Below are 56,416 nucleotides of genomic sequence, written 5' to 3'. Positions count from 1 at the left end.
ACGAGGAGTACCTGGAACGCTGGCCCGGGGATGCCGACTTGCTCGGGGTCCTCAGGTTCGCCCAGGAGTACGCCGGGGCCCTGAAGGGCGAGGCGTTCCAGACGGCGGCAGTTCTGCGCATGCAGCTGGCCGAGTGGCTCCGCCTTGCGGCCGATCCCTTCCAGCTGGCGGCGATCGACGACGCCCGTACCGGGCTCCTCGCATGGGAGGAGATCGCCCGCAAGCTCGGCTACTTCAGCCGGTCCGGGAACCCCAACCCGGGCAGCGCGAAGAATCTGCGCGATCGGCTGTACGTTGCGGTCAACGGCGAGCCCGGTGACCGGCGGCAGCCCCAGGTCGCTCACCTCATCGACCGGCGTGAATCGGAAAAGCGCCTCGCGGAAGCCCGGTTCATTGAGGCCGGAGAAGCTCGATACGCGGAGGTCGACGCGGTCGCGCGGGCCCTGCTGGAGGGGTACGAAGCCGGGGAGGTCCTGGTCGACCCGGACGATGACGGGTACTGGTGGGAGGAACTCGCTGGCGCGGTCGACGACCGCCAAGGCCCCGCCGACCGGGCCCGCCTGGCGGTGTACATGGGAGCTGTAGTCCGACAGACCTACGCGTACGCGAAGCGCACCAACCAAGACCCAGCCCGCACAGACACATCCCGGAGCCTCCTTGTGAAAGCTGCCGCACTTTCCGGCAGTGGGGCGTCGTGACGCGGCTTGGACGGCCCGGAGAGAGTGGCCTACGTGAAGGAAGGTCCGTGCCTCTGCTGAGGTACGGACCTTCCTTCAAGGACTACGGCCTCATGGCCTCGCCGTCCTAGGCATACGCCAGGAGGATCAACCCGCACATGAACGCGGCCATGACGAGTACGCCGATGAGGCATGACCGCGCCCCAGCCATGGCCTGGCGTCCCGCATGTGCCTGAAGTCCCCGCTGCACTCCACGAGCCACAGCCCGCTCGATATCCGCATCGTCCACTCAAGTCCCTCCCAACGTGTCAGTCGGCTCCGATCAACAGCTGAAGAGGGGGCTTTTAATCCCCGGCCCCGTCGCCATGCGGCACGCTCGGAGCCGCAGCGTGGGCCGAACTTGTATCGCGCGATACAAGTTCCTGCGGCAGGCAAAGTCGTATCGCGCGATACAACTTCCACTGGGGAGAGTCGTATCGCGCGATACAAGTTCCTACGCTTCCGCCTGGTCCAGCTGTTCCAGCGTGGCGTAGATCTGGTCAGCAATCAGCCTCGCCACTCCGGGTGCAGCCTTTGTTGCCTCCACGACTCGGGCGGGGTCGAAGCTGCCCGGGGCTGCTTGGAATTTGAGCACCGGCGCCGACTTCTCGTCCGATGCGTCGTCCTCCTGTCCCTTCCCATCCATTGGACTCAGCCCAAGGGCGTCCCGGATCTTCAGCAGGTTGGTCGCAGAGGTGTCACCAGCCTCGACGGCGGCCTGCCACAGCTCGACCAAGCGTTCCGGGTAGTTGATGAGCACCGGGGTGAGTACGTCGACCTGACGCACCCCCAAATCCCCGTAGTCCAGTCCGAGAGCCTCGACCAACGGCTGCTCGTTGACCATCCTGTACGCGTGCTGGCGGGAGATACCGTTGCCTCGCTGCCAGGCGCTCCATGATCGGTAGGGCTTCTTCGTGGTGGGGTCTTCGATGTGACGCCACGACTGCGTACGGTGCACAAGTCGTACGGCGGGCCCGGCGTAGTGGAAGTACGCCTCGCGTGCCCGCTTGTTCATGGCGTCTTGCAGGACCTGGGCGGCATTGATCCGCCGCTCGCACGCCGTGATGATCTCGCCCGGCGCTGCGGAGTCATCCGGCAGTGCTGCTTCCAGGGCCTGCTGAATGGCCGGGCTCAGTCCTTCGGATACCGCATTCGGAACACGCAGGGCCACCACTGGCCCAGCACTTGCCTCGCCCGCCGCGCTGCCCGCGTGGGTTTCCTGGGCATCCTCAGGCGTTGTCTCGGTTGACACTTCGGCGGTGGTCCCTGCCGCACCTTCGGCCGCGCCTTCCGGCTTCTGGTCGCCAACTTCTTGGGCCGGTAGAGGCACTGCGCTGGGCGGGGTAGCGCCGAGAAGGGGGTCGAAATCGTCGAGGGTATTGCGGTAGGAGCTCATGCGACCAGCCCCATCTCTTCGGCGACGTCCTTGTAGTGACCGACCTCTGTCGGGATCTCAGTGACGGCGTCCTCGTACTCGACGAGGTCCGGGACCTCAGCCGTCATGAGAGGCAGGCCGGCTTCCATGAGCTTGTCCCTCATCGCCTTGTTGTGTGCGACGCGTGCGTTCTTGACCCGCGTGAAGAGAACCCTCACAGGGATGCCCTTACGCGCCGCGTCCTTCGCTCCCTGCACCGCCGCCACGAGTGTGGCGTGGATACGACGCATCTCGGCCTTGCGCGGGCTCGCCACCACCAGCACATAGTCGGCGACTGCCACGGCCGCCTTGAAGATGGCGTCGTTGTCGCCGCCGCAATCCACGATGACGATGTCATACTCAGTCGCGCGAGTCTCGATGAGGCGACCGACCTGGGGGTTGGACCACACTTCGAGATCGAAGGGCAAGCCGCCCTTCTTCTTGGCGGTCTCGTGCCAGTCGAAGCAGGTCTGGGAGGACGGGTCTGCGTCAACGACGAGGACCTTGAGGCCGTGGACGAGGTAGTAGTACAGGGCCAGGAACATGGCCAGGGTCGACTTGCCGACGCCCCCCTTGAGCCCGCCCACGACGATGCGCTTCTGTCGAACCTCGGGTTGGCGCCTTGCGGCAGGGACTGAACTGGCGCTGCCTGGCTCGCCGTCACCGGCTGCGGCTTGGAGGGTAGTCTGCCTTACGTTGGTCGTCATCTGTCTCGTGCCTTCGTCAGAGGTGTCGTCGGATGCACGGCTGCGGGCCCTGCCGCCGCGTCCCGGCGGCGGGGCCCGATTCACTCGTGCGGCATGAGCGTAACCGGCTCCGGTTTGGCAGCGGCCTCGGACTTGATGGAAGCGACCCGATTGGTACGTCCGCCGGCCGTACGCAGTGCCCGTCGCAGCGGCCACAGCAATCTCACTTCTCTCTCCGGCATGGATCCGTCGTAGGTTGATCTCTGTCGCTTCGCAGATCGGTGGGCGCGCTTCAACCCGCGCTTCGGTGGCCGAGCGGCGAGTCGTTTCGTACTGGGGAGGCGTCAGTGGAGAGGCTGGATGGGGTGGCGGCCCCCGCCGCGGTGGCATGCATCGTTCTTTTGCTTGTCGTTACAGCTGTCGTCCTGCGGCGTAGCCGAGCGAACCGCGCGGCCGCGCCATCCACGGCCGCCGAACGAGCAGAGCTGTCGAAAGCGCGCCGCGACGCATGGCGTCGGGGCCTGAGCATGGTCGCCCTGGGCGCTGGCTGCCTCATGTTGTTTGCCATCGCCGGGACCGCTGGCTGGCTCAGCTTCGCCGCACAGCGGGGCTACGCGCACAGCCGTAATGGCGGTGACTGGGATGCTGCTACAGGCTTCGCCCTGCTCCTCGACGCCGGGACGCTGGGCCTGAGTCTCTTCCGGTTCTTCGAAGCCCTCACCCTGCGTTCCAGCGGACTGACCCGCCTCCTGCTGATCGCGTTCGTTGGGGCCTCAGCAGCAATGAACTACCTGCACGCCCCGGCCAATGAGAACGGCGTCGTCGACTTCGGGAGCCGCTTCGTCGCAGTCGTGCCACCGCTTGTCTACGCCGTGCTGCTGGAGATGCTCCTCTTCAAGGTCGAGCAGGTCATCATGGGCAAACGACCAAAGCGCCGGAAGGATAAGGAGCGCGGTTACAGCTTGTTGCTGTGGGTCCCATTCGTGGGTTACCCACGCGAGATGTGGGCGGCCTGGCGAGCAGACCTCCACGACACACTGAAGAACGTACGCGCCCCTGGCTCACTCAAGTCGGCGCCAGCCGGGACACCCGATGCCGCTCCGGACATGGCAGAAGCTCCGACTCCGCCCGCTGTAGATAAGCGGCCGACCGTCCGGCCAGCAACAGCGTCTGCGCCGGAGGAAGCCGTGACTGGGCCTCCTCCGCCCGTGGTGCCTGCCAAAGCCTCCACCCCGCCGACGCCGTCACCTGACTCCGAGGCCATCGCGCCTCTCACGCCCTCTACGGTGGAGCGGGCGCCTCGCGAGGCGATGCCAGCGCAGCGTGCCGAGGAGAACCCGTCTCCCGCAGGGTCGAAGAAGCCCCCAACGATGAAGCAGCTGCTGTTCGAAGGACTAGTTGAGGAGATGCGCCAAGGCGTCTGGGACGCGGTCTCAGAGGATGCAATCACCAGGAACGCTGCCTGGGTCCGGGTGAACACACAGCTGGGCAAGGACCACGGTCGGGACGGTCTCATGGCTTACGACTCGGCACGCAACGCCTTCCGTGAGCTCACCTCAGACCTCCACCGCGCAGCGGAGCGGATTCGAGGAGAGCAGCGGGACACCGCAGTACATCGCCGCTCCACTGACACGGAACGGGAACCTGTGCGAACGCCGGTCGCTGCGACGCTGCCCGAACTGGGCGAGAGCCCCAGCAGCGACCGCGAGCAGCAACCTGTGAATGCGTGAGTGCGGCAGCATACTCGCCCCCGCGCTTGAACGGTACGACCTGGATCTTGACGTGCGGGTTGGAATGGTGCTCGGACAGATCCGTGCCGGGTTCTACGACGGGGTAGTGGCGCTCACCCACTCCGTCATCAGCCCGCACCACGATGAGTACGCCCACCAACCGGACTCGTTACCGGGGGGGCACTGCGGGTTCCTCGCCCTGGTCATTCCGGAAGTTGAGCCATCGGGAGGCCGCGGTGATGGGTCGCGCAGCGCCGGGCGCCGGCACCGTCTTACGCCACGCAGCGGAACCCGGTGTCGTTGTCCTGCATAGTGGCGTCCGCGGCGTTCTGTAACGCTGGCGCAGCGCGCTCGAATGGGCTGGTGAAGGCCGAGCCTTTCAGCTCGTACCGGCCGTTCCCGGGCTCCTCCTCAGTGGAGCACCACTCCCACACGTTGCCGCACATGTCGAACGCGCCGTACGGGCTGACGCCGGACTGGTAGCGGGAGACGGACGTCGTCGCGTCGATGCCCGTCTCGGCCACGTTGCACTTCGCGGCTGTGGGTTCGTTGCCCCACGGGTAGATGCGCCCCCTCGGGCCGCGGGCCGCTTTCTCCCACTGCCGGGAGGTGGGCAGGGCTTTCCCGGCCCAGCGGGCGTACTTGACGGCGTCATTCCATGTCACCCACACCACAGGATGAGTGGCCAAGGTGGTGGGGCAGCGACCGTTGGGCCAGTGCTTCGGCGGCAGGTGCCCGGTGGCCCGAACAAACCGCTCGTAGTCCTCGTTGGTCGTCGGGTAGACATCGATGCGGTACGCCTCCAGCCACACCGAACGGTTGTCGGGGCCGGAGAGGTAGATGCCCTCCTCAACGAGGGTCATAAGCTTCCCGTCCACCGGGTGCCGGCTGGTGGTCGGCCCCCGGCTCAGCAGTTCCTCAGTGCGCTCATGGTGCTCGACGGCGGCCTGCTCAGTGAGGAGCGCCGCGAACCGCTGCTGAGCGGCGGGATCGGCCTGCGCAAGGACGGTGTCGAGGGCCGCCTGGTTGGTGATGCTGACTTCCAGCGTCGAGCCACGGCCATCCCACCTGGAGACCTGGCGTGCAGACACACCAACCAGGTCGGCGAACGCCTTGACGCTCTTACGCAAAGCCCTTCGCAGAAGACGGGCCTCGTGGCCGGTCCACTCGCGTACCCCCGTCATGGTTCCCTTCTACAAGGTCTCGCCGGGGATCGACAGGTAGGCCGTGCGGAGCTGGCTCAACATCGGGTTCTCGGCGGGCAGTTCCGTCTCGTCGACAGCGACTATGGCCCGGACGCCGATGGAGGTGTTCGTCGCGAAGGCTGCCGCCATGCCCTTGGCCTGGTCCAGGGTGACGGTGGTGACCCGGTGTTCGGCGTGCTGCTGAAGCAGTGCCATGGTGACGCCGGGCAGCACTGGGGCCTGCGGCCACACCACGGTGCCGTCGTGGTCGACGAAGCCCACATTCCACGTCCCGCCCTCGCTCACCAGCCCGTCGCGGCCGACGAACAGCGCGTCGTCGAACCCGGCGAGCTGCGCCCGCTGGCGGGCGTACAACGCGCCGAGCAGTCCCACGTGCTTCACCTCGGGAAGGTCACGCTCGTACGTCACGCTCATCGCGCGCAGCGGAGCCGGGGGCATCGCGCCGGCGCCCCGCACGGACACCAGGACGCGAGGCTGATCGGCGTTCGCCGGGTGCCCCATATCGACCGCCGGGTCGTAGATCGTGACGCGGACGACGCACGGCTTCTGCTGCCCGTCCAAGACCTGGCGGACGTAGCCGCGGACGCGCTCTGTGTCGAGGTCGGCATTCCAGACGGTCTTGCAGTCCCTCACGAGGCGCTCCATGTGCAGCGAGAGACCGCGGATAGAGCCGTCGGCGTCCACGCGCATGGACGTGAAGTGCCCCAGGTTGACCAGGGCCAAGGGCAGCAAGTCGTCAGCGGATACGGGCTTTCCATCGAGTGTCACCATGCCGCCCAGCATGTCAGGACGGACATCATTCGCGGCACCCGATTCGTGGTTACTGACGGGTCAACGTCATCAAAAAGTCATTCCCAAGCCCCTAGCGGGGGGTGTTCTCTGGTCACCCCACGCACACACCTGGTGACAGGTCGGGCATTCGTGCCGCGCGGCACAGCCATGCCTTTGACCCACACGCTCCCCCCACAAAGCTCACATGGGAGGCTCCCGATGACCCCCGCCGCAGCCGTCACGCCGGTCGCTGCGCAGCCCTCGCACGCCTTCGGGGTGACCTTCACTCCGGCCGAGATCCTCGTCGGCCACCTGCGCCACGTCACCGCAGCGCAAATGGTGATCTGGGGCGTGCGGACTGAGCTGGCAGAAGACATCGTGCTCGCCGTCTCGGAGCTGGTCGGCAACGCGGCCCAGCACGGCAAGGGCGACGTCGATCTGCGGGTCACGTACGTGGGTGAGGAGCTGCGTATCGCAGTCACCGACGAGAACCCGGCCCCGGCGAAGCTGCGTACCGCCAGCAAGTACGACACCTCCGGCCGTGGCCTGTTCCTCGTCGCTGCCCTCTCGCAGGAATGGGGCGTCAGCGACGACGGCCTGACCACCTGGTGCACCTTCCGCGCACCCGCACGGAGGCCGTGATGGTCGCCGTGGACAGCAGCACAGCCACCCAGCTCCTGAGCCAGCCGGTCTCCTCGACCTGGACCAGGTGACGGCCTACCTGCTCCGGTACGCCGTCGCCATCCTCGCCATTCTCGACCTGATGGGAGATGACGCCACGTGACGCGCACTCCCGTACACGGACACACGACACGGAGGAGAGCAGTGACCACCACCCTCGCGAAGATGAGACTCGCCCCCCGGGAGAAGCAGGTCGTCGAGGGCCTGGCCGACGGCAGCACGCTCGCCGAGGTCGCGCTGAAGCTCACGATCCGGGACGGGACGGCAGCGGGCTACCTCAAGCTGGCCAAGCGCAAGCTGCACGGCGTGAGCGAGAACTCGGCTGCGCTTGCCGTCGCCTACGCCACCGGTGCCATTGACGAGCCCGAGTCTCGGGACCCCGAAGGGCTGAACCTGCCCGAGGAGCAGCGTGATCTCCTGCCGCTGATCGCGCAGGGCATGTCGGCCTTCCAGATGGCGAGCGAGCTGAAGCGGCCGGTCGAGGTCGTCCGCCGCGACGCCCGTGAGCTGATGGCGAACCTCCAGGCCCGCAACCCGGCACACACCATCACGCGCGCGTGGCAGTACCGGCTCCTCACCGCGGATCAGGTGCTCGCATGGATTCCGTGACCCCCGCCGGCACCCAACGACGCGGACCACTCCGCCCCCACCCCTGCCACTAAGGACACTGACGATGAAGCGGACGTCGACGGTGCGGACGCTGCCGATCGAGCTCACCAACCTGGGGCGCACCAGCCTGCCCGAGGGTTGGTTCCTTCACCCTGCGGTCGCGAGGATCAACGACTACCTGATGGGCGGATGTGACAACTACGCGGTCGACCGGGAGTTGGCCCAGCTCCTCGTGAATTGGGCCCCGTGGCTGCGGGCCATGGTGGCGATCAACCAGCGGCACCGGCCTCACGCCGTCACCGCCCTCGCATGTGATCTCGGGATCACCCAGTTCCTGGACCTGGGGTGCGGCCTACCCTCCCGCTGGAGCAGGGGCCTCCAGCGCCACGAGCCAGCCTTGACGTACGAGGCCGCCCGAGCAGTCCACACGGACGCCCGAGTCGTCTACGTGGACAACGACCCGATGGTGTGCGCGCACGCACGCGTGGTGCTGGATACGAACGGGTTCACCGCTTCGCTTCAGGCAGACATCTGCCACATCGGCGAAATGTTCGACCGCCCCGAGATGCAGACCCTCGACCGCAGCCGGCCCATCGGCGTCCTGGTCCACGACCTGTTGCCGTGGGTGAGCGACGAAGCCGCGGAAACAGCGATGGCAGCGCTGCGTGACTGGCTTCCGGCAGGCAGCGCCATCTCCGTGACCCACGCCGCCGCCGACCTGGCGCCGATGATGATGCAGGACGTCATTGCCCACTACGGCGCAGTCGGCATCGAGTACCGGCCGCGCACGCTGAAGCACATCAAAGCCCTGCTGGCCCCATGGGCTCCCCTTCCGCCGGGCATTGTCCCGACCGCGCACTGGCGTGTCAGAGACAACCGCCGCACGAGGTCAGGCGAGCACTCGTACGCCTACGCCGCCGTCGTCACCGCCTAGCACACCCTCAGACTCCGCTTCCTGAAGCCCGCGCCTCTCTCCGTCCTGACTAGTAACTCTCGGAGCTCCCACCCATGCCCCCCTCCCCCCCATCGAGGTTCCCCGCGATGCGACCGCAGCCCGAGTCGCTCTGCCCACCGGCCACGGTTGCGCAGGATTCGGCTCCTACTCAGTCTCCGGCCCCTGCGGCTGCCTCGCCTGCGAACTGGGCCAGTGTCTGGCCCGCGATACCAGGCGCTGCGCGATTCGCCGTCGTGTTCACCCGCACTCGCCTGGCATTGACGGCCTGGTCAGGCGATCAGAACATCGCGGCCACTGCTGTGAAGGAACTCATGCTGAACGCTGCACACCATGTGGGCGCAGGTGAAGTCTCACTCGTTCTGACCGTTTCTGAGGACCAGGAGCTGCTCATTCAGGTGATGGACGAGGACCCCCACTTCAATGGGTTCGCCGAGGCCTGTGCCGTGGAGAAGCGAACCGGGCTCGGCCTCGTTAAGGCCCTTGGGGGCGAGATCACCTGGCGACTGCGGGAGGAGGGGGGCAAGGCCGTCCAAGTGCGACTGCGCGCAGCACCCCAGTGACCTCCGGTGACATCAGGCGCGCAGTCCCGCGCCGCGCACACCTCCGATCAGGGAGCTCCCCAGTGAAGCCGCTGACGCAGATCACGGTGACACGCACGCTCGTCGACGGCACCAAGTACACGGTGACGGCTGCCGACTCTCAGTACGGACGGAACGGACGGCTGGGACGGGTCGCTCTGGGTTTGGATCACTGGAACGGCGGCAAGCCAGAACGTATGCACAAACGCATACGTGGGTGCATATACTCGGGGTATGGCTGACACCAGCGTACGAATCGACACGACGACGAGGGACCGGCTCAAGGCCCTCGCCCAGGCCCGCGGCCTGAGCCTGGCCGCCTACCTCGACGAGCTGTCCAAGGATGCGGAGAACCAGGCGCTGCTTGGTCACGCGACCGCCGCCTTCGACGCGGCGCTGGAGCGTCCGGGCCTCAAGGATGCCTTCGACGAGGCCTTCGGGGGCTTGCCCCAGTCGCCCGGCGGTAGCCGTTCGACTAGCCGGGCGGCTTGAGCTTTGAACCTGCACATCGACGTCCGGTGGCTCCTCGACCGGCAAGAGCGGGTCCTCGGCAAAGAGCTAGAGGTCCAGGACTACTCGGCGCTGGTCGCGGCCGTCGCCCGGCACCGGGTGAACACGCCCCACCTGGACGTGGACGACCCCGACGCGTACTGGCGGGCCGCCGCACTGCTGGACACGATCGTCCTGGAGCGGCCGCTACCCGTTCGGAACGAGCTGTACGGGTACGCGGTCGCCGTGGCATACATCGAGGCCTCCGGCGAGACGGTCGGCGGTACCCAAGAACAGTGGATTCAGCTGATCGGCGACATTAAGGCACTGCGGCTGACCACCTACGACATCGCCGACCGGCTCCGCTCCTGGCGCACGTAACCAGGCACGGCAGGAGACGGTGGCTGCTCGGGTGCCGCCTGGCCTACTCGCCCTTCAAGTGTGGTTTCCCAACAAGGTTCGTGTTGGGGCCGACCCGCATGTTCGGCTCGTGTCCACTCGGCACCTACCTGGTGCAGAGGGTTGGACAGCTCAGGGTCGGAGGCAGAACCGCGTGTGTGCCTGTACGTGCTCGCCGTACCCGGTCCGCTTCTCTCTGGTTGGCTCAGGAGCCTTGCCGTAGGTGCGCGAGAGCCTCGGCGAGAGGCAGCTCGTACCGGTCCTTGTCCTTCTCCCAGCGCGCCATCACCGAGGCCGCTGCTTCGGCCATCTCGGAAGGGAGTCCTGCCTCTCTGAGCGTGTCGGCGACTTCCTGCATCTCGGGGCCCCATCGCCAGGCTCGTGCCGCAACGCTGGGCAGGTACTCCGGGTCGGAAAGGATCTGCGACGGCATCCTCCTGGCCTCTTCCGTGAGGAGGTCGGCGACGCCGTGGGCATCGGCCAGAGCGTGTGAAACGCCGGCCAGCGTGCGTGCGGCCTTTTGGAAGCCCGCGAATGATGCCTTCAGAGCCGAGGCAGAACCGACGCGTTTGCCTGCGCTGCGCACCTCCACGGCAGAGTCCTTGAACAGGGTGTGCATGAGTTCTGCGGCATGGCCGTCACCCGCTACGTACAGGCGGCACGACCGCCCTGCGCTGGGCGGAGGGCCGAAGATCGCCCCGTCCAGTACGACGGGGGCCGGGCGGATCTCGCTCGCGATCCGGTCCATGCGCTGAGGACTGATCGCGTTTGCGTCGACATAGAGACCCTTGAAGGCGTATCCGGCGACCTCGGTCGCAACGTCTTCCGCGGCATGCGGCGGACAGATGGACAGGACAGCGTCGCTCGCGCCGAGTACTTCTTCGAGCGAGGCGCAGGATGTCAGGCCTGCCTCCTGGGCGCGCTGAGCCGTCGCCGAGCTACGGCCGACGGAGACCCACAGGACACGACCAGCTCCGACAGCCTGGGCGGCCACGGCCGCTCCCATCGAGCCGGGGTGCAGGACGGTCACCGTGGTCACTGTGTTCCTCCAGGGGGAAGCTCGGCCGGGGTCTGCTCCTGGTGAGCGACGATAGCCTCCCGCATGGCGATGGCCGCTGGGGCGGTCCGGGCGGGATGCAACGCAAGGTGGCGGCCAAACTGTCCCAGACGCTTTCGGACGCTCTCCGTACGGCGACGCGCGTTCACGCCGAGCACGTCGTAGATCTGCAGGGCCGCGCCGTCGAGATCCCCACGGCTCAAGCGCGCCGTGGCGAGGTCCATGCGTGCCAGCGACATCTCCCCGAGACGACGGTGCTCTGGAGGGGCTGCCTCGAACATGCTCACTGCCTCGTCGGCCCGCGACTCGGCGTCACTGAGGTGCTGGTTGCCTCCGAGCCACAGGTGGGTGCTGCTCGCATAGAACAGTTGCTTCTCCTGCGGGAAGGCCATCATGCCGCCAGGAAGGTCGTCCCCGAGACCCATCCGATCGCGCATGCTGTCGGCGCTGTTCAGGGCAGCGATGGCGTCGCCCGCCTGCTGAAGTTGCCCATAGGCACGGGCCTTGATACTGGCCAACCGGATGTGGGCCGTGCCGTGCTCGGGCGTGAAGTCGCCTCCGGCCTCAGCGAGGCGCACGGCGTCGTGGGGGCGGCCGTCCCAGTACGCGATCAGGGCTTGCAGCCCTCTTACCCATGCCCGCAGGCCGTTGTGGCCGGCGAGTTCGCCGCACATGAAGGCGGTACGGGCCTGAGTCTCTGCTGCCTCGTACCGGCCCAGGTCGAAACTGGCGTTGGCCAGGACGCCGCACAGTACGCCTGCCGCCACGTAGAGGTCTCGGGTGTACTGAGGTGGCTGGCGACCCTCAAGGAGCTCGAAGGCTCGGTCGCGAAGGTCACGCACTTCACGGAACAGAGGACCAACAGGGCGATTAGGGTAGTTGGTCACGATCCGCCGGATATCTGCCTCCAGCTGCTCCATCGTGTGAGGGCCAACGTTGCTGCTCTCTGCCCTGGCAGCGAACCGCGCTGACTCATTGGCGGCTGCCATCACCACATCCTCGGCGCCGTAGTCGAGCTGACCTTCCGGGTCTGATTCTGTCGGCCCGTGAAGGTCGGGGGAACTGTCGGCCGCCGAGGCAGGTACGAACAGGCGGCCGACAGGGATCCCCGGGAACATGTACTGCAAGATGCGCCGAGCCTCGGTGCGCGGGGCCGTCTTCACCTCGCCGTGGACCCACCTAACGAACTGACGCTTCTCTGGTGGTGGGGCGGTCGCGAGAGAGGACGGCCCCTCAAGGTCCGCCAGCTCTCGCGCGGCTTCCTGATACCGCCTCTTGAATACGTCGTACTCCTGCCAGCCCTTCTGGTTGACCAGGATCTGGAAGAGAGGCGGTTCCGATTCCATAGCCGCTCCTTGGGCTTCGGGCGTTCGTCTGGCATCCACGCTAGACAGCAACAGCCGTGCGAGGACAGGGCACTTGCCCAGAAGGTCCGGCTTACGAGGTGAGATGACAGCGATGTGACGCGGGACGACGCAAGACGACATCGTTAAGGCACTCGTTAAGGCATCACCGCTCGGCCAGACTGCCGCTTCCATCGCAGACATCACGGATCTCAGACTGTGCTGTCACGTTCCGTTGAACCGGTGGGTTGACGAGGGGGGGAATCACGATGTGCCGCGCTGCACATGACCTGCGGCGGCAGCGGGGGCGGCGATGTTGACGACTACTTCTGCGAGTTGAGCGATGATGCCTCCACGCTTCCCACAACCCATGCTCGTCTCCTCCCAGGCAGGGCTCGCTCTTGCTGGCACCGAGGCACTGGCCCTCGATGCCAAGCCGGAGACACGTGGTCGGATTGCGGCCGCCGAGCAGCTGACGCCCGTCCGCCCGCAGCCGTGGGCGCGCAGCTGGCGCATAGAGGCCTGCGTCCCCAGACTTGCTCGCCTGCACGCTCAGACGCAGCTGAGCATGATGGCCTGGCCCGGCAACCAGAGCGCCGGCGTACGGATCGTCGCCGAGGTCGTCCGGAACGCTCTGGACCACGTCCGCAAGGGCCTGGTCGAGCTGAGGCTGTCGGTGGTCGAAGACGACGTGCTGCTCATCGACGTGACGGACCCGGCCCCGGGGGACGAGAAACTCGACGAAGCCCTGGCCAGCGGCGATGGCACAGGCCTTTGGCTCGTGCGACATCTCGGCGGCGAGGTCAGCTGGTTCCCCGCCGCCTCCGGCATCGGCAAGACCATCCGCGTGCGGATGCAGCCCGGCGAGACGAGACCTACAGCCCCGGCCGTCGAACCGGGCTGAGTCACCCGCGGCCGCTGCTGAACCACGGCACGCACGCCTTGCCGTGCCAGCCGAGCACAGCAGCGGCCGGACATCCAACGCAGACCCGCACCGCGCATACCTCCAACCAGGGAGCCCCCAGTGAAGCCGCCGACGCAGCGCACCGTCACCCTCGTGCGCCCGACCGACGCAGCACCGACGCAGCATGGTGACGGCGCACATGCGGTTGCGCCCAGTGCCCCAGTCCCCATCGCGGTACCGGACGATGTGCCGCTCAGACTGAGCGTTGCCCTGTGCTGGCCGATGCCCGGACGGACCGCGCGGAACGTGGTGCTGAACCGGCTTCGCACCTTCGGGTGGGGCGGCAGCGAGGATGCGGCAAGCCGAGTAGCTGATGTCCTCGCGACCAACGCGGCCGATCACGCGGCGGCCCTGGACTGCGGTGAGATCCCGCTGAGGCTAGTCATCCTCCCGGACAACCAGCTCCTCATCGAAGTCGACGACGGCACGCCCGACTTCCCGGACTTCAACAAGGCCCAGGCGGAAGCCTCTGTCGGGCGCGGCCTGTGGTGGGTGAGCCACTACCGAGGCCGGCTGACCTACTTCCCGCTGCTGGATGACCAGGGCGAAACGGTGGGCAAGACGGTGCAGGTGCTGCTCCCGGCGACGTGGGGTGAGGCGGCGTGACCTCCACACCGGTCTCGCACCGTCGCGACCGTCGACGCCGCACACAGGCGGAGCGCGACATCCTCGAACAGGTGCGAGCAGCCCTAGCAGTGCCCCTGGTGTTCCTCGCGGCCCTGCTGTGCTTTGCCGTCCTCGCCTGGCAGATAGCAGGCCTCTCGGTAGGCACGCTCCTGATCGGTTTGGCGTCCGGCCTGGTCGCGGCGGCAATCCTCGGCGCGATCCGCGCCCAGAGGGCCACCGCCGTCCTGCAGCGGGCACATGAAGCGGAACTCGCCGCCGTACAGAAGGCCGGGGAGGAGGCACTTCAACGGGTCACAGACGCAGCGACTGCCGTCGAGAAGACCCTGCTGTGGACGGCCGACGAGCTGTGCAGGGGTGGAAGGCCCTCCGTACCCGACAGGCTCCCGCCGATCGAGGGTGAGGGCCCGGCAGCGGAGGCGGTGGGGCTGCTGACTGAGGTGCAGGTTCAGGCCGTGGAGGCTCTGATCCGTGTGCAGGAGCAGTCGCAGTCTGCGGTGCTGGTCGAGATGCTGCGCCTTCTGTCCCGGCGTGAACACGCGTTGGTCAGCCGGGCGCTGGAGGCGCTGACTGAGCTGCAGAAGCTGACCGACGACCCCGAGCTACTCGATTACACCTTCCAGATCGACCACCTGGTGACCCGGATGCGGCGCATGGTGGAGAGCAAGGCCGTGCTGAGCGGGGAATCCCTGCGCAGTACCCGTAGCCCCCTGAGCGTGCTGACGGTGCTGCGAGGCGCGACGTCGGAAGTGCGGCAGTACGCGCGGGTCGGAGTGGCCGCAGGGACGGTGGGCTCCGAGCTGGCGCTTCCAGGGCACGCAGGTCCTGACCTGTCGCACCTGGTGGCCGAGCTGATCGAGAACGCGACGGAGCTGTCACCCCCGGAGACACGGGTGATGGTGCGAGCGGAACGAGTGCCGAAGGGGCTGGCGATCGAGGTCGAGGACCGCTCGGTACTGATGACGCCGGAACTGCGGCAGCGGGCGAACCGTCTCCTTGCCGGACCGGACAGGGGGGACATCAGCCGCCAGCTGCGGGAGGGGCACCTCGGTTTGATCACCGCCGCCTCCATTGCCCGCCGTCACCACATGTCCGTCACGCTTCAGCAGAACCCGGCGGGCGGTACTACCGCGCAGGTGATCGTGCCCGACCGGCTGCTGGTGCCCATCGCAGCTCCCAACGTCGTCCCTGCAACCGGACAAGCCGCCGCGCCGCCTGCGCAGGCCCAGCCGCTCCCGGCCGCCCCACCCAGCCCTCCGGCGCCGACGGCACCGCCCGCCCCCTCACCGCGGCAGTCGCAGCCCGCCCCCGGTGCTGCTGGCCGGCCACAGCTGCCGCGCCGCCGGGCTGAACGCCTGCCCATACCCGAGCGCGAGCAGCCGACGCCGAGCTCAACACGTGCCGCAAGCCCCGGCCTGGCCGCAGCGTTCCTCCGCGGCTCGCAAGCGGGACGCCCGGAGGCTGCCGGGGAGCCGCCGCAGTCCGGCCGCCCCGGCGACCCTCCAGCCGCGCGCCCGTAGGAACCGACCGGCCTCGCCCCCTTGAGACGGGCGGGGTGCCGAATTCCCTGATGGAGACCCCTGATGACCTTCGAGACGACGAACCCTGCGGTCCCCGCCGACCTGAAGCCGCAGGAGCAGATGGCGTGGCTGCTGAACCAGTTCGTGGACAACGTGCCGGGTGTCACGCACGCAGTGCTGGCCTCCCGGGACGGGATCAAACAGCTGTACAGCGAGGTGACGAGGGACCAGGCGGACACCATGGCCGCCGCGCTCTCCAGCTTGTTGTCCCTGTGCGCGAACTTCCCCGGCCCCGAGGGCGAGAAGATGCACCCCCGGCAGGTCATGATCGAACGGGATGACTGCCTGATCTTCGTCCAACGCGCGGGCAGCACCGACGTCTTCCCCAATCTCCCAGGCAGCGAGAGCGGCGGGGTCGACACCGTGTTGGGTGTGCTCGCCACCCCCGACGCGAACGCCGGTGACGTCGGCTTCGAGATGAGCCGTCTGGTGGGGAACTTCGGGCCGTACATGGTCACCCCTGTCCGGCACGAGCACGAAGCCCGATGAGCCCGAAGGCCCGACGCGAGCCCTTACCGGCCGAGAGCGCGGAGGACACGCTGACGGCCGTGCGGCTCTACACGCTGACCGCAGGCCGCACGCGCCCCCGCCACAGGCTTCGCCTGGAGACGGTGCTGGAGATCGGCCCGGGCAGACCGGGCCCCGGGATGCCGCACGAGTGCGGACAGATCCTGGCTCTGTGCACAGAGCGGCGGCGCTCGGTAACCGAGCTGGCCGGCACCATCGGCCGTCCCGTGAACGCCGTCAAGATCCTCGTTTCTGACCTGCTGGACGCGCGTGCCCTGGTGGTCCCCGTCACCGCGTCCTTCACCACGGATTCCTCGGGCAAACCCCGCCCGAGCGGTGAGCTGCTGGAGGCAGCCCTTGCTGGTCTCAAGGCCCGGTGGCCCGATGCATACCCGAAGGCCGGCTGACCCGGCGGCGCCCGATGGCGCCAAAAACCCGAGGAAGGACGTCGGCGGCGCGGCCGTCTTGAAGATCGTGGTCGCCGGGGGCTTCGGAGTCGGCAAGACCACCTTCGTGGGGGCGGTCAGCGAGATCCCGCCGCTGCACACGGAGGAGTACCTGACCGAAGCCAGCGCGGCCACTGACCGTCTGGACGGAGTGGAAGCCAAGTCGACCACCACGGTTGCCTTCGACTTCGGCCGCATCACCTTCGACGTGCCGGTGCCTCTGGAGATGTTCCTGTTCGGCACACCCGGCCAGGACCGCTTCCTGGACATCTGGAACGACCTGTCCCACGGCGCGGTCGGTGCCGTCGTCCTGGCCGACACACGCCGCCTGGACACCAGCTTCACCGCGGTCACCTTCTTCGAGCAGAAACGCCTGCCGTTCGTCCTGGCCATCAACGAGTTCGAGGGCGCGTACCACTACGAGCCCCACGAGATCCGCGACGCGTTCGGTGTGCCCGACCACGTTCCCGTCCTGCCATGCGACGCCCGCATGCCGAACTCCGTCGCCGGGGTCCTGCGCGACCTGGTCGCGCACGCCCTGACCGCTCCCGCCCACCCGACCGATCCAGCCCTCTTGGACGCCCGATGACACAGACCCCCCACACCGGCCGCCCGCTCACACCGGCCCGCCCACGAACCGACGGACAGGAGGAACACCTGATCACCCCGCCTCCCGGCCTGATCGTCCCCGGCCATGACAGCGACCCGGAGAGCCCGGAGCTCGCCGAGCGGATCGCGCTGCTACAGCGCCTGGGCATCTCGGCAGGCCCGGACCCCGAGTTCGATGAACTGGCTACAGAGTTGGCCACCAAGACCGGGTTCCTGTACGCGATGGTGAACCTCTTCCTGCCCGAGCAGACCTTCGTCGGCCTCCACAACCCGCCGCCCGGCAGCGGCCACCCGATCGTCACCCGGACCATGAGCCGCGACCACGGCTATTGCCCCGAGGTCGTCAACCGCAAGAAGGCCCTACCGCTGCCCGACGTGCGCGCCAGCCCCCGCTTCGCCAGCAATGAAGTCGTGGACGCCATCGGCATTCTCAGCTACTTCGGCGCCCCGCTGATCCACGAGAGCGGTGTCGTCCTGGGCACCGTGTGCGCCATCGACCCCCAGCCGCGTTCCCTGCCGCGTTCCCTCGATGAGGCACGCCGGCTGCTGGGCATCGTCAAGGCCACCGGCGACGAGGCCATGGCCCGTATCGGCGCCCGCACGCCCTGACACCCCAGCTCCCATAGACGCCCCCACGCCGACCGCGCCGAGACGAACCAGCGGTCTCGGCCCCCGCCTTGCGACGACACAGGGAGAGGGAACGACCATGCCGACAATGCTCACACCGAATCTCACCCCCGAGCAGACTCTGCTGTACCAGGAAGCCGACGCCCTTGCCGCCGAGGAGATCGCCCCCCGCGTGGCGGTCAGTGAGAACGCGCCTCACCAAGTCGAGCGCGACATCCCGCGACTTCTCGCCGACCGCCGCTGGTTCGGAGTGACCATCCCGAAGGCCTTCGGTGGGCTGGACGCCGGCCACGTCGCCAAGACGATCCTGATTCACCACCTGTCGAAGGTGTCCGGGGCCGCCGGAGCGATCCTCCAGGCCGGTCTGATCCCGGTGGCTGCCGTGTCGAACTTCGCCACCTACGAACAGAAGGCGTACTGGCTGCCGCAGGCCGCCGAGGGCTCGGCGCTGCTGTCGATCGCGGTGACCGAGCCGGAGACGGGCGGCCACATCGGCGGCATGGAGACCGTCGCCGAGCGCGACGGCGACGAGTGGGTGATCACCGGCAGCAAGGTGCACATCGGCAACAGCCACCTCGCCCACCTGCACGTCGTCATAGCCCGCACCGCGCCCGAGGGCACCAGGCCCTCGCAATCCCTGACGGCGTTCCTCGTCGAGCACGACCGCAGCGGTCTGACCGTACGGACCCACCGGGCCGGTCTCGGCCTGCACGGCTTCACCCGCGGCCGTCTCGACTTCGACCGTGTGCGGGTGCCCGACACCAACCGGCTCGGCGAGATCGGGCAGGGCATGGACGTGGCCAAGAGCAGCAGCATCCTCTGCGGGCTGCCCAACTTGACCGCCGTCAGCCTCGGCCTCCACGAAGCGATGGTGGAGCTCACCACCAGCTACCTGAAGGAACGCCGCCGCTACAACGGCACCCTCTCCGACCTGCCTGTTCTGCGCGACCGCCTCGGAGACATGGAGTCCAGGTTCCGGACCGCCCACAACCTCGCCTACCAGGCAGTCGGCCTGCTCGATCAAGGCCTGCCCTGCGACGGGGAACTGGCCAACGCCAAGTACATGGGCCACAAGCTGGGATTCCGCTCGGGCCAGGACGCCATGGAACTGCACGGCGCCCGGGCCCTGGACGCCGACTACGCCCTGCAACGCCTGTGGCGGGACATGCAGCACACCTACCCTCCGGCCGGCACCGGGGAGTTCCAGCGCATCCGCCTCGCTCAGAGCCGCCTGGGGGAGAGCACCCCCCAGTGGTCCCAGCTCCTGGGAACGGCGAACCCCGCCCGGCTCCACCCCGACCCCGCCCCCGCCTGACCCCCCGCGCGAGGCAGCGGCCCCTCCTTCCGCCGCCTCGCGCGGGTTCCCCGCCCTGCCGCCGGGAGCATCCGATCCCCCTCCCGGCGGCAGGGCCCCGCAGCACAGTCACCACCGTTGAGAGGAAGCACGCCATGTGCAGGCACCAGACGCCCTGTCCCCCCGCGTACGCACCCGACGCCGACGCGGCCGCGATCACCGCGCGTGGTGACGCTCAGGGCTGGGTGCTCCTGTGTAACGGGATCGTGCGTTTCGACGACACCGGCGAACTGCTCCCGGACGGACGGATTGTCGCGCCCCACCGGCCCACGCCCGCGCTGGTGGCCGCATGAGCGCTCCGACCACCCGACCCCGCGACGCGGCCGACGTGACGGCCTCGATGCCCGCACCGTTGACGGTGGAACTCCGGCCCGCGACCGAGGCCTATGACTACGAGCACTATCGGAGTCGGCTCGTCGACCCTTCGATCCTCGCCGAAAGTGTCGCGGTCCGCGTCCACCGGGCCCCGCTCCTGGCCGTCCCCGCGGGCGGCCCGCGACGCGGCGGCTACCTCTCCGTGACGCACCCCGGGATCGGCGAGGCCATCCGGCACCTGCTGCTCGGACGGCCCGGCTTCTGGGACCTGCGGATGTACCTGTCCCCCTGGGATGACACCTGCCACGTCCTGCGATGGGGTCACGAACCGCGATCCGACGACCCCGTATACCTCGGCCGCTTCTACGGCTACTGCCCAGCCGCGAGCAGCTCCTTCCTGTGCAACCGGGGAGCAGCGGCATGAGCGGCCGCGTCACCACCCGCCGTTACGTGACCAAGCAGTACTACTCGGGCGGCAAGCACGTCCCGTACATCGCGGCCTGGTCGAGGGAGAAGCAAAGCACGGACGGCCTCGTGCGGGCGCGCCGGATCGGTGGCGAAGGCATCGTCTACCACAACGAGGACCCGGGCATCGACCGCCACATGAACGCGCTGTGGGTGCGGACCTCTCTCGCCCGAGGGAAGGACGAGCCAGTCTTCGACAACGTCCACGCCATGCGCCAGCGGCGGGCGATGCTCCACCAGCTCTGCCAGGTCTGCAGCGAGACGACATTCGGCCGCGATGATGAACGGCACCTGTACCTGGTCCGTGCCGACGCCGGCAACCCCATCCGTGAAGGGGAGAAGACCAACTCGCCCCCCGTGCACCCCGAATGCGCTGAGGAGGCGGTGCAGATGTGCCCCCGTCTGCGTAAGGGCTACGCGACCGCTCTGGTGGAGCGCCCCCTCGGGTGGGGAGTGGCTGGGCTGGTCTACGACCCCGACACCCTTACGCCGCTCCCCAGCGAGGACCTCACGTTCGTCTCGTACGACGACGAGCGCCTCCGGTGGACGCTCGCGGCCCGGCTGGTCCTGGAACTCCGTGGTGTCACCCCCGTCCGCCTGGAGGACGTTCTCACGACTGCCGCATAGACAGCGCCCGACGATCCCGCTTCCACACCCGTCCGCCCGGACGGATACCCGGCATCCCAACGCGGCGATGCACCTGACGCGATCCTCATAGGTGATCTCTTGACGCAGAGAATCGAAGACTATGCACTCATCGGAGACATGCAGACCGCTGCCCTGGTCTGCCGGGACGGCACGGTGGACTGGCTGTGCCTGCCCCGCTTCGACTCGCACGCCATCTTCGCCGGCCTGCTGGGCAACGAGGAGCACGGCTTCTGGCGGCTCGGGCCCGCGTACGCCTCCGACCAGCAGCCGCCCACCGCCGCCCGGCGCAGCTACCGCGGTGACTCGCTGATCCTGGAGTCGGAGTGGGACACCCAGCGGGGCACGGTCCGGGTGACGGATTTCATGCCGCCGCGTGACGGCGCCCCGCAGCTGATCCGGATCGTGGAGGGCGTCTCGGGCCGGGTCCCGATGCGCTCGGCGCTGCGGATGCGGTTCTCCTACGGGCGGGTGGTGCCGTGGGTGCACAAGCACGAGGGGCGCACGGTGGCCGTGGCGGGCCCCGACTCCGTGTGGTTCGACACATCCGCCGAGACCTACGGCAAGTCGCTGACGACGTACGCGGACTTCACGGTCGCGCCGGGTGACCGGATCGCGTTCACGATCTCCTGGCAGCCCTCGCACAAGGAGCCGCCGCCGCTGCCCGAGCCCGAGCAGTCGCTGGAGGCGACGGAGGACTTCTGGCGCGAGTGGGTCGACCACTGTACGTACCACGGGCCGTACCGCGAGGCCGTGGTCCGCTCGCTGATCACGCTGAAGGCGCTGACGTACGCCCCGACCGGCGGCATCGTCGCCGCGCCGACCACCTCCCTGCCGGAGGACATCGGCGGCGTCCGCAACTGGGACTACCGCTACACGTGGCTGCGCGACGCGGCGATCACGCTGTCCTCACTGCTGCGCACCGGCTACCGCGAGGAGGCCCGCGCCTGGCGTGAGTGGCTGCTGCGGGCCGTGGCCGGCGACCCGGAGAACCTGCAGATCATGTACGGCATCGCCGGCGAGCGCGAGCTCGGCGAGGCGGAGCTGGACTGGCTGCCGGGCTACGAGAACTCCGGCCCCGTCCGGGTCGGCAACGGCGCCGCGCACCAGCTCCAGCTGGACGTGTACGGCGAGGTCACCGAGGCCCTGCACCTGGCCCACATGACGGGTCTCGCGCGCAACGACTACGCCTCGCTGCTCCAGCTGAAGCTGATCCGCTACCTGGAGGACCACTGGCAGGACCCGGACGAGGGCATCTGGGAGGTGCGCGGCCCGCGCCGCCACTTCGTGCACTCCAAGGTGATGGCCTGGGTCGCCGTCGACCGCACGATCAAGCTGATCGAGTCCGGCGACGCCGACGGCCCGCTGGAGCGGTGGAAGGAACTGCGCGACGACATCCACCGGGACGTGTGCGAGAAGGGCTACGACAAGGAACGCAACACCTTCACGCAGTCGTACGGCTCGAAGGAGCTGGACGCGTCGCTGCTGCTGATCCCGCAGATGGGTTTCCTGCCGCCGGACGACAAGCGCGTCATCGGCACCATCGAGGCGATCCAGCGGGAGCTGTCCACGCCGGACGGCTTCATCCTGCGCTACCCGACACAGGGCGACAACGAGGGCGTCGACGGTCTGCCCGGCGACGAGGGCGCGTTCCTCGCCTGCTCGTTCTGGATGGCCGACGACCTCGCGATGATCGGCCGCGTGGACGAGGCCCGCAAGCTGTTCGAGAAGCTGCTGTCGCTGCGCAACGACCTCGGCCTGCTGGCGGAGGAGTGGGACCCGCACCTCCAGCGCCAGGTCGGAAACTTCCCGCAGGCGTTCAGCCACGTGCCGCTGATCGACACGGCACTGCGTCTGACGGCTGCGGGCGCTTATGACAGCCAGGCCTCTGGGGCCCATAGGCCCCACCCGCATCCCGTTCCGAACGGGCAATACGGCGTGCGAGTAGCTGCGCCGGCCTGAACGAACTCCCCTCGTTGGACGCTCTCTAAGACGCCCGCCCGGAGCACCGGCTGCCACGCCCCTGGCGCCGGGCGGCACCAGGCCCGGCGCGGGGCAACGGCTAACACGCCCCCGACTTCGGGGAGCTGAACCCCCGCGCTGGGCACGGACGGCACCACCTCGGACACCCTGCACCGCCGCATTTGACGACTCCGCACCTTCCCACTCACCCAAGGGGGGCACTTCTCGTGGATGACCTACTCCCTGCCTTCGTCGACCGGCTACTCGATCAGGGGCGTGACCCTGGCGAGATTCCCAAGATTGGCGTCTCGGAAGTCACCGGGTGGCTGATTCCGCTGGCTGGCCGGATCCTCGCCGCCCTCGACACTGCGACGCCCGAGGCTGGCGTCGACGCGTTCCTGGCGCACGGCTACGCCCACCTGCCCCTTCCCGGGCCGGACGGCCGCACGGTCTACCTGCGTGTGGCTTCCCATTCCGCGATGGAGCCGTGGCCGGTGAAGGCCACCTCCGTCGTCCTGACCCTCGCGGGCACCGTGGCGCTGGAGATGTACCAGGAGATCACCGACGCGATGGTCGGCTTCCCCCTGTACGCGCGCCGTTTCGGCCCCGAGGAGGTGTTCGCCGTGCACCCGGACACGGTGTGCGCCACCCAGAGCAGTCCCGATGGCGTGCAGGTCCTCGCCACCGCGAGTGGAGACCCACGGCCGGGGATGCTGCTGGCCGGCGACGAGTACGCGGCCGCCTCCCAGCGTGCCCGCAGGGCACTCGAAGGCCTCCACGCTCCGGCAGGTGATCACCGGTGAGGACTGCGAGCAGGTGGCTGGCCAAGGTGCCGTCCCTGGACGTGTTCCACCTGCGCGAGGTGCAGCGCATCAGCCGCGACGTACTTGACCGGCTCGCCGAGGATCGCGACCTGCTGACCCGGCTCGTCCATGAGGTCCCGGACGACCCGGAGCGCCTGGCTGACAGCCGAGTCACGCTGCTGCTCGACCGGCTGTCGCTCTACCAGGCCCCGGATCGCGGTTTCGAGATCCGCCTGAACATGAGCCCGCGGCCCGACAACCAGCTCGTGCCGCACGACCACTGCTACCCGTTCGCCACCCGCATCCTCGCCGGCGGCTACGTGCACGTCGTGCGCCGCCGCACTGACGGCTGGCACGGCCCGTTTACCGGCGCGGACCTCGAACCCGGCATCGTCACTGTCGAGCGGCCCGGCAGCGCCTACACGCTGGATCACACGATGGTGCACCAGGCGGTGATGGAACCGGACACGGTCACTCTGTTCATCCGCGGCCCGCGCCGAAAGGGGCACTCCCACGCGGCCGAAGAGCTGATGCCGCCTAAGGAGACGTGGCCACCACCGGCCGAGCCCGGCGACCAGCCCGCCGAGTCGCGGCCCGCGACGCTTGAGGAATACACGCGGATGCGTACCTACCTGATCCGGCGCGGCCTCATCGGCTGATGCTCCTCTTCCGCCGACCCTCGCGCGCCGGACCTGTGCGACGCGAGAGGCTACGGCGAACCGACCGCACAACCCAAGGAGCAGCCGATGACCGGCATCCTGACGACTGATCACCCGGCCTGGCACGCACACGAGGACGGTACGCACGCGCGGGCCGTCCGTACCGCCTCCGGCATCTGGACCCTGACCTTCAACGGGCGGGGCCTGCACCTGGAGTGCGTGCACGGCACGGAGGACGTGAAGCCGCAGCTCATCACCACGGACCCGGCCTGCCTGCCGGACGCCGTCCCCGCCGCGCTGCGGAGCGCACTGAACGCGCTTGGCGCGACGCAGCGGCTGGCGAACCCGTGGCTGTGGGATGCGATCACCACCGCGGTCCTGCGTCAGGTCGTGCGCGCCGGCCAGGCCCGCAAGCTGTACCGCGACTGGTGCCGCACCTTCGGCACCACCGTGCAGGGCCCGTTCGGCGAGCTCGCCGTCGCGCCCGCGCCCGCCAAGGTCCTCGCCCTGCCCGACGAGGAGTTCGCGGGCGTCGGCGCGAAGTTCCACCGCACTGCCCTGCAGGCCGCAGCCACGTACTACGAGCGGCACCACAGCACGTGGGAGGGCTTGGACGCCGCCGACCTGGTCACGGCATTGAAGAGCATTCCACGTATCGGCCCGTGGACGGCGGCGGCCGCCGCCTCCGACTACACCGGCGACTTCAGCATCTACCCGCACGACGACCTCGCCGTGCGCACCTGGGCCGCCAAGGCCGCCCCTGAGCACAACTGGCCCGACAAGAAGGACAAGGCGTTCGGCCCGCTGTGGACCGGATGGGCCGGCACCGACCGCACCGCCCTGCACACCCTGACTCTCTCCACCCTCACCTGGGGCTCACACGCCCGCGCTGATCTGGAGGATCCATGCGGCAGTTAAGGCTGATCTCGGGCGCCGACGACACTCACACACTCGACGCCCTGTTCGTGAACGCTCCGCTGCGCGACTACACCCGGCGGCCGCGCACCAACGACTACACGTTGCCGGTGCTCGGCATGGCCTACATCGCCACCTACGCCCAGCAGGCCGGCTTCAATGTCGGCGTCCTCGATGCCGAAGCGCACGGACTGGGCATCGAGGAGACGGCCAAGCTCGTGAACGAGGCCGCGCCTCGGTGGGGCGCGATGAACCTCCTGGCGCCCACGTACGAGATGTCCGCCCGGATCGCCGCCCAGCTCAGCCCGGATATCGCGCTGATGGTCGGCGGACACCACGCCAAGGCCATGCCGGACCGCGTGCTGGCCGACCCTCGCATGGCCAACCTTCGGGCCTTGGTCCTCGGCGAGGGCGAACTGCGCGTCGCCGCGCTCCTGGAGGACGAGCAGCGCAGGCGGGAACTGCCCGGCGTGCTGTGGCGCGACCCGCTGCTGGGCACCCGGGCCGCCGGCATCGCGAACCCGAAGACGAGCGCGCAGATGCTCGGCCCGGACATCAACACGCTGCCGTACGTGAACCGCGTCTTCCTGCCGCAGGACCCGTACCAGGCCCCGCCGACCGAGCTCGACCGGCGGCTGGCCGCCCACCACGGCACCGACGCCTACAGGCTGATCGCCCGGACCGGCCGCCTGGAGGCCAACATCGTCGGCAGCCGCGGCTGCCCGTACGACTGCGGTTTCTGCGGGGCCGCCGTCAGCGCCAACCCGGACATCAAGATTCGTGTCCGTGACCCGGAGAACATCATCGGCGAGCTCGACCGGCTCCACGACGAGCATGGCGTGACCGCGTTCAGGTTCGTCGACGACCTGTTCCTGGGCGCCCGGCGCGTCATTGAGGAGCAGATGGAGGCCTTCACCCGGCACGGCATCGGCGGGCGGTACGTGTGGGACGCCACCGGCCGCATCAACGTCCTCGACCGGCTCTCCGACCAGCAGCTGGAACAGCTCGTCGACAACGGCCTGCGGGAAGTCGCGCTCGGGATCGAATCCGGCAGCGACCGGATGCTGGAGGCGATGGACAAGCGGATCAACGCCGAGATGACCGAGCGCGTCGCCCGCCGCCTCGTCGCCTACGGCATCGGGATCAAGGGCTACTTCATCCTCGGCTACCCGGGCGAGACTCAGGAGGATCTGGACGCGACGGTCCGGCACGTCCGGAACCTGTGGGCCATCGCCGACCAGAACCCCGGCGACGTGCGTGCCAGCGTCTTCGAATTCAGGCCCTACCCCGGCACGCCCGTGTGGAAGGAACTCACAGACGCCGGCCACAGCCCGGACGATCTCCTCGCGTACGGCGACGTCGACCTGACCGACGATGGCGCCGACGAGTCCATGCGCCAGCGCGACGAGTTCAACTTCAGCGTCGGCATCCAGTTCGGCGACGTGCCCCTGCAGACGATCCGGTCGACGCTCGCGATGCTCACCCGCGAGCAGCACGAGCGGAACCAGGGCGGGCCGGGGGTGGCCGCGTGACGAGCGAGCGCACCGGATGGTTCGTCTCCATCGACGGGCCCAGCGGCGTCGGCAAGTCCACCGCCGTGAAGGCCCTTCACGACGTTCTCTCCGCGCAGGGGCGTCCTGCCTGGCGGACCGTCGAGCCGACTACCAGCGACCTCGGCCGGTTCACCCGCAGCCACGCCAACCAGATCCACGGCCTGGCACTCGCCTGCCTGGTGGCCGCCAACCGCTACGAGCACATCGAGACCGAGATACAGCCAGCGCTGCACGCCGGCGAGGTGATCGTCAGCGACCGCTACCTGCCCTCGACGCTCGTCCTGCAACAGCTCGACGGGGTCCCGCTGGACTTCCTGCTCGCCATCAACGAACACGTCCTGATGCCGGACCTGGCCGTCATCCTCACCGCGGACCCGGGGCGTATCGCCGAGCGCATCGCCGAGCGCGGCCCCACGCACCGCTTCCACCTCGACCCCACCGCACCCAGCCGCGAAGTCGACCTCTACGCCAAGGCTGCTGCGTACCTGATGGGCAGAGGGGTCAAGGTTCTGCTCCTGGACACCAGCAACTACGCCCCATCGGACGTAGCGCGCCGAATCGCCGACGACATCCCGACCCTGCCGCTAGCGTCGGTTGCCCCACCCACCCACAGAACCCCCCAGGGAACATGAGCGAACAACTGGCACAGCCCGTCATCGACACCCACGTCATCCTCCGCGATGGCGACAAGATCCTCTTCTCGCAGCGCGGTGGGCCGTACGGCCACGGCCGGTGGCACGTGCCGTCGGGCAAGCTCGACGCGGGTGAGCCCCTAACCGTTGGGGCGGCCCGCGAACTCTATGAGGAGACGGGCGTCACTGTCAGCCCGGAACACCTGCGCCTCGTCCACACCGTGCATCACCGGCAGGACGGGCACGAGCGGATCGGCTTCTTCTTCGTGGCCACCACATGGGAGGGAGAGCCCATCAACCGGGAGCCCGAGAAGTGCCTCGCGCTCGACTGGTTCACCGTCCATGAGCCGCCGGAGGACATCATCGAGTACCCCGCCGCAGGCCTGCGCGGCTACCTGGAGGCGGAGTCCACGTTCACGGAACACGGCTGGTAGAGCACCCCGTCCACGGCACTGGCGGGGCGGGAAGACAAATTGTCTTCCCGCCCTGCGCCTTGCCCGGGGCCTCGCGCGCCGATCCGCCTAGTAGAGGCCGTCGGCGATTCGGCCATCGCCCGGCCCATCGCCGCCCCGGGCGCCCCAAGGGTCGATGCATGGCGCACCGGCGCTCGGCGGCGCGCTGGTGCGGATCCCGCTCCGACTCAAACACGTGTGTTCGAACCGGCCGTGCTCGTCGTTGACGCAACGACACCACAACGTTCGCCTACAGCCATGAGAAGGAGGGGAGTTGACCTCAACCGACGCCACGGCGCCGCCCCCGCCAGCGCCCGCCGAGATCACCTACGAGGGCCAGTACTCCGTGAACCCGCTCGCCCAAGCCTCTTTCGGCAAGCTCTGTGGGCAGATTCCCTCCGTCCTCCTGCGGATCGCCAGACTGTCGTGGGGCATCGACCCCCGGGCCGTGGTACTGCTGCTGATCTGCCCTGTCGGCACGGGCGTGGCCGCCGCCGCGATGCTCACCGCCACCGCCCGCGCCATGCGCTCCATCCTCGGAGACGGCAGCGTGGACGATCGGCTGCACCAAGCCCTTCCGGCCCTGCTCGTCGTGGCTGGGGCCGCTGCCCTGGCCCGCATCACGCAGGCGCTGGCCACGTACGGGGAGCGGCGACTGACGCCCCAGCTCACTACGGTCACCGATACCGCGCTGGTCGAGGCCGTCTGCCGTGTCGAGGCCGCGGCCTACGCGGAGGACGGCTTCGCCGACCGCCAGGAGGCCGCGGAGATGGGGGTGATCCGCACGCACGTGATGGTCAGCGACGCCCAGCGGTTCCTGTCTGCTCTCGTCAAGATGGTCACTGCATGCGGCGTCTTGTCTGTGCTGAACCCCATGATGCTGCCGCTGCTCCTGCTGGCCGTTCTCCCCGCCGGCGTCGGCGCGACTCTCACCGCGCGGGTCGACTACGACATCCACTACGCGAACGTCGCCGACCGCAACGTCCGCGGAATGATGCGCTGGTGGGCCACCACGCCCAAGCACGGTGATGAGGTCCGCGCCAACAGCATGATCGACTACCTGCTGTTCTGGTACCGGTCCCTGTCGGAGCGCGTCGACCGGCGGACACTCGCTGCCGCCCCACGGACGCTGCGCATCTCCTTGGCGAGCTCCCTCGTCGGCGGCGTTTTCCTCCTCGCCACCTGGGTCATGCTCGCGTGGCTGGCTTCAACCGGCCGGATCGCCCTGGCCATCGCCGCCACGGCGGTCGTCGCCGTCCAGACCACGCTCGCCGCCCTGTCCCAGGTCGTCATCAACGGCGCCGCCCTGTTCAACACCAGCCTGTACCTCGGCGATATGCAGGCATTCTTCGACGACGCAGCGAAGCGCGCCCCCAAGCGGGGCGCGCTCGCCGTACAAGCCCCGGTGGAGGAAATCCGGCTCGATGAGGTCACCTACCAGTACCCGGGCAAGGAAAAGCCGGCCGTGGACCGGCTGTCGCTGACCCTGAGGCGCGGTGAGATTCTGGCGATCGTCGGTATCAACGGCGCCGGCAAGACGACCCTCACCAAGCTGATCACGGGCATCTTCCTGTCCGACAAGGGCAGCGTGACCTGGAACGGAATGGATCTCGCCTCCGTCGACCCGGTCACGGTCTGGCGCCACACCGGCCTGGTGCCGCAGATCTTCGCCCAGTGGCCGCTGCGGGTCCGCGAGAACGTCACCCTGGGCCAGCCCCGAACGGCGGACGACGGGCCCGTGTGGGAGGCGGTCGATGCTGTCGGCATGCGCGAGGCCGTCGAGGACCTGCCCCAGGGCCTGGACACGCTCCTGGCCCGCGAGATGTTCGGCGGGGCCGAACTTTCCGGCGGACAGTGGCAGCGTCTGGCCTGCTCCAGGGCCTTGTACCGGATGCCCGAGCTGCTGATCCTCGACGAGCCCACCTCGCAGATGGACCCGCGTGGAGAGCACGGCATGTTCGAGGCGATCAAGGCCATCGCCCGGGACCGCATCACGGTCATCATCACGCACCGGCTGGAGAACACCAAGGTCGCCGACCACGTTGTGGTTATGGAGCAGGGCCGCATCACTGAGCGGGGCTCCTACGACGATCTTGTCAACGCCGGCGGGACCTTCGCCCAGCTCCTCGAACTCTCCCAGGACCGGTAGCGACTCCGCTCTCCGACCGTGTGTGACGGCGCGGTCGGAGAGCGGTCAAAACCTCCCGGCGCGGTAGACCATCGGCCCGCTTTCGCCGCAGTGCACCACGGGGAGACCCCGTGGCAAGCAGCTCAACACGTCCTCCTCGGCGCCCGCCACGGCATCCCAGTGCGGCGGCGTCTCGTCGTGGCCTCAAGGCAGATGCGGCGTCGGAAGGTCATCACACACGTCCTGGCGACGGCCCCCTGCCCCATGAAACCGTCGCATCGCTCACCTACCGTGACCCTCGCGCGGAGTTACGGATCATGCCGACCGATCGCGTCATCGAACGCCTGCATCCCGGAGGGCGGCTGCGAGTTCTGCTCGCTCTTCAGGCGCTCGCCGTCGGTGAGACCGCCGAGCTGGAAGACGGCACAGTACGGGACAACCCGCCGCCTGGCCCCACGCAGGGAACACGGCTGGTAGAGCCGCCGCCCTCGTGACGTCACCGGGCCGGGAAGCCAATTTGCCTTCCCGGCCCGTGCGTTGGACTGAGCCCACGTATCCACTGAGGGCGTGCCCGGCGTACCGCACTCATGGATGGACCAGCTCGCTCCCGGCGGGCGCCTTCTCGTGCCGCAGCGGCTGCGCCGGCAGCGTCTCCCGCTTCATCGCCTACGAGCAGCGGGGCGGCCGCTGGCTACGCGTTTCCGCCTCCACGACGTCGCGCGTCGCCTGTGGGAGGGGCCACGGTGTCCGCGCGGCGGCGTACCGCCTTCGCGCTCGCGCTCTCCTTGCCTTCCACCCCCTCGGCCGTCGCGAGCACGGCGGGAGCCAGTCCCTGGGCGGCCGCGCGGTCCGTGATGGCCAGCCAGGTGGCCACCGCTCGTTTGGCGGAGGCGCGGGTTCGCTCGTCGGAGGCTCCGACCAGTGAGGACAACAGCCCGACGGTATGCAAGTACCAGCGGCTGGCCATTTCGTGTTGGCCTGTCAGGTGTGCAAGCCAACCGCGCATCTCCCGCACGTTGATGGTCCTCAAGTCCTGCTCGCCGTACTCGGACGTCATCGCCTGGTCGAGCCGCTCCGCTTCGACCACTGCTGAGTGCAGGACTTGCGGGTCCTTCGAGGAGAAGGCAGAGGTGACCAGGAGGATGGCCTCGCGGTACTTCTCCGGCATCTCCGCAGAGCCGTCGGCGGCCGTGGCCGAGCCGGGGCGCGCGGACGGGTCGGGCTCCTGCGGTCTTGCTGCTGGGTCTGCCTGCTGAGTCGGTTGCGGCCTGTCCCAGAACTCCGGCGTCACGGTGCCCCAGGGGCGGTAGAGGATGTCGCTGTCGCTCATGGTGTTCCTCAAGGTCTCCTGCGCTTGTCGGCGCTCATCAGACGGTGATGCCGCGCTTGCGGAGGTAGGGAATCGGGCTGATGTCGGTGCCGTAGGCGGGGCCGGTGCGTATCTCGAAGTGCAGGTGGGGGCCGGTGACGTTGCCAGTGGCGCCGGATACGCCTATCTGCTGTCCTCCGCTGACCTTCTGCCCGGCCTTCACCATGGGTGTCTTGGCCAGGTGGGCGTACTGGCTGTACATCCCGTCGTCGTGGCGGATGATCACCTGGTTGCCGTAGGAGCCGGCCCATCCGGCCGAATAGATGACTCCTGGTCCGGCAGCCCTGACCGGTGTTCCGGTGGGCACGACGAAATCGACGCCGGTGTGGTAGCCGCTCGACCAGGAAGATCCCTTCTGGTGGTACGGCGTGCCGAGAGGGCCGTTGACCGGGAGGGTCCACCCGGAGGAGGAGAGTTTCGCTCCGCTGGACTCGGGAGCCATGTACTTGGCCGCGCTCGCAATGATGTTTTTGACGTAGTGGTATGTCTGGCCCTTCGCGAAGCGCTCAGGCGGCACGCCCTTGTAGTAGTCGACCCATTTCCATCCCGCGTTGTATCCGGCCAGGGCTAGTTCTATGGGACTGCCGTTGTAGCCGGGGTGCTTCTTTGCTGTCTCAAGCAGGTCACACATCATCTTGCCCTGGGCAGGGATGGCGTCCTCGGGGTCTCGTACGTCCTTGACTCCATCGCCGTTGCCGTCTACGCCCTGGCTCGCCCAAGTGCTGTCGATGAACTGCGATATCCCTTTGGCCAGAGGGACCTTGTAGGTCTTCCCGTTCTTGTCTGTCTTTACCTCGTACGAGGTGGCTTCCGGATTGAAGCCACTTTCTTGCTGGATTTGTGCTGCAAGGATTCCTGGGGATAGTCCCTGATCGCATGCCGCGGCGGCTTTCTCTATGAGTCCGGCGTACTGAGCGGGCACGTATCCCTTCCCGGCCCTGAGCTTCCCGCTGGAGGAAACGCTCAGGCCGCTCCCGCCGGAGTCGTCCGAGGTCGCCGCGAAGACGATCCCCACACTGAAGGCCAGTGGGACACCGAAGCCGACACAGACGGCTATCGCCATGCCCTTCGTCAGGCTCAAGCGGAGTCACTCCCCCGTTGTCGTCTCTCGTGCTGCCCCGTCTCGGGCGGCCGATCTGATTGCCATGTGCTGTTGGAACCGCAGCCAGGTGCGCCGTAAGCGTGGGCATTTCTCACTCACCGAGAAGTTTCATCGTTCAACTTTCTCAGTGAGTGAGAAATGGAACTCGCGGGCTTCCTGGCGGGCCTCTCCCCTTCTAACCCGACATCCTGTGACACTCGATTAATTGGGACGAACTAGCACCAACTCACCTGTTTTTATGGGTGCCTGCGCTGCATCACACCTCATCCGCGCCAATAGAAGCATGTCGGCAAGATTAGACTCGCTTGCAGGCAAGCGGACTTACCAGTGACGTCCGCAAAAGCGATTGCGTTCCGGGGGATGTATGGCTAAGAAAGCTCAGGCCGCCGTCCCGTCTCTGCCCGACGGCGCCCGTCTGGTGGTGCCGGTGATGTCGCCTGGCACAGGCGGCAGTGGCCGCTCCACGGTGGCCGGTCTGGTGGCCAGTGAAATGGCGGCAGCAGGCCCTGCGGTCGTCCTGGACCTGGGGTCGCGTCTCACCTCGCCGTGGCCCGCCTGGTCTGCCAATCCAGGCAGCGGGCTGGTGTCGGTCCCTGCGGACCGGCCGCTGCGGCGGAGCGACGTTGTGGCTGCTGCGGCTCGCTTCACGGCGTTTGGAGGCTCGCTCTGGCATGTCATGACCGATCATCAGGACTGGACAGCCCCGCCCCTTCGGCTGCCGAACGATCCTGCCGCGTGGTATCAGCTCGCTGCGATCGGCGGCTGGCGAACGGTGGTGGCCGATACCGCTCATCCGCTCACTCACGACATCATCTCCGCGCGGAGTGTCGGAACCAGTGGCGCGACCGCCGCCTGGTCGTCGCTGCCCTACGCGGTGCCGGTCCTGTGCGCCGCTGCAACCGGCGCCGGGGTGCACGCCTTGCAACAGGCCGTGCGTGCCGTGGAGGCGGAGGGACTGCCGCTGAAGCGGCTGGTCGTCGCCCTGGTCGACCAGGCTGGCGACCGGCAGCCGCCGGTCGTCAAGGCCACCTCGACCATGCTGGCCCCGCGGGTGGCCGCCGTCGTGCCGGTTCCCTACGACCCGGCTCTGCGAGCCGGTGGCCTGCGGGATATGACCCGGCTGCGGCCGCGCACCCTTCAGGCGGCGGGCGCGCTCGCGCGCGCCGTCATCGAATCGGCCCAGACGGCATGGGGCGCCCCGCTGGGCATCGCCGAACAACCCGCCCCGTACAACCGCTCGCCCGAGCAGACGCACTACCGAATAGCTCAACAACCAACGCACGCAGAGGTATCCGCATGAGCCAGATACTCCAGGCCCTCAACAACCTGCCGGACCACGCCCTACTCGCCGCTGGCGGCGACAAGGGCGGTGGCGGCGGCATCGTCCCCGAGTACACCCCCGCCCTGCCCGACAGCCTGAAAACCATCACCGGCAAGATCCTCGGCTGGGCCACCGGCATCGGCATCGCCCTCGCTGTACTCGGCCAGATCCTGGGCTGGTCCATGGTCGGCATCGGACACAGCACCGAACGTGCTCAGATGGCCACCCGAGGCAAGTCCTCCGCCATCTGGAGCCTCGTCGGCGGCATGGGTCTGGCCGTCGCCTCCAGTCTCGTCATGCTCTTCTACAACGCGGCCAAGGGCGGTAACTGATGGACGCCCAAGACCGCAAGGCCCGTCGGGCCCGGCTGCGCCTGGCCGGAGCCGCCATCGTCGCGCTCGGTGTCCTGGCCACAGGCGGATACCTCGCCGTGAACTCCTTCAGCGGCGACGCGGACGGTCCGGCGTCGGCGGAGGCCACCAAGCAGGCCAGCGCCTCGCCGAGTTCGCCCGCCGACAGCGCCGCCGACCGGATGACGCCGGGCAAGGCCCAGGCCCTGCCGCTGCTGGCCCCGAAGAAGTCGCAGGACGGCGCCCCCCTCGGCTTCCCCAAGAACGGCCTCGGGGCGATCTCGGCGGCGGTGGCCTACTGGGAGGAGTACGCCTGGCTCGACGACTCCCTGGCCCGCAAGCAGCTTGAGGTCCTCGTCTCGCCCGACTCACCCCAGACCATCGACAAGCAGATCAGCGAGGTCCACCGGGTGCGCGAGGGCATCGGGCTTCCCCCCTCTGGCCCGGCGCCCGCCGGCGTGACCTTTACGACCGTGGTGAAGGCCGTCCGAGGAAAGTCGCTGGTCAAGGACGGAAGCGTGGCGCAGGTATGGCTCCAGTACGACCGCTACGCCACCAAGGCCGACGGCGGAGGCGACGACAGCCCCCTCAAGGACGAAACCGTCGACGTGATCATGAAGTGGCAGAACGGCGAGTGGCGCATCACGCAGGAACCGAAGTACGTCAAGCTGCGCACGTTCCCTCTGGCCTACGACCCCAACAGTGTGCCCGCTCGACAGGACGGCTGGTGGCGGGTGGCCGATGCGAACTAACGCCCTCAGGCGCGGCGTCTTCCTGCTCCTGGCGCTGCTCCTGACCTTCGGGATGAGCAGCGCCGGAGCTCCGGCCGCCACCGCCGCTGACGGCGACGGGAGCAAGGTCGTCGTCGACTACGGACCGCCGGAGGATCCCCCCAAGGAATGGGAAGAAGGGGGACTGGCCTGGGGCCTGACCTCCGACGGCAACTACTGCATCCTCAGCGAATACGACGACTGCAACCTCGAAGCCGGTGAGAAGCCCGGCACGATGAAGCCCTGCGAGGGCGCCTCCGGCGCGGCGGACCTCGGCTGCACCAAGGAAGAGCAGCGGAAATTCGAGGAGAAGGCACTCGCCGACTGGCAGAAGAAGAACAAGGGCGCGGCGCAGTACGACAAGGTCAACGAGTTCCTGACGCAGTGCGTCAAGGAAGACCACAGGGCCTTCGTGGACTGCAAGAACGAGGCCGCCGCCAAGTACCCGCCGCCCGCGACAGATCCGCTGGAGTGGGCCGCCGGCAAGGTCAGCGAGATGGCGTCCGACGCCATGAAGGAAGCCGCCCGCTACATCGGTGAGTCGGTGGTGTGGCTGCTGGAGAAGTTCGCCAACGCCTTCAACTCGTGGTCCACCATTGATCTGGCTGACACCGGCATCAGCGACATGCTGGGCCTCTCGCTGACGCTCTCCGTAGTCCTCGCGGTGTTCCTGCTGATCATCCAGTTCGGCAAGGTGGCGATCAGTCAGGACGGCGGCCCCTTCGCCACAGCCGCCACGGGCCTGGCGAAGTTCGGCGCGATCCTGGCGGTCTACATCACCGCCACCCAGGTCGCGCTGAAGTGGAGCGACGAGGTCTCTGTCTGGATCATCAACTGGTCCTTCGAGGGCGGCGGCGACGGCAAGGCTGATGCCGCGGAGGCGATGCAGACTCAGCTCGGTCAACTGTTCTCCGCACTGACCGTGAGCGGTGGGGCGGCTGCGGGCGGAAGTGCTCTGATCACCGGTGGCGGTGTCCTGGCGAACGCCGTCGGGGTCATCATCGTCGTCGGCATCCTGTGCATCATCGTCATCGCCGGGCTGTGGATTGAGATGATGCTGCGCCAGGCAGCGATCATGATTCTCGTCGCCACCATGCCGATCGTCCTGGCCGGCCAGATGGCCGACTCCACCCGCGATTGGTGGCCCAAGGCCCGCAACGCGCTGGGCGTCGCTATCCTCGCCAAGCCCGCCATCGTGCTGTGCTTCGGCATGGGCTTCACGGCCGCGACCGACGCCAACGGGGTGCGCAATGTCCTGGTCGGCTTCGTGGTCTTCGTCCTGGCCGGGGCCGCCTGGCCGGTCCTCGCCCGCTTCATGGTCTTCACCACCAACGGGGACGGGAACAGCACGGCCAGCGGCCTCGTCAGCTCCGTCGGCAGCTCCGTCAGCAGCATGTTCGGCGGCTACCAGGCCGCCCCGGGCGGTGCCGGCGTCGTTGGCGGCGGCAGCGGCTACACCCGCGCGCTGGAGGAGGACAACGCCAGCGTCGCCAGCAGCGGCTCCAACGCCGCGGCCGGGGCAGGGTTCTGGTCTAAGGTCGCCGGGTCGGTCGGCCTGGGCCTTCAGGTCGCGGCGGTCGGCAAGGACACACTGGAGTCCGCAGCCCAGAACACCGCGGCGAACGCGGGTCTCGGCCCGGCCGCGAGCGGCGGCCGCCATGTCGTCCTCCCGCCGGCCCGCGCGGCCGGCGGCACTCAGGAGGGCGAGCCGGAGGCTCCGGAGCCGGAAGAGAACGGCGGGGGTGGTTCCAGTCCCCAGCCGTCGCCTGCGGGCGAGTCCGCACCTCCGCCCAATCCGTCGCCCGAGCCGTCCACGATCGACGCGTCCACGGCCAACTGGAACGGGCCTCGACCGACCGACCCCACCGAAGGGAGCTGACCGATGTCCAGCAACGCTGAGCAGCCCGCCACGTACGGCGGATGGCAGGCCGAGCGCATGGGCGTCATCGGCAACCTCTCGGGCCCGGGCTTCGCCCTCGTAGCGGCGGCCGCGATTGTCGCGCTGGCCCCCATCTACCAGCGCAGCTGGTCGACGCTCCTGATCTCCCTGCCCCTGTCCGCGCTGCTGCTGGCTCTGGCCTATGGGCGCGTGCTGGGGCTGACGGCCGACGAGTGGCTCCTCCTCGCAGTAAGGCACCAGATATCCGTGGCCACCAAGAAGAACCTCTTCCTTTCCGGCGCGTTCGCCCCGCGCAACCCCAGGACGGGCGATCAGCCGATGGACCTGCCGGGCCCGCTCGCCCGGCTGCGCATCCTCGACGCGGCCGACGGCCAGGGCGGCCGACTCGGTGTCGTGTACGACCCGTCGGCCAACACCTACACCGCAGTGGCCCGCGTGGTCTCCCCCGGCCTCGCACTGGTCGACAACGAACGGCAGAACGCCCGCGTCGGCGGATGGGCGGCCTTCCTGCGCGCCCAGTGCAAGGAGGACTCCCCGATCGTGCGGATCGCCGTGCACCAGCGATCCCTCCCCGACGATGGCGCTGCTCTGCGGGCGTTCACGGTCCGTCACACCGCAGCGCAAGCACCGCAGGTCGCCAAGGAGTCCCTGGCGGAGCTGATGCAGACCGCTGGGCCCGTGGCGACCATCCGGGAGACCTATCTGTCCATCGCCCTGTCCGCCAGCCGCGCGCGACTGGCCGTCAAGGGCGCAGGCGGCGGTCAGATCGGCGCCGCGGCGGTTCTCGTGCGCGAGCTCAACGCGATGCAGGGTTCGCTGAGCAGCGCCGGACTCCAGGTTCAGGAGTGGCTGGCTCCGCGCCAGGTGGCGCAGGTGATCCGCACCGCCTACGACCCGCACTCCCAGGTGGAGTTCGCCGACCGCAACGCCGCCGCACGTGACGCGGACTGGCAGGGAACCCCCACGGGCATCGATCCGGCCCTGGCGGGGCCGTCGGCTGCCGAGACGGGCTGGAGCGTCTACCGGCACGACGGCGCCTACACCGTGTCCTACCAGGTTCGGAACTGGCCGCAGAGCCAGGTGTTCGCCACCTTCATGCAGCCTCTGCTGCGTCCGAGGCAGAACGCCCGCCGGTCCCTGTCCCTGGTGTACGAGCCCCTCGGGCCCTCGGCGGCCCGACGGGACCTGGCCAAGGAAAAGACGAAGCGGGACACCGCGCGCAAGGTCCGTGCAAAGACCGGACGAGCGGAGTCGGAAGACGAGCGCCGCGAGGCCGTGACCGCGCGCGAGCAGGACCGGGCCCGCGCGGCCGGCCACGGCGTCGCCCGCTTCACCGGCCTCATCGCGGTCACGGTCACAGACTACGAGCAACTGGAGACGGCGTGCGCCGAGCTCCAGGCGGACGCGTCGGCCGCTGGCATCGAGGTGCGCCGGATGTGGGGCGGCATGGACGCGGGTTTCGCGGCCGCCGCTTTGCCCCTGGCCATCGGCCTTCCCGAGCGGAGGATCTTCTAATGGCACTGCGACTGTTCACGCCTCGGCGTACGGACGACACCGCCCTGGGAGCCGCCCCGCTCAGCGAGCTGATCGACCTCGACCAGGCCCTTCCCGAGGCGGCACCGCAGCTCAGCGCACGGGAACTGCGGCGCTCGCGACTGCTGGAAGACCCCGACACCGTGATGCGGGTGGCGCCCAAGCTCGGGTGGAACCAGCCGTACGCCGGCCGGGCGGCCTCGCCTGTGAAGGCCGAAGCCTTCCGCGCCCACACGGGAGCAGTGGCAGGCGTCTACCCCTTCCTGCACGGCACGCCGCTGCCGCCCATCGGGGTCTATGTCGGGTGGGACGTGATGACCATGCAGGCCTTCAGCGCACACCCGTCCGGGTGGGTGAAGGAGGGCCTCACCACCAACCCGAACCTCATGATCACTGGCGTTCCCGGCTCCGGGAAGTCGGCGCACATCAAGGCCCTGGGCTTCCGGCTGATGGTTCTGGGCCTGCGCATGCTTATCGCGGGTGATGTAAAGGGCGAGTACGCCCAGTTGTGCGAGCACCTCGGCGTGGAGCCGGTGCGGCTGGGCCCGGGGCTGTCGGGCCGCCTCAACCCTCTGGATGCCGGGCCGCTGGGCGCCGACCTGGACAGGATCACGAACCAGGCGGAACTGGACGCACGTCTGAAGGAGATTCACCGGCGGCGGCTGACCCTGCTCAAGGCGCTGCTCGAACTCCAGCTCAAGCGCTTCCTCATCCCCCAGGAAGAGGAGTGCCTGGACATCGCGGTGCGCGAGGTCACGGGCGAACTCCACGGGCAGAGCACGCTGCGCACGCCGACCTTGCCGGAGGTCTACGCGATGCTGAAGGACCCGTCCCTGGAGATGGCCCGGGAGCTGCGGGTGCGCGGGGACGACATCCAGACCGCCCGCGAGCACATGGCGCCGATCAGGGCCGCACTCGGCACGATGATCCACGGGCATCTGGGGGGCCTGTTCGACGAGCAGACCTCCGTCCAGCTGGACTGGGAGGCGCCCATCCAGTCCATCGACATCGCCGCGCTCCAGCACTACGGCGACGAAACCGTGGCCATGGTGCTGACCTGTGTGTCGTCGTGGGCGCAGGCCGCCATCGACCGGCCGGGGCGGCCGTGGATCGTCGTCCGTGACGAGCTGTGGCGGCAGATCGCCAGTGGCGGCGCTTCCATGGTGCGCAAGATCGACGCGGACCTGCGACTGAGCCGTGCCACCGGAACCGTCCAGCTCCTGGCCACGCACTCCCTCGCTGACTTCGAGGCGCTCGGCGCATCCGGTGAGGAGGCCTCGGCAATCGCCAAGGAGCTGATCGCCAAGTGCGACACGAGGATCCAGCTGGCCCAGGACACCAAGCCGCTGAATTTGACCAAGGAGGCCATCGGCCTGACGGATGCCGAGTGCGCCCTGATCGGGGGCTGGGGCGCCGGGCAGCGGGGCCGGGCGTTGTGGAAGGTCGGCCGCGCGGGCGGTAGTCACGCGGTGCAGTTGCTGTTGTCCACGGCCGAGAAGCGCCTGTTCGAGACCGATGAGCGGATGGTGGTGTGATGTCGAAGAAGGACGGTGGTCTCGACGACGGCACGTTCCTGGCGGCCGCCGGTGCCGGTGTCGTCGTCTCGCTCAGCGCGATCCTGCTCGTCTCCGCCCAACTGGCCGGGCTGCTGTCCGGCAAGGGGTGGCCCTCACCAGCCCGGAGCCTTCCGGAAACGGTCGTGTGGTCGGTCGTCTCCGGTCCGGGCTCCGTGTACGAGCCCGCCCCGCCGGCCTGGCTCTTTTGGACCTTCGTGGTCCTGCTGAGCGGGCTGCTGATCGCCGCAGTCGTCTTCCTCGTCGTACGGTTCGGCGGGCGCAAGGACACCGGCGGCGCCAAGTGGGGCGGGAAGAAGACGGAGAAGTCGATGGCCGCCCCGGATCGCCCTGAGGACCGGCCCGGGCGCATCACAGCGGGCCGCGGTCCGCTGACGAACCGGATCCTGGCGGTGAGCGAGCGCGCGGCCTCCGGTGTGGCGTTCGGCCCGCCGGGATCTGCCAAAACCACTGGCCTGCTGCTCGGCAATGCAGCCGAGTGGCAGGGCCCTGCCGTGATCACCACGACCAAGGCAGCCGATCTGAAGGCCATCTACGCCAGCCGCCGGGCCTTGGGGCCGGTCTACATCATCGCCCCAGCAGGGCTCCCGGGAATGGAGACCCACCACTACTCGCCGGTGGACTACGCCACGGACCCGGAGTCGGCCGAACGTATGGCGGAGTGGATGGCCGATGCGGCGCAGAAGACGTACGACCCGCGCGCAGAGCCCTGGATCGCCCAGGCCCGGGCCATCCTGGCCGGGCTGCTCCTGGCCGCGAACATCTCCGGCGGCGGCATCAACCGCTTCCGCGAGTGGCTGGCCCTGGGGCGCGACGCCGTCGACCACGTCCGCTCGATCCTCGAACCTCGCTATCCCGAAGTCGCCATCGACTACGCCCAGCCCTGGCTCCAGCTCCACAAGGACGGCGCCGGATCGGTCCAGTTCACGCTCAACGTGATTGCTGCCGTCTACCGCTCCCAGCAAGTCCGCGACGTCGCCGCACGCACCGACTTCACCGCCGAGCAGATCCTCGACAGCAACGGCACGATCATCATGGTGGCCTCGCCCAGCAACGCGGAGCGCTTCGGGCCCTTGTTCACGGCGATCATCGCCTCAGTCATCCACGCCGCGGAGAATCGATTCGAGCAGACCGGTGAGCCCCTCAAGGACGCCCTGGGCCTGTTCGTCGATGAGGCCGGCAACGTCCTGCGCTACCCCAAGCTGCCGACGATCCTCACCACCGGCCGCGGCATGGGCATCGCCCTGCTCACCATCTGGCACGACATCAGTCAGCTCGCCTCCCGCGTCGGCTCCGAAGGCGCCAAGACCGTAATCTCCGCCTCCCACCTGCGCATGCTGCTGCCGGGTCTGGCCGACGACGACACGATCAGATACTTCAACTACCTGCTCGGCAAGGAACACGCCGAACGCACCACCCGCTCCTCAAGCGGCTCCGGCCGCTCCTCCACCTCGACCGCCGTGGTGGAAACCGACCTGGTACCCGTCCACGAACTCCGCGAGATCCCGGCCTTCACCGCCATCGCCGTCTACTTCAACCAGCGTCCCCTCCGTGTCAACATGCGCGTGACCTGGCGCGACCCGGACCTCATCGCCTGGCTGAACCGGCCCGCGCCAGTCTCGCTGAACAAGGACCTCGACCTCGACGCGCTGGAGGCCACCCTTGGCTGACGAGACCGACGCCGACGACCAGGCCCTGGCCCAGGAATCCGACGTCGCGGAGGAGGAGAAGCCGGACGCACCTCAGCGATGGGTGTGGGCGGACATGGGTTCCGAAGAGCGCGAGCAGCGCCTGACTGAACTCGTCGAGTGGGTCGACTGGCTGGTGGAAACGTATGAGCTGCGCAATCAGGTCGCCCGCTGCTGGTACCAGCACCCCCGCCTCGTCGAACTCTTCAGCGCGCTGTTCATCGGGTGGGTGCGCACCTACGTCGGCGATCCCACGAAATTGAGCACGCGAGCGGAACTGGACTGGATCAAGGAGCTGTACGCCCTGCTCCCCCGCCTCAACAGCGCCAGCTGCCAAACCGCTCACTTCGACCCGGCCCCCGCGACGTACTCGATGCGTGAGGCCTTCGACGCCTGGCTCGCGGAGATGGAGCGACCGTTCCTCGACGCTCCGCGCAGTCACCCGGCCCAGACGCAGGCAACCAAGCTGGCCAGGGTGAAGCGGCTGGAAGACGCGGCGAGGGCGAATTCCAAAGAAGCCGGCGCAGGCGGCCGCAGCGACTGAAGCGACCGACGGCAGGAACGTAGGGAGGGGCCCGGCTCTGCGGGGCCCCTCCCTACGTTCTACCTCTTCGGGCCGCTGCGGCTTTGCTGGTCGTCCGGCCCGGGGTGCTGAGCCGACTGCTGGGCCTGCTGCTGGAGAGCAGCCGCCTGCTGGGCCTCGATGCGGCGGGCCTCCTCGGCGACTCGCTGCTCGTAGGGCTGCCCGTCACGGAAATTGAGTTCCTTGCGGACCCCGGAGGCCGCCTTGTCGAGTTCGGTGACCTCGCCCCGGGCTGTCGCCGCTTCTTTCACTGCGGCGTCGGCGCGGCGCTGCTGTACCGCGCGGGTGCGCTCAAGGACAGCCTCGCGGGATCCGCCGCTGCGCTGCCACGCGGCGAGCACCTCGTCGTGCTCGGTGGGGTTGCCGGCCCGCTGGGCGCTGTTCTCCTGCTCCTGGCGCGCTTCGCGGAGTTGTTCCGTGGTGCGCTCGGCACCGACGCGGAGATCGAGCAGTTGCTGCTCCAGCTGCGTGCGCTCGGCGCCACGGACGGTGTGACGGCCGAACGCGCCGGTTTCCTCCAGTCGCTGCTCGATCACCTCCGCCGCGCGCTGTTGCCGGTCCTGGCGGGTGGACAGCTCGCTGACCCTGGCCGCCGCCGCTCGCAGGTCCTCGATGGCCTGGACGCGGGCCGCCCGCTCGTCGACGGCCTGCTCGACCGCGCCACCGGGTTGCAGTGCCGCAACCAGCTCGGCCGCCTTGGCCTCCTTCGTTGCGGCGAGTTCCTGGGCGCTCTCGGCTGCTTCCACGTAGTAGGCCAGCGTGTCTGCCAAGTCGGCGTCGGGGAGGTCGGCGTACGGCCGTTCCTCGGCCCGCCGGTCCTCGCCCTCGTGCCGCTCCTGGGTCGGCTCGTCGCGCTGAGGCTCGGGCTCGTTCACTGCGGCCGCCGGGGCGTCGGCCTCTACCGAGTACGTGGCGGCTCGGTCGGCGTCGTCCGCCGCACGGGCCTGCTCGGGTGCGGCCTGCTCCAGCTCCTGCCGGGAAGGTGCGGCGACCTCGGCCTGCGCCGCAGCTTCCTGCCGGACGTCGGGGGGTTCCACGTTCACCGTCGGAACGTCGATCGCAGTCTCCGCCTCGGCCTCGACGCTCAGCTCACGCTCCTGCTCCGGCTGGAGCTCGGCGCGTGCCGCCGCATCGGTGCGCTGCTCGACCACCGCGGCGTACGGGTCGGCGTCATCGCGGCGCACCGGCATCTGCTGGAAGGCGCCTGCGGCCGCCAGTTCCTCTCCCCGGCGCTGGGCCGTCTGCGTGGCCCGGGAGCGACGGCCCATCTCGGCGACCTGGCCGTTCAGGACGTCCCAGGCGGCGGCGTCCTGCTCGCGCACCGGGCGCCGGCCGATGCCGGGCTCGGTGTCCGGCACGCGGCGCTGGGCACGCCAGGCCTCGGCCAGGGCAGCCGTCCTCTCCCATGCCGCGCGCAGTTCGGTGCCGCCCTCGGGCACCGGCCCCAGTGCCTGGGCCCAGCGCGGGGGCTCATCCGCGAGAATCTGGCCCGCCATGGCCAGCCGCTGCTCGATCACCTCCCGCCGTTCCCGCAGGTGTTCGACCCACGCCGACGGGGTGTGCTGGTCTCGTTCGGCCGCCCGGGCGGCGAGCCACTCGGGCACCGCTGCGGTGTAGTCCGGCTCCGGGACCGCGGCGTCGGGCAGCATGACCCGCAGCCGCTGTTCCGCCCGGACGCGCTGCTCGACGACCTCGGCCCGCCTGAGCCGCTCTCGTGCCTGCTCCTGGCTGAGGAGGTTCGCGCGCATTTCGGCGGCCACGCTGTCGCCGTCCATACCGGCGGTGTGCGCGGCGTTCGGGCCCGGCTCGCGCTGCCATTCCTCACGGGCCCGGTCGATCCAGGACAGTTCCGTCCGCAGCCGCTGTTCGTTCTTCAGCTTCATCAGCCGCTCGGCTGCGGCGCGCTCGTCCAGGCGGGCTTGCTCGATGGCGCTGCGCAGCTCGGCGGACAGCTGCTGGTCCGTCGGCGTCGCCGGGACGGCGTCGGCAGTGCTTCGCTCCCCTGTCGTGGCCCGGCTGGCTGCCGCACGGTTCTCGGCATCCAGCTCTCGCTGGGCTTGCTGCTTTACGAGGGCAAGTTGCGCGGCAGCAGAGCGTCCCTCGCGCCGCGCCTGCGCGATGGCCTGGGACAGTTCGCTGTGCGTCAGGTCGCCGAAGGCACGGTTGGGCCAGGCCGGCACCGGCAGACCGTCCACGACCAGGGCGCGCGGCTGGTTGGCCACACGGGCGTCCGCCTGCCGCAGCGTCTCCAATGCCTGGGTACGGCGCTCACTTGCGCGCTCGGCGAGGCGGTCCAGCTGGGCGTCGGTGAGGTCCACCAGTGGGCGGCTGGTGTTGTCGGCGGCGAGCTCGGCGAGCTTCTCCCGGGCGGCCTCGACGTGCCGGTCAATGCGCCAGCCCAGGACGTCTGCCCGGTCCTCGGCATCGGCGAAGTCCCGCTCGAAGAACGCTGTCCTCAACACGCGCTCCGGGGTGAACCCGGCCGCTTCGGCGCGCTTCAGCGCGCCCTCGACGCTGCGCCTCCAGCCTACGGATGCAATGAGCGCCTCGGCGTCCAGGTGGAGCACGTTGCGTGCCATGGTCTGGTAGCGCAGGGACAGTGCACGGTCGTGGACGTCGGTGTACTCGGCTGCCAGCTGAGGGATGCCCCATGCGCGTTCCTGCTCGGCCTGGATGGACTCCGTAGCCGACAAGGAGGGCTGGGCGTTGCGGGCGATGGCGTCCAGGACGTCGTGCAGCGTCTGGCCCTCTTCGACGATGACGTAGAGCCGGTTGCTCTCACGGCCGCGAGTGAGCTGCACGTAGGCGCCCTCACGGGTGGTGGTCCGGGTGACCAGGCCGCTGCCGGTGGACACCGTCGCGCCCTGCCCCCGGTGGCCGGTGCTGGCATAGCCCAGTTCGACCCACCGCTCGGCGTACTCCGCGGCGAGCATGGACCGGCCGCCGTGGTCGGTGTGCCGCACGACGAGGTCTCCGTCGGTCGTGATCCTTTCCACGACCCACTGGTCACCGTTCTTGACGAAATCCTTGCCGCCCCTCACGACGTTCTTGCGGTCGTTCTTGCGGGTGACGATCAGGTCGCCGCGGTGCGCCTGGAGCCCGTCGTGAAGGTTGGCCGTCTGGCTGCTGTCGAGGTGGCCAGCGCCCATGCGGTAGGCCTGGGCAAGGGCGTTCAGCTCGCTGACGGTGGCGCGGTGGTCGGCCATCATCATGGCGGACTTGCCTGCGTCGATGTCGCGCTGCCAGTCCGCGAAAATCTGCTGCTGCATCTGCTCGCGGGTGCCTGCGACAACGCGCCCGTTGTCGATGTACCAGGTCCACGCCTTCTCCGGTTCTCCGCTGCGGAGCATGAGGGATGCGGCCGCCTCGCCGGCGGAGCGGAAGCGGTGCACCGTCTCCAGCTCGACGACGGGAACGTTGTTGCTGAGCAGGCGAAGAGCACCGCCGGATTCGACCGAGGCCAGCTGAGCCGGGTCACCGATCAGCCGGACGAGAGCGCCAGCGGCCTGGGCCTCGGCCACGACGGCGGCGATGCGCTTGCTGCCCGCCATGCCGGCCTCGTCGATGATGATGACGTCGCCCGCGCCGAGCTCGAATTCCGGGCGCAGGCGGTAGCCCTGGCGGGCTCGTTCGCGTGCTCCGAGCCACTCGTGGAGCACGTACGCCGGGGATTCGATACCGCTGGACAGCTCGCTGGCTGCGCGGGCAGAAGGACCGAGCCCGATAACGCGTCCTCCGGCGGCCCGGACTGCGTCGGCCGCCACCTTCATCGCCGTGGTCTTACCAGCACCCGCCGGGCCAATACCGGCGATGACGAGCTTCTCACCAGTCGCGAAGGCCTCCGCGAGTGCACGCTGCCCAGCGTCGAGTTGGCGCTCGGGATGCGCCTGCTGGTAGGCCTCTTCGATCCGCTTGTAGGTGGGCATCGAGACGGCCGGGATGACATCCGTCCGGGCCGCCGCGACGATCCGGTCCTCCGCTGCGAGCACCGCTGCGGAGGTGAAGAGTTCGGTTTCCCTGCGCCGGTAGATGCTCGTGCCGTCGGCGCGCGTGAGCGGCTCGAAGCGCGGGTTCAGGTCGGCCGGGGTGATGTTGATGGCCTCCGCGGACAGCACTCGCTCGGTGATCTGCTCTGCCAGATCACCTCCCAGAATGGCGCCCTTGGTAGCCATCATGACCCACCGCCGGGCCTCTGCGAGGACCTGCCGACGGCCCCACACACTGCGGTAGTCATCGACCGTGGTGAGGACCTCCCGAGCGGCCTGTTCGATGTCGATATGCCCCAGCGCGGCGGGATGCGGGCGCGTCGTCGCGGCCGCGGCACGGGCGTCGTCGAGCAGTCCGTCGACCCGCTCAACTCCGAACGTCTCGATCGCGCTGCGGCGCCATTCGGCGCGCAGCTCAGCGAGTGGTCGGGCCGTCTTCTTGTCCGGTCGGGTGTCCAGGGTCGCCTGCTGGGTGAGGGCGATCAGGGCCTTCTGCGACGGCTCGTATCCGTGCTCCTTGCGGTACTGGTCGACCAGCTCGGCGGTGCGCTGCTTGATGGACATGGAACGCGATGAGTGGGCCTCGATCAGGTCGTATCCCACCCCGGCGACCTCCATGACGGGCCGTTTGCCAGGGGTGACCTCACGCGGTTCGGCGCGCAGTCCGAGGCGCAGGCACACCTCCTCGACCACGCGCTGGTTGTACAGCTCGGAGGCCGGCACGTTCTGTGCGTACAGGAGCGCACTGTCGAGAGAACGCCACTTGCCGTCTACGCCCATCACCTTGTTGGAGACCACCACGTGGTCGTGCAGCATCGGCTCCGAGTGACGGTTGTCGTAGTGCCGGAAGCGGGTCGCGATGAGGCCGCTCTTCACGTCCTCCTGAGCGATTCCGTTGACCCCTGTGCGTGTCATGAGGGCGTTCTCTTCAAGCCACTGCACCGTGTCGCTCATGGCCTGCACGTGGGCCTGTTCGATGGTCTTCCGTAGCTGCTCGTCACCGAGTGCCCAGAGCACCGAGACGCTCTTGGGTGCGGAGAAGACAAGGTCGAACCCGGCTACTGCATTGCGCGGCTTCGCGCCCTCCTGCTGCTTGATGAACTTGCCCAGTTCCTCCTTGGATTCGGGGCCGCGGCCGTACTCCTCGCGGAAGAGAACGGCGCCCACCTTGCCGCGCATGGCTGCTCGTTCAGCCGCTGTTGCAGCGCGGCCTTCGGTGCGTGCATGGCGCTCCTGCTCCTCCTTGAAGCGCTGGCCGAAGACCGTCTCGCTCTGGTTGAACTGCATGTAAGCACGGCCCAGTCGGGCGGCCTTCACGGCCTGCTTCGCGGTCGCTCCCTGGGCGATGTGCTCGGCGATGATGCGCTCTGCATCGGGGTGCAGTCCCTCGCCGTACAGGGCCCGCATCTGTTCCTCGGAGACCGTCCCGGAGACCCCGAGCAGCTCGATTCCGGACCCCATCCAGACGCCCGGAGGGTTGCCGGATGCGGTGTAGTAGTCGCCGAGCTCCTGGCCCGTCTCACGGCTCTGGTCGGCGCTGACGGTCTCTCGGATGTAGTAGGCATACCCGTCCCCGGCGCTGAGTCGGTGGACGGTCATCATGGCATTGATCTTACCTGGGTCATTCGGAATGTCTGAGGTGTGATGGAACTGATCTCGTAGCGCGTTGCGCGTACAGACAGACGTGGAGGAGCGTGCGACGAACACGGATGGCTGGACGGCAGCGTGATGCGAGATCAGTTCCATCACACACGTAGTGTGGCGGCTTTCCACAGTCAGGCTCTCCGAGCATGGCTGTGGTTAGACGTACGCGGCTGACGGCCTGGGGATAACCCTGATGCAGAGGCAGAGTGCCCCCTGGTGCATGAGCCTGCGGCAGGCGTGCACCGGTCGATACACCGCCGGGGGTTGCACGGCGGGCCGCGGCGCTGTTCAACCGGTGCCGCCCACCTCGTGCACCGACTCTCTCCCGCACCGCCACCGGCGGTGGTGCACCGGCCCGCGTCGCGGGCCGGTGCACGGCCATCGCGCGGGCGATGCATGCCCTCTGTCCGGCTGTGATCGCCTGCGGTGCACAATGGCGCTGACGTACGGATCACGGAGGGTGCATCGCATGGCCAAGCGGAAGAGTGCAGCGCATGTTGCGGCGCGCAACAGGGCTCGTGAACTTCAGGCACAGTTCGCCGCACTGGAAAACACGCGTCTGGAGACGGCGGCGCGGGCCATCGCGCTGCAACAGGACCTGGCCGAGCACGACGCCGAGACGGACCGGCAAGTGCAGCAACTACTGGCCAAGCGTGAGCGGCGGAAGCGTGAGATGGTGGCTCAGTTGGGCGCTCTGGCTGAGGAGATGCTCGAAACGAAGGTGAACAAGCCTGAGGCGGCCGCCCGCATGGGCATGTCTGTCACCGACATGAACGCGGCGCGGAAAGCCTTCAATGACGCCGTGCGTGCCCGTGCTGAGGCTTCAACGCCTTCGGCCGCACCGGACGGGGCGCCGGCCCCGGCTGCCTCGCCCCCGCCCACGGGCGCGGCGTCTCCGGCCGAATCGGTCGACGGCGGTGCAGCGGCTGCCGTCGTGCCGCAGCAGAGTGAGCCTTCTGAGCACGACAGTGCGACGGCCACCACGCCCTTCTCGCCCACCGTCGGGATGACCTGACCGCCGATTAGAGGCGGAAACGCGAAAAGGCCCGGCTCCCCTGAGGGGGAACCGGGCCTTCGTGTGCTGTGTTGCCTGAGCGACCCTCGGGCGGCGATGCGCAGCCGGAGAGGCACCCGCGATGTGGTCGCGCGGTTGCGGTGGTTGGACGGGATGGCGGGCGCGTCGCGCGGTACCGGTGACGGCCGGCCGTCGCGTCCCGGCCGTTTGCCGGACCGGTGTCCCCAGTCCGGCAGGGATGCGGATTAGAACGGCGGGTCGTTCTCGTAGTTGGTGGGCTTGCGGGGGCCGAAGACGATCAGGGCGAGTTGCCGTGACTGCGGGCAGGTCGGGCAGGGACCGGCGTACTCGTCCGTCCAGTCGATCCACTTGGTGAGGTGGCCGTCACCCTCGCACTTGCTGCACTTCGGATCGGGCCTGCGTTCGAGCGTGACGAACCGGCCCCATCGGTTTACCTCGACGTACAGGTACTTACTGATCCTCCAGCGGAGCCCCTGGGTCCTCCAGTACCAACCATTGAGTCGCTGCCGGATCCTGGCGTCGTGCATAGCTCGTCCCTTCGTCGGGGTGTGCGTGTGAGTCGAGGCGGGTTGCCATCCCGCGCTGCTGGGGATGCGGCGGAACTACCAGCCGTGCCACCATCGGCGTATCTCGTCGGCCGTCTGCCCTTCGTTCCGCATCCATGACTCGGTGATCTGCTCGAAGGTGGCGGCCGGGTCCTGGAGGAGACAACGGATGGTGTGCGCCATGAGGTGCATGGCGTCCTCGGCCGGGCCGCTGGGGTCCAGTGCCTCTGTGAGCAGGGCAGCCGCTCCATCGGTTGCCGTTTCGACTTCCTCGGGGGTGTAGAGCGGGGCGGGTATGGGGCCTCCTAGGTGGTGGGGTGTTGGGGGGCCGGGCGGGCGCGGCGGGCGGCACCATCGGCGTTGTGCTCGTCGCCCGGCGGCCGGCCGTCGGGCGGGCCTGCGTTAGTCGTGCGGTGCCAGCTGGCGGCCGTCGCACTCCGCCGTTTCGGGACCGGTGGGCCGGTGGCCGGACAGTGTGTGTCCGGCCACCGGGAAGGGTCAGAACGGCGGTTCGTCGCGCCAATCGCGCTGGGTGGGCTTCGGCTCCCGGCGCCACTCGCTCGGCCTGGCGAGCAGCGCAATGCGGAATGCGGCAGCGACTCGGCCACGGGCGGTCATGTATAGGCGCGGGTACTCGGGGCAGTGCGGGCACGGTCCGGCGTAGTCGTAGTACGGGCGCCGGTCGTGGTCGGTGCCGATCTGCTCGTAGAGAGAACCGGTGCCCTGGCAACGGTGGCAGTCCGGTCGGGCCTCACGGCGTACCGTGACCGTAACGGGGCTGTTGTACGGCTCCAGTTCGACGACGAGATACCCCCGGCGCCACATAAAGCCGTCTCGCTCCAGCCTCCGGAATCGGCGGGTGAGCGCGTCACAGACTCGCGCGTACATGGGTAGTCCCCTCCATGGGGTGTGAGGTGATGGTGGCGCGCTGCGTCCCGGCTCGGTCGACGTGCCGGGACGCAGCGGAGAGGGGGCGGTCAGGGGCGCTCGCGCCAGTCGACTTCGACGTGCCCGTAGTAGTTGACGTGGAAGTAGTCGACCATTGCGTCTGAGCCGTCGAAGTTGTAGGCCCGGTGGATCTCCTCAAGGGCGTCCAGGATCCCGCGCAGCTGCGGCCCGGGCACCCACCGCTTCTCGCCCCAGTAGTCCTCTTCCTGGACGTAACCCCACCCCTTCTCGGGGAGGTTGTACACGCGCACGTCGATGCTGCCACCGCCGGAGAAGTAGTCGGTGCGGACAGACACCTTCATCTGCTTGGGCATGGTGGCGAGCGGGGCGAGCGGGTCGATAAGGGCCACTTCGGTGCCGGTGGCCAGCTTGGCGTCGACCTTGCGGGCCAGCTTGACATCCGCACGAATACGCTTCGCGATATCCGTGAGTGACAGGTTCTTGACCTCCTCGTACCGCTTGCCGTAGCGGACCTCGGGGAGGCGGTAGCCGTGCCAGGTACCGGCGCCGCTGTCGGACGGGGCAAACTCACCGTTCTTCTGAGCGGCGGCTAGAGCGCGGTCCAACATGCGCTCGGCCGCGTCGCGCTCCTCCGCACCGGTGCGCGGGTGGAAGATCAGGTTTTCCAGGATCCAGACCTTCTTCATCGCCTTGTCCTTGGGCTCGCGCTTCTCGTCGGTGATGCGGGCCCGGGTGGTGCTGGCGGTCATCGGTGGTCCTTCCTAGCGGGTGTGCGTGTGGAGTGCCGGGGGCGGCGGGGCCACCGCCGCCCCCGACTGGTCAGAACTGGTTGCCGATTTCCTGCGGCTGCTGCTTGCCCTTGAAGATCGCGACGGGCTTGAGGTAGCGGTGCGCGACGGCGAGCAACTCGGGGCCCTCCGTGACGCCGGTGAACTCGTCGACGCGGTGGGCGTTGTCCCGGGCGGCCTGGAGCTGGGCGCTCATCAGGGCGGCCCACGGGGTCGCTGCGCGGACGTGGAGGATTTCCGGCGTGCTGTTGAAGTGGTCGTAGGGCTCGACCCACCGGAGTACGACCGTGAAGTCTCGGTTTCGGCTGGCTCCCTCGGTGCGGGCCTTGCGGTTGCGGCGGGCGGTCTTGCAGTCCTCGATGAACTCGCGAAGCGCGCGGAGCATGGGGGGTCCTTCCGGTGGTGTGCGTGTGGTGTGGGTGCCGGGGTGCCACCCGGGGCCGGTGCGCGCGGCCTGGAGCCGCTGGGGGCGGGCGTCGGGGTCGTGCCGTGGGCCCGCGATGCTGCGCCGCTCGCGCTGTGAGGCGGCGGGCTCGGCGCGTCTCCCGCGCCCGGGGGCGGCACCCTCGCGGGTGCCGCCCCCGGGGGGCCTCTCTCAGAAGAGGAACACCGGCTCGCTGACGGGCGGGAGCGGCTTACACACGGTCGGCGCGGGCTGCGGCTCCTCGTCGTCCTCGGCGTAGTACTCGGCTGCCGCCTCGGCGTCCATCTCGTCGAAGTCCGCGAACTCGTCCGGCTTGTCCAGCTCGCCGGTCATCTCCTCCAGCTCGCTGGTGTTGTCGCTGAACTCGAACCGCTCACCCGCCGCGATCTTCCCGGGCGCGACGTCCCAACGCGTCTTCGGCGTGGCCTTGTTCAGGACCTCGCCCAGGATGGCGGCCAGGGGAAGAGCGTCGTCACGGTCGCCGAACGGGCGGTTGCGGTGCGCGTGGATGAGTCGGCCGCTCTTGTCGACGGTCCACACAGCATCGACGAACCAGCGGCGTTCCCCGACGAGCCGAGAGACGTAGAAGGCGAGGGTCTCGCCACCGCTGCGCCGGGTGATGGTGAAGGTGGCGATCAGCCCCCGGCGGACCTTCTCGCCGACGATCTTCGTCTCCTTGTCGATCTCCGCGATGATCATTCCGAGGCTGGCGGCGCGGCCGGTCTCGGGGAAGTGGTTGACCTTCGCAGCGATCTTGTTGTCGAGCATTTCTCGGCCCTTCGGTGGAGTGCGTGTGGTTTCTCTTCCGGGGGAGCCACCCCCTTCCGACAAGAAGAACTTTACCAGCATCACCCCTCGACCTCAAGTCGGGAAGGGGCCCTGAGCTGGATTTTTTGCCGCAACTCATGATCATTTGCGGCCCCGCCGGGGGTGTCGAAGCACACCCCCGGCGGTCGTCACATCAGCCCTTGTCGCGGCGCTGGGCCTGCTCCTTCTTCGCCTTCAGTCGGCGAGTTCCGGCCGACGACCGGCGCTCGCGGCCGGTCGGGTTCTTGCCCACCTTGCGGGGGTCCGGCTGCTTGTCGTTGCTGGCAGACGTCATGGGGCATCCCTTCGATGTGTGCGCGTGTGGCGGTCGGTTCGGGGCGCCACCCCGAACCGACCTTCGAGATCGTTTACGCCGGTGCGGTCCTTCAGTCGCGTTCGCTCGACTCGCACATGGGGGGCGCGGCGGGCGAACCCTGGGCGGGCGGGACGTCGTACCCCAGCCCGCTCACCCGGTTGCTCTGGTCGTCGCGCTTGCTCTGCGCCTTCTGGTAGTCGGCGCGGTCCTGCTGCGGACTTCCGGTGTCGGTCGTCATGTCGCCTGCCTTTCGGTGCGGTGTGCGTGTGGTGTCCGGTGCGGGGTGCCACCCCGTTCCGACAAGAAGAACTTTACCAGCATCACCGTTCACCGCAAAGCGTGAAAGAGCCTCTGAGCTGCGACAACACCCCCCCGGGCGGGCGGCCGGACGGCGGCGCGTCGCCGCCCTCTTCCCCTGTCCCTGCTGCGTCTTTTCGGCCGGTCACCCCCACCGCCCCGGCGGCCGGGCTACCGCCGTAACCCCGCTCCCGGCCTGGCCGGGCTCCCCCTCCTCAACGGGCTGAGAATCCGGGCTCCCACCACCCACCTCCTCCCCCACACCCCCGCCACCCACCGGCCGGCACAGAACCACAACGGGAAGAAGAGAGGTTCCACAACCGGGCCCGCACCCGAATCCACAACCCCGGCGCTCGCCGACGCGCACGGTGCCCGCCACGACGAAACGGATTCGCGTCGGCGAGTGCCGGGGCGAGCGGGGTCCAGGGGCCGGCGAAGGCCCCTGGTACCACGCCGCCCCGGCACAGACAGATCGCGCCGAAGGCGCGATGCACCACCGCGGACCCGCACCCGCACCCCAACAGCCACCCCACGCCGGGGGAGCGCGAGGGGGCGGCGTGAGCGCCCCTCGCATCCGGCAACGCCGGATGCCCCACCGACCGCCATCGTGGCAACACCTCCTCCCGATGGCGGCCCGTACGGGGCTTCTACCGCTTGGGCTGGTGACGTGCGATCTGTTCCCGAAGGGTGGTGAGTGCTTCGGCGGCCAGGGAGGCGGCGGCGTGGGCGGCCACCATGGCCCGGTAGCGGCGGTGCCGCGTGCCGGGTCGCATGAGGGATCGGACGTGGCACAGCAGCGCTGACCGGGCGTCCATGGTGTACCACCACCAGTCTTCTCCCACGGAGTAGGTTCCGTCCGGGTTGGCGTTCACCACTCGGTCCTCATATCCCTCGTTGACGAATGCGACGGGGGCACGCTCCACAACCTGGCCGTTAGGCAAGAGGTCGACGGTGGTGTCCTCGGGGCGAGCATCCTCGGCGACCTGGGCGGCGAGGAACGGCAAGACCCACGAGGGGAAGTCGGCGGAGCCGGGGCCTTCCTGGTTGTAGGTATAGGCAGGGAAGGGTCCGAGGAAGTCGTCGATGTGGGCGTATCCGGGCTGACGGGTGATGAGTGCCTCCTGGCGTGCGCGGTGTCTGGGCATGAGTCGGCCCTGGCCGGTTCGGCAACCGGCCAGGGCCTTGGGAAGGGGCAGAAAGCGCAGTGCTTGCCTGCGCGCTGCGGGTCTCAGCCGCTGTTCAAACTCGGGTCGAGCATGGCCTCGCGAAGCACGACGCCAACAACTTCGAGCGCCTCGGTCACGTCGGCGGGGAGGCGGGTGGCTCGCGCGATTTCGAAGATGTCGAGGGCCTCTGTAGCGACTGCCATCAGCGCGGGATTGTGGTCGCGCGCATAGCAGGCCAGCAGCAGCATCTCAACTTCGACCGTGTGAAGTACTCGTGCGGTCCGGCGGTCACGGGCCTCGTGGTAGGCCGCGTGGAGGACCTCCAGGTTGACGTACGCGGGCGCGGCACTGATCGCCCGGGCCTGGAGGGATGCGCCGCTTTCCAGCAACTCGGAGGCGGCGTGGAGAGCGGCGGCCGTCCCACCGTCACCCGTCCAGGCCCTCGCGAGTACCGCGGCGGCCTCGGCGTAGCCCAGCGCGAGCGCCCGCCACTGGGAGTCGTCCCGGTCGTCGCGTCGGGCGAGTTCGGCGCACTGCTTCTGGCGGGCCGTGCAGACGGCGCTCTGGCTCGTCAGCCAGGCCCGGTCCGGCGCTCCTCGGTACCCGCCCCGTACCTTCGTCGCGTTGGCACGGTAGATGTCGGCTGTCCTGGCCGCCTCGGCCATCGCGGCGGCCAGGTCGACGGGTTCGTCAGCTGTGATGCCGCCGGGCCTGGCTGTTGTGGGTTCGGTCATCAGCACGTGAATGCCCTTTCGAGGGGTGTGCGTGGGGGATGCCGGAACGGGGAGCCACCCCGCTCCGGCCGGGATCTGCTTGCCTATGTCGTGCCGGGTGGCCGGGACTACCGGAGTGCAGCCGTGAGCTCCGCGCGGACCTGTGCGCACACCTGGGCGGTGATGGCGCCGAGATCGCCGGCCGCACCGTGGGCGTACGACATCGCGCGGTCGTGAAGGTCGCTCCGGGGGACTTCGTCTGCAACGGCCTTGGCGTAGCCGTAGTAGAGCGCGGAGAGTTCGGCATCGGCGAGCGTCGCGAGCGCCTCAAGGGCGGTCACGTCGGCCTCACCGGCGTCCGCGAGCACCCGGTCGCGGAGTCCGGCCAGCGTTGCCCGGGAGAGGATGGTGGTGGTCGTCACGGGTCGTTCCTCCCGAAGTGGTGTGCATGTGGCGCCGACCGGAGGAGCCACCCCCTGTCGACGAAAAGAACTTTACCACCAACAAAGAGTGCGGGGAAGTAGTCAGTGCCTCTCGGGAGTGGTCCAGCGATTTCGCTGGCTGTCCGTCTGCCGGTAGAATCGGGGCTTCGTACACCTTCGGTGGATGCCTGTTGAGGTCTCCTTCTCGATGGTGTGCGTGTGGGGAACCGGCGACCATGCCTAGCCCGCCCCTTCGGGGCCGCTTCGGCGGATGGTCGCCGGTTCTTAGTTCTTCCTGGGGCCCCCTACTTGGCGTCGTCTACCCAGACTCGCCCGTACGGGGTGCGCTTCCAGGACGACATGCCCCCGTGTCGCAGCGCTTCCAGCGCCTCGCGGAGGTCTCCGTACGGCGTGGGGTCGAAGCGCCCCAACTCGGTCGCGCGCCTGAGCGTCCCGAGTTCATCGACGCCAACCGCGATGGCCTTCCCCTCCAGGTAGTCGGCGTGGCCGGCGTGCAACTCGTCGCGCCAGTTTTCCGGGTCGTCCCAGGGCGCTGGTGTCCATCCCGCGTCGGCCAGCGCAAGGTGTGCTAGTGCCAACGCCTCGTCGTCTTCGTCCGGCTCCTGGGACGGAAGGTGCCCGCTCCGACGCAGGTACTCCAGCACTGTGCTGATCATGCGGGCGGCGTCGGCCTCGAAGTCACCGGGACCAGGCGACTCGTAGAGAACCTCGCCAGTCATGATGGTGCCGCTGTCCTCATCGGCGGGGCAGACGATCACCCGGCCTCCCGGCCATTCCGACGGGGCCCCGTGCGTCCAGCCGTCCTGGTCTGCGATACGGACCACGTTCGCGGCCTTCGTGTCGATCACCAGCACGTCACCGCCCTGGTCCAAGTTGTTTTGAGTCCTCACGGTCAGACCGCGTCGAGCCAGCGTGTAGCCGAAGTAGTCGCCAACGGTTGCGTATGCATGCTTCATTCAGCCTCCGGGGGTGCGCGTGTGGCCGGGGGCGACGCGGCCAGCGTCGCCCCCGGTAGAGCCGGGGCCCAGGTCGGGGCCCCGGCTGTCCTGCTGCTACTTGCCGTCCGGCTCGTCGCTCGGCTCGTCGCTCGGCTCGTCGTCCGGCTCGTCGTCCGGCTCGTCGTCCGGCTCGTCGTCCGGCTCGTCGCTCGGCTCGTCGTCCGGCTCGTCGCTCGGCTCGTCGTCCGGCTCGTCGTCCGGCTCGTCGTCCGGCTCGTCGTCCGGCTCGTCGTCCGGCTCGTCGCTCGGCTCGTCGTCCGGCTCGTCGCTCGGCTCGTCGT

Annotated in this window: 57 protein-coding genes and 2 pseudogenes (1 of these 59 cut by a window edge); 37 read left to right on the top strand and 22 right to left on the bottom strand. The window is 68.8% G+C overall.

The window, feature by feature from the left end:
* Positions 1-698: the 3' portion of a hypothetical protein gene (locus tag ACWD26_RS29485; RefSeq protein ID WP_451274984.1), read on the top strand. The gene continues 97 nt to the left of window position 1, outside the view; the window shows 698 of its 795 coding nt (coding positions 98-795); its start codon lies beyond the left edge, outside the window; the stop codon is at positions 696-698.
* A gap of 472 nt (positions 699-1,170) precedes the next feature.
* On the opposite strand, the gene ACWD26_RS29480 is transcribed toward ACWD26_RS29485, so the two are convergent.
* Together ACWD26_RS29480 and ACWD26_RS29475 are read right to left on the bottom strand one after the other, a co-directional pair.
* The gene (locus tag ACWD26_RS29480) at positions 1,171-2,112 is read right to left on the bottom strand and encodes a hypothetical protein (RefSeq protein WP_451274983.1); all 942 of its coding nucleotides are present in this window, start codon (positions 2,110-2,112) and stop codon (positions 1,171-1,173) included.
* Positions 2,109-2,837 carry a ParA family protein gene (locus ACWD26_RS29475; RefSeq protein ID WP_451274982.1) on the bottom strand — a complete coding sequence of 243 codons (729 nt, stop codon included), beginning with the start codon at positions 2,835-2,837 and terminating at the stop codon, positions 2,109-2,111. Before ACWD26_RS29475 ends, ACWD26_RS29480 begins: the two co-directional genes overlap by 4 nt.
* Before the next feature lie 326 nt (positions 2,838-3,163).
* Between ACWD26_RS29475 and ACWD26_RS29470 the strand changes: the two genes are divergently transcribed.
* A complete protein-coding gene (locus ACWD26_RS29470) occupies positions 3,164-4,546 on the top strand; it encodes a DUF2637 domain-containing protein (RefSeq protein WP_451274981.1) in 1,383 nt (460 codons plus the stop codon).
* Positions 4,547-4,818: 272 nt separating this feature from the next.
* On the opposite strand, the gene ACWD26_RS29465 is transcribed toward ACWD26_RS29470, so the two are convergent.
* Positions 4,819-5,730, bottom strand: a complete 912-nt coding sequence (locus ACWD26_RS29465; protein ID WP_451274980.1) for an SUMF1/EgtB/PvdO family nonheme iron enzyme — start codon at positions 5,728-5,730, stop codon at positions 4,819-4,821.
* A gap of 9 nt (positions 5,731-5,739) precedes the next feature.
* Positions 5,740-6,522 carry an aminotransferase class IV family protein gene (locus tag ACWD26_RS29460; RefSeq protein ID WP_451274979.1) on the bottom strand — a complete coding sequence of 261 codons (783 nt, stop codon included), beginning with the start codon at positions 6,520-6,522 and terminating at the stop codon, positions 5,740-5,742.
* Between the two features lie 219 nt (positions 6,523-6,741).
* Between ACWD26_RS29460 and ACWD26_RS29455 the strand changes: the two genes are divergently transcribed.
* The 6 genes from ACWD26_RS29455 (at position 6,742) to ACWD26_RS29430 (ending at position 10,215) form a co-directional block, all read left to right on the top strand.
* Entirely contained in the window at positions 6,742-7,164 is a 423-nt protein-coding gene (locus tag ACWD26_RS29455) for an ATP-binding protein (protein WP_451274978.1), read from the top strand.
* Positions 7,165-7,347: 183 nt separating this feature from the next.
* Positions 7,348-7,812, top strand: a complete 465-nt coding sequence (locus ACWD26_RS29450; protein ID WP_451274977.1) for a hypothetical protein — start codon at positions 7,348-7,350, stop codon at positions 7,810-7,812.
* A 64-nt stretch (positions 7,813-7,876) separates the two neighbouring features.
* Positions 7,877-8,746 carry an SAM-dependent methyltransferase gene (locus ACWD26_RS29445; protein WP_451274976.1) on the top strand — a complete coding sequence of 290 codons (870 nt, stop codon included), beginning with the start codon at positions 7,877-7,879 and terminating at the stop codon, positions 8,744-8,746.
* Positions 8,747-9,000: 254 nt separating this feature from the next.
* Positions 9,001-9,327: a hypothetical protein gene (locus tag ACWD26_RS29440; RefSeq protein ID WP_451274975.1), complete on the top strand. Its 327-nt coding sequence runs from the start codon at positions 9,001-9,003 to the stop codon at positions 9,325-9,327.
* A gap of 252 nt (positions 9,328-9,579) precedes the next feature.
* The gene (locus ACWD26_RS29435) at positions 9,580-9,837 is read left to right on the top strand and encodes an antitoxin MazE7 (protein WP_451274974.1); all 258 of its coding nucleotides are present in this window, start codon (positions 9,580-9,582) and stop codon (positions 9,835-9,837) included.
* Between the two features lie 3 nt (positions 9,838-9,840).
* Complete coding sequence (locus ACWD26_RS29430; RefSeq protein WP_451274973.1) at positions 9,841-10,215, top strand: toxin Doc; 375 nt, start codon at positions 9,841-9,843, stop codon at positions 10,213-10,215.
* A 223-nt stretch (positions 10,216-10,438) separates the two neighbouring features.
* On the opposite strand, the gene ACWD26_RS29425 is transcribed toward ACWD26_RS29430, so the two are convergent.
* A complete protein-coding gene (locus ACWD26_RS29425; RefSeq protein ID WP_451274972.1) occupies positions 10,439-11,263 on the bottom strand; it encodes a DUF1932 domain-containing protein in 825 nt (274 codons plus the stop codon).
* A gap of 5 nt (positions 11,264-11,268) precedes the next feature.
* Positions 11,269-12,636, bottom strand: a complete 1,368-nt coding sequence (locus tag ACWD26_RS29420) for a hypothetical protein (protein ID WP_451274971.1) — start codon at positions 12,634-12,636, stop codon at positions 11,269-11,271.
* 367 nt (positions 12,637-13,003) lie between these two features.
* Here ACWD26_RS29420 and ACWD26_RS29415 point away from each other — a divergent pair, with 367 nt between their 5' ends.
* The 20 genes and pseudogenes from ACWD26_RS29415 to ACWD26_RS29320 form a co-directional block, all read left to right on the top strand.
* Positions 13,004-13,537, top strand: coding sequence for an ATP-binding protein (locus ACWD26_RS29415; protein WP_451274970.1), 534 nt, complete (start codon positions 13,004-13,006; stop codon positions 13,535-13,537).
* Between the two features lie 120 nt (positions 13,538-13,657).
* Positions 13,658-14,203, top strand: coding sequence for a hypothetical protein (locus tag ACWD26_RS29410; protein WP_451274969.1), 546 nt, complete (start codon positions 13,658-13,660; stop codon positions 14,201-14,203).
* The gene (locus tag ACWD26_RS29405; RefSeq protein ID WP_451274968.1) at positions 14,200-15,741 is read left to right on the top strand and encodes a sensor histidine kinase; all 1,542 of its coding nucleotides are present in this window, start codon (positions 14,200-14,202) and stop codon (positions 15,739-15,741) included. The genes ACWD26_RS29410 and ACWD26_RS29405 overlap by 4 nt, the downstream gene beginning before the upstream one ends.
* A gap of 63 nt (positions 15,742-15,804) precedes the next feature.
* Positions 15,805-16,290 (top strand): roadblock/LC7 domain-containing protein, encoded by a 486-nt coding sequence (locus tag ACWD26_RS29400; RefSeq protein WP_451274967.1) that lies wholly within the window; start codon positions 15,805-15,807, stop codon positions 16,288-16,290.
* Complete coding sequence (locus tag ACWD26_RS29395) at positions 16,287-16,715, top strand: DUF742 domain-containing protein (protein WP_451274966.1); 429 nt, start codon at positions 16,287-16,289, stop codon at positions 16,713-16,715. The genes ACWD26_RS29400 and ACWD26_RS29395 overlap by 4 nt, the downstream gene beginning before the upstream one ends.
* Positions 16,693-17,343, top strand: coding sequence for a GTP-binding protein (locus ACWD26_RS29390; protein WP_451274965.1), 651 nt, complete (start codon positions 16,693-16,695; stop codon positions 17,341-17,343). Before ACWD26_RS29395 ends, ACWD26_RS29390 begins: the two co-directional genes overlap by 23 nt.
* On the top strand, positions 17,340-17,972 hold the full coding sequence (locus ACWD26_RS29385) for a GAF domain-containing protein (protein ID WP_451274964.1): 633 nt from the start codon (positions 17,340-17,342) through the stop codon (positions 17,970-17,972). The genes ACWD26_RS29390 and ACWD26_RS29385 overlap by 4 nt, the downstream gene beginning before the upstream one ends.
* Positions 17,973-18,078: 106 nt before the next feature.
* Positions 18,079-19,305: an acyl-CoA dehydrogenase family protein gene (locus ACWD26_RS29380; RefSeq protein WP_451274963.1), complete on the top strand. Its 1,227-nt coding sequence runs from the start codon at positions 18,079-18,081 to the stop codon at positions 19,303-19,305.
* Between the two features lie 134 nt (positions 19,306-19,439).
* Entirely contained in the window at positions 19,440-19,637 is a 198-nt protein-coding gene (locus tag ACWD26_RS29375; protein ID WP_451274962.1) for a DUF5999 family protein, read from the top strand.
* Positions 19,634-20,083 (top strand): DUF6302 family protein, encoded by a 450-nt coding sequence (locus ACWD26_RS29370; protein WP_451274961.1) that lies wholly within the window; start codon positions 19,634-19,636, stop codon positions 20,081-20,083. The genes ACWD26_RS29375 and ACWD26_RS29370 overlap by 4 nt, the downstream gene beginning before the upstream one ends.
* Positions 20,080-20,751 carry a hypothetical protein gene (locus ACWD26_RS29365; protein ID WP_451274960.1) on the top strand — a complete coding sequence of 224 codons (672 nt, stop codon included), beginning with the start codon at positions 20,080-20,082 and terminating at the stop codon, positions 20,749-20,751. Before ACWD26_RS29370 ends, ACWD26_RS29365 begins: the two co-directional genes overlap by 4 nt.
* Positions 20,752-20,850: 99 nt before the next feature.
* Positions 20,851-22,650, top strand: a pseudogene (locus tag ACWD26_RS29360) (glycoside hydrolase family 15 protein); the annotation flags it as partial.
* Between the two features lie 308 nt (positions 22,651-22,958).
* A complete protein-coding gene (locus tag ACWD26_RS29355) occupies positions 22,959-23,534 on the top strand; it encodes a hypothetical protein (protein ID WP_451274959.1) in 576 nt (191 codons plus the stop codon).
* 26 nt (positions 23,535-23,560) lie between these two features.
* Complete coding sequence (locus tag ACWD26_RS29350) at positions 23,561-24,193, top strand: hypothetical protein (protein WP_451274958.1); 633 nt, start codon at positions 23,561-23,563, stop codon at positions 24,191-24,193.
* Positions 24,194-24,280: 87 nt separating this feature from the next.
* Positions 24,281-25,111, top strand: coding sequence for a hypothetical protein (locus ACWD26_RS29345; protein WP_451274957.1), 831 nt, complete (start codon positions 24,281-24,283; stop codon positions 25,109-25,111).
* Positions 25,099-26,640 (top strand): B12-binding domain-containing radical SAM protein, encoded by a 1,542-nt coding sequence (locus ACWD26_RS29340; protein ID WP_451274956.1) that lies wholly within the window; start codon positions 25,099-25,101, stop codon positions 26,638-26,640. Before ACWD26_RS29345 ends, ACWD26_RS29340 begins: the two co-directional genes overlap by 13 nt.
* Positions 26,637-27,293, top strand: a complete 657-nt coding sequence (gene tmk, locus ACWD26_RS29335) for a dTMP kinase (protein WP_451274955.1) — start codon at positions 26,637-26,639, stop codon at positions 27,291-27,293. The genes ACWD26_RS29340 and tmk overlap by 4 nt, the downstream gene beginning before the upstream one ends.
* Positions 27,290-27,727 carry an NUDIX hydrolase gene (locus ACWD26_RS29330; protein WP_451274954.1) on the top strand — a complete coding sequence of 146 codons (438 nt, stop codon included), beginning with the start codon at positions 27,290-27,292 and terminating at the stop codon, positions 27,725-27,727. Before tmk ends, ACWD26_RS29330 begins: the two co-directional genes overlap by 4 nt.
* A 292-nt stretch (positions 27,728-28,019) precedes the next feature.
* Positions 28,020-29,894: an ATP-binding cassette domain-containing protein gene (locus ACWD26_RS29325; protein ID WP_451274953.1), complete on the top strand. Its 1,875-nt coding sequence runs from the start codon at positions 28,020-28,022 to the stop codon at positions 29,892-29,894.
* A 546-nt stretch (positions 29,895-30,440) separates the two neighbouring features.
* A pseudogene (locus ACWD26_RS29320) lies at positions 30,441-30,521 on the top strand (hypothetical protein); the annotation flags it as partial.
* 43 nt (positions 30,522-30,564) lie between these two features.
* Here ACWD26_RS29320 and ACWD26_RS29315 read toward each other — a convergent pair.
* Together ACWD26_RS29315 and ACWD26_RS29310 are read right to left on the bottom strand one after the other, a co-directional pair.
* On the bottom strand, positions 30,565-31,203 hold the full coding sequence (locus ACWD26_RS29315; RefSeq protein WP_451275113.1) for a hypothetical protein: 639 nt from the start codon (positions 31,201-31,203) through the stop codon (positions 30,565-30,567).
* 37 nt (positions 31,204-31,240) lie between these two features.
* Complete coding sequence (locus ACWD26_RS29310) at positions 31,241-32,323, bottom strand: peptidoglycan DD-metalloendopeptidase family protein (RefSeq protein ID WP_451274952.1); 1,083 nt, start codon at positions 32,321-32,323, stop codon at positions 31,241-31,243.
* A gap of 385 nt (positions 32,324-32,708) precedes the next feature.
* Here ACWD26_RS29310 and ACWD26_RS29305 point away from each other — a divergent pair, with 385 nt between their 5' ends.
* The 8 genes from ACWD26_RS29305 to ACWD26_RS29270 are packed head-to-tail and all read left to right on the top strand — an operon-like array spanning position 32,709 to position 42,024.
* Positions 32,709-33,644: a hypothetical protein gene (locus ACWD26_RS29305; protein WP_451274951.1), complete on the top strand. Its 936-nt coding sequence runs from the start codon at positions 32,709-32,711 to the stop codon at positions 33,642-33,644.
* Positions 33,641-33,997, top strand: coding sequence for a hypothetical protein (locus ACWD26_RS29300; RefSeq protein ID WP_451274950.1), 357 nt, complete (start codon positions 33,641-33,643; stop codon positions 33,995-33,997). The genes ACWD26_RS29305 and ACWD26_RS29300 overlap by 4 nt, the downstream gene beginning before the upstream one ends.
* Positions 33,997-34,767, top strand: coding sequence for a hypothetical protein (locus tag ACWD26_RS29295; protein ID WP_451274949.1), 771 nt, complete (start codon positions 33,997-33,999; stop codon positions 34,765-34,767). Before ACWD26_RS29300 ends, ACWD26_RS29295 begins: the two co-directional genes overlap by 1 nt.
* On the top strand, positions 34,757-36,664 hold the full coding sequence (locus ACWD26_RS29290) for a hypothetical protein (protein WP_451274948.1): 1,908 nt from the start codon (positions 34,757-34,759) through the stop codon (positions 36,662-36,664). The genes ACWD26_RS29295 and ACWD26_RS29290 overlap by 11 nt, the downstream gene beginning before the upstream one ends.
* Positions 36,665-36,667: 3 nt before the next feature.
* The gene (locus ACWD26_RS29285) at positions 36,668-38,200 is read left to right on the top strand and encodes an SCO6880 family protein (RefSeq protein WP_451274947.1); all 1,533 of its coding nucleotides are present in this window, start codon (positions 36,668-36,670) and stop codon (positions 38,198-38,200) included.
* Entirely contained in the window at positions 38,200-39,753 is a 1,554-nt protein-coding gene (locus ACWD26_RS29280; RefSeq protein WP_451274946.1) for a type VI secretion protein, read from the top strand. The genes ACWD26_RS29285 and ACWD26_RS29280 overlap by 1 nt, the downstream gene beginning before the upstream one ends.
* The gene (locus ACWD26_RS29275) at positions 39,753-41,462 is read left to right on the top strand and encodes a type IV secretory system conjugative DNA transfer family protein (protein WP_451274945.1); all 1,710 of its coding nucleotides are present in this window, start codon (positions 39,753-39,755) and stop codon (positions 41,460-41,462) included. The genes ACWD26_RS29280 and ACWD26_RS29275 overlap by 1 nt, the downstream gene beginning before the upstream one ends.
* Entirely contained in the window at positions 41,455-42,024 is a 570-nt protein-coding gene (locus ACWD26_RS29270) for a hypothetical protein (protein ID WP_451274944.1), read from the top strand. The genes ACWD26_RS29275 and ACWD26_RS29270 overlap by 8 nt, the downstream gene beginning before the upstream one ends.
* Before the next feature lie 59 nt (positions 42,025-42,083).
* Here ACWD26_RS29270 and mobF read toward each other — a convergent pair whose 3' ends face one another.
* Positions 42,084-47,651, bottom strand: coding sequence for a MobF family relaxase (gene mobF, locus ACWD26_RS29265; protein ID WP_451274943.1), 5,568 nt, complete (start codon positions 47,649-47,651; stop codon positions 42,084-42,086).
* A 511-nt stretch (positions 47,652-48,162) separates the two neighbouring features.
* On the opposite strand from mobF, the gene ACWD26_RS29260 reads away from it, so the two are divergent.
* Positions 48,163-48,708, top strand: coding sequence for a hypothetical protein (locus ACWD26_RS29260; RefSeq protein ID WP_451274942.1), 546 nt, complete (start codon positions 48,163-48,165; stop codon positions 48,706-48,708).
* A gap of 245 nt (positions 48,709-48,953) precedes the next feature.
* On the opposite strand, the gene ACWD26_RS29255 is transcribed toward ACWD26_RS29260, so the two are convergent.
* The 13 genes from ACWD26_RS29255 to ACWD26_RS29195 all read right to left on the bottom strand — a co-directional run.
* Positions 48,954-49,256 carry a hypothetical protein gene (locus ACWD26_RS29255; RefSeq protein ID WP_451274941.1) on the bottom strand — a complete coding sequence of 101 codons (303 nt, stop codon included), beginning with the start codon at positions 49,254-49,256 and terminating at the stop codon, positions 48,954-48,956.
* Positions 49,257-49,331: 75 nt separating this feature from the next.
* Positions 49,332-49,457, bottom strand: coding sequence for a hypothetical protein (locus tag ACWD26_RS29250; RefSeq protein WP_451274940.1), 126 nt, complete (start codon positions 49,455-49,457; stop codon positions 49,332-49,334).
* 315 nt (positions 49,458-49,772) lie between these two features.
* Positions 49,773-50,162: a hypothetical protein gene (locus tag ACWD26_RS29245; RefSeq protein WP_451274939.1), complete on the bottom strand. Its 390-nt coding sequence runs from the start codon at positions 50,160-50,162 to the stop codon at positions 49,773-49,775.
* 89 nt (positions 50,163-50,251) lie between these two features.
* On the bottom strand, positions 50,252-50,932 hold the full coding sequence (locus ACWD26_RS29240; protein ID WP_451274938.1) for a hypothetical protein: 681 nt from the start codon (positions 50,930-50,932) through the stop codon (positions 50,252-50,254).
* 70 nt (positions 50,933-51,002) lie between these two features.
* Positions 51,003-51,356, bottom strand: a complete 354-nt coding sequence (locus ACWD26_RS29235; protein WP_451274937.1) for a hypothetical protein — start codon at positions 51,354-51,356, stop codon at positions 51,003-51,005.
* Positions 51,357-51,566: 210 nt separating this feature from the next.
* Entirely contained in the window at positions 51,567-52,163 is a 597-nt protein-coding gene (locus tag ACWD26_RS29230) for a hypothetical protein (protein WP_451274936.1), read from the bottom strand.
* 193 nt (positions 52,164-52,356) lie between these two features.
* Complete coding sequence (locus ACWD26_RS29225) at positions 52,357-52,497, bottom strand: hypothetical protein (RefSeq protein WP_451274935.1); 141 nt, start codon at positions 52,495-52,497, stop codon at positions 52,357-52,359.
* 91 nt (positions 52,498-52,588) lie between these two features.
* On the bottom strand, positions 52,589-52,756 hold the full coding sequence (locus ACWD26_RS29220; RefSeq protein ID WP_451274934.1) for a hypothetical protein: 168 nt from the start codon (positions 52,754-52,756) through the stop codon (positions 52,589-52,591).
* Between the two features lie 706 nt (positions 52,757-53,462).
* Positions 53,463-53,960 (bottom strand): hypothetical protein, encoded by a 498-nt coding sequence (locus ACWD26_RS29215; protein ID WP_451274933.1) that lies wholly within the window; start codon positions 53,958-53,960, stop codon positions 53,463-53,465.
* An 83-nt stretch (positions 53,961-54,043) separates the two neighbouring features.
* The gene (locus ACWD26_RS29210; RefSeq protein ID WP_451274932.1) at positions 54,044-54,715 is read right to left on the bottom strand and encodes a hypothetical protein; all 672 of its coding nucleotides are present in this window, start codon (positions 54,713-54,715) and stop codon (positions 54,044-54,046) included.
* A gap of 107 nt (positions 54,716-54,822) precedes the next feature.
* Positions 54,823-55,116, bottom strand: coding sequence for a hypothetical protein (locus ACWD26_RS29205; RefSeq protein ID WP_451274931.1), 294 nt, complete (start codon positions 55,114-55,116; stop codon positions 54,823-54,825).
* 305 nt (positions 55,117-55,421) lie between these two features.
* On the bottom strand, positions 55,422-55,991 hold the full coding sequence (locus ACWD26_RS29200) for a hypothetical protein (protein WP_451274930.1): 570 nt from the start codon (positions 55,989-55,991) through the stop codon (positions 55,422-55,424).
* 198 nt (positions 55,992-56,189) lie between these two features.
* Positions 56,190-56,416 (bottom strand): hypothetical protein (locus ACWD26_RS29195; RefSeq protein ID WP_451274929.1); only part of this gene is annotated, 227 nt, incomplete at its 5' end.

The organism is Streptomyces sp. NPDC002787, from assembly GCF_053592095.1.
Note: the sequence above shows the minus strand (reverse complement) of the source record. Positions and strands in the feature narration are given on the sequence as shown.

Bases quoted from the DNA above. Each gene is read 5' to 3' on its own strand.
- ACWD26_RS29480 (WP_451274983.1), bottom strand. From the start codon at position 2,112: ATGAGCTCCTACCGCAATACCCTCGACGATTTCGACCCCCTTCTCGGC.
- ACWD26_RS29475 (WP_451274982.1), bottom strand. From the start codon at position 2,837: ATGACGACCAACGTAAGGCAGACTACCCTCCAAGCCGCAGCCGGTGAC.
- ACWD26_RS29465 (WP_451274980.1), bottom strand. From the start codon at position 5,730: ATGACGGGGGTACGCGAGTGGACCGGCCACGAGGCCCGTCTTCTGCGA.
- ACWD26_RS29460 (WP_451274979.1), bottom strand. From the start codon at position 6,522: ATGGTGACACTCGATGGAAAGCCCGTATCCGCTGACGACTTGCTGCCC.
- ACWD26_RS29455 (WP_451274978.1), top strand. From the start codon at position 6,742: ATGACCCCCGCCGCAGCCGTCACGCCGGTCGCTGCGCAGCCCTCGCAC.
- ACWD26_RS29445 (WP_451274976.1), top strand. From the start codon at position 7,877: ATGAAGCGGACGTCGACGGTGCGGACGCTGCCGATCGAGCTCACCAAC.
- ACWD26_RS29435 (WP_451274974.1), top strand. From the start codon at position 9,580: ATGGCTGACACCAGCGTACGAATCGACACGACGACGAGGGACCGGCTC.
- ACWD26_RS29420 (WP_451274971.1), bottom strand. From the start codon at position 12,636: ATGGAATCGGAACCGCCTCTCTTCCAGATCCTGGTCAACCAGAAGGGC.
- ACWD26_RS29415 (WP_451274970.1), top strand. From the start codon at position 13,004: ATGCTCGTCTCCTCCCAGGCAGGGCTCGCTCTTGCTGGCACCGAGGCA.
- ACWD26_RS29400 (WP_451274967.1), top strand. From the start codon at position 15,805: ATGACCTTCGAGACGACGAACCCTGCGGTCCCCGCCGACCTGAAGCCG.
- ACWD26_RS29395 (WP_451274966.1), top strand. From the start codon at position 16,287: ATGAGCCCGAAGGCCCGACGCGAGCCCTTACCGGCCGAGAGCGCGGAG.
- ACWD26_RS29390 (WP_451274965.1), top strand. From the start codon at position 16,693: ATGCATACCCGAAGGCCGGCTGACCCGGCGGCGCCCGATGGCGCCAAA.
- ACWD26_RS29385 (WP_451274964.1), top strand. From the start codon at position 17,340: ATGACACAGACCCCCCACACCGGCCGCCCGCTCACACCGGCCCGCCCA.
- ACWD26_RS29380 (WP_451274963.1), top strand. From the start codon at position 18,079: ATGCTCACACCGAATCTCACCCCCGAGCAGACTCTGCTGTACCAGGAA.
- ACWD26_RS29375 (WP_451274962.1), top strand. From the start codon at position 19,440: ATGTGCAGGCACCAGACGCCCTGTCCCCCCGCGTACGCACCCGACGCC.
- ACWD26_RS29370 (WP_451274961.1), top strand. From the start codon at position 19,634: ATGAGCGCTCCGACCACCCGACCCCGCGACGCGGCCGACGTGACGGCC.
- ACWD26_RS29365 (WP_451274960.1), top strand. From the start codon at position 20,080: ATGAGCGGCCGCGTCACCACCCGCCGTTACGTGACCAAGCAGTACTAC.
- ACWD26_RS29345 (WP_451274957.1), top strand. From the start codon at position 24,281: ATGACCGGCATCCTGACGACTGATCACCCGGCCTGGCACGCACACGAG.
- ACWD26_RS29340 (WP_451274956.1), top strand. From the start codon at position 25,099: ATGCGGCAGTTAAGGCTGATCTCGGGCGCCGACGACACTCACACACTC.
- ACWD26_RS29330 (WP_451274954.1), top strand. From the start codon at position 27,290: ATGAGCGAACAACTGGCACAGCCCGTCATCGACACCCACGTCATCCTC.
- ACWD26_RS29315 (WP_451275113.1), bottom strand. From the start codon at position 31,203: ATGAGCGACAGCGACATCCTCTACCGCCCCTGGGGCACCGTGACGCCG.
- ACWD26_RS29305 (WP_451274951.1), top strand. From the start codon at position 32,709: ATGGCTAAGAAAGCTCAGGCCGCCGTCCCGTCTCTGCCCGACGGCGCC.
- ACWD26_RS29300 (WP_451274950.1), top strand. From the start codon at position 33,641: ATGAGCCAGATACTCCAGGCCCTCAACAACCTGCCGGACCACGCCCTA.
- ACWD26_RS29295 (WP_451274949.1), top strand. From the start codon at position 33,997: ATGGACGCCCAAGACCGCAAGGCCCGTCGGGCCCGGCTGCGCCTGGCC.
- ACWD26_RS29290 (WP_451274948.1), top strand. From the start codon at position 34,757: ATGCGAACTAACGCCCTCAGGCGCGGCGTCTTCCTGCTCCTGGCGCTG.
- ACWD26_RS29285 (WP_451274947.1), top strand. From the start codon at position 36,668: ATGTCCAGCAACGCTGAGCAGCCCGCCACGTACGGCGGATGGCAGGCC.
- ACWD26_RS29280 (WP_451274946.1), top strand. From the start codon at position 38,200: ATGGCACTGCGACTGTTCACGCCTCGGCGTACGGACGACACCGCCCTG.
- ACWD26_RS29275 (WP_451274945.1), top strand. From the start codon at position 39,753: ATGTCGAAGAAGGACGGTGGTCTCGACGACGGCACGTTCCTGGCGGCC.
- mobF (WP_451274943.1), bottom strand. From the start codon at position 47,651: ATGATGACCGTCCACCGACTCAGCGCCGGGGACGGGTATGCCTACTAC.
- ACWD26_RS29260 (WP_451274942.1), top strand. From the start codon at position 48,163: ATGGCCAAGCGGAAGAGTGCAGCGCATGTTGCGGCGCGCAACAGGGCT.
- ACWD26_RS29255 (WP_451274941.1), bottom strand. From the start codon at position 49,256: ATGCACGACGCCAGGATCCGGCAGCGACTCAATGGTTGGTACTGGAGG.
- ACWD26_RS29250 (WP_451274940.1), bottom strand. From the start codon at position 49,457: ATGGCGCACACCATCCGTTGTCTCCTCCAGGACCCGGCCGCCACCTTC.
- ACWD26_RS29245 (WP_451274939.1), bottom strand. From the start codon at position 50,162: ATGTACGCGCGAGTCTGTGACGCGCTCACCCGCCGATTCCGGAGGCTG.
- ACWD26_RS29240 (WP_451274938.1), bottom strand. From the start codon at position 50,932: ATGACCGCCAGCACCACCCGGGCCCGCATCACCGACGAGAAGCGCGAG.
- ACWD26_RS29235 (WP_451274937.1), bottom strand. From the start codon at position 51,356: ATGCTCCGCGCGCTTCGCGAGTTCATCGAGGACTGCAAGACCGCCCGC.
- ACWD26_RS29230 (WP_451274936.1), bottom strand. From the start codon at position 52,163: ATGCTCGACAACAAGATCGCTGCGAAGGTCAACCACTTCCCCGAGACC.
- ACWD26_RS29225 (WP_451274935.1), bottom strand. From the start codon at position 52,497: ATGACGTCTGCCAGCAACGACAAGCAGCCGGACCCCCGCAAGGTGGGC.
- ACWD26_RS29220 (WP_451274934.1), bottom strand. From the start codon at position 52,756: ATGACGACCGACACCGGAAGTCCGCAGCAGGACCGCGCCGACTACCAG.
- ACWD26_RS29215 (WP_451274933.1), bottom strand. From the start codon at position 53,960: ATGCCCAGACACCGCGCACGCCAGGAGGCACTCATCACCCGTCAGCCC.
- ACWD26_RS29210 (WP_451274932.1), bottom strand. From the start codon at position 54,715: ATGACCGAACCCACAACAGCCAGGCCCGGCGGCATCACAGCTGACGAA.